This is a genomic window from uncultured Methanobrevibacter sp. (genome assembly GCF_902764455.1).
In the GTDB taxonomy this organism is placed as follows: domain Archaea; phylum Methanobacteriota; class Methanobacteria; order Methanobacteriales; family Methanobacteriaceae; genus Methanocatella.
Window position 1 is genome coordinate 1 of record NZ_CACWVY010000019.1, and the last position, 57,671, is coordinate 57,671.

Annotated in this window: 55 protein-coding genes and 2 tRNA genes (1 of these 57 running past the window's edge); 19 read left to right on the top strand and 38 right to left on the bottom strand. The window is 32.6% G+C overall.

Going from position 1 to position 57,671, the window contains the following annotated elements; genetic code table 11:
• Window positions 1-196 precede the first annotated feature (196 nt).
• From QZU75_RS07480 to tgtA, 7 genes are all read right to left on the bottom strand, one after another.
• Window positions 197-1,153: a DUF1848 domain-containing protein gene (locus QZU75_RS07480; protein WP_296882701.1), complete on the bottom strand. Its 957-nt coding sequence runs from the start codon at window positions 1,151-1,153 to the stop codon at window positions 197-199.
• A gap of 25 nt (window positions 1,154-1,178) precedes the next feature.
• Window positions 1,179-2,336, bottom strand: coding sequence for a thiolase domain-containing protein (locus QZU75_RS07485; protein WP_296882702.1), 1,158 nt, complete (start codon window positions 2,334-2,336; stop codon window positions 1,179-1,181).
• A gap of 12 nt (window positions 2,337-2,348) precedes the next feature.
• Complete coding sequence (locus QZU75_RS07490; protein ID WP_296882703.1) at window positions 2,349-3,386, bottom strand: hydroxymethylglutaryl-CoA synthase; 1,038 nt, start codon at window positions 3,384-3,386, stop codon at window positions 2,349-2,351.
• Between the two features lie 145 nt (window positions 3,387-3,531).
• Window positions 3,532-3,605 (bottom strand) — tRNA-Gly (locus tag QZU75_RS07495).
• A 9-nt stretch (window positions 3,606-3,614) separates the two neighbouring features.
• Window positions 3,615-3,688, bottom strand: a tRNA-Gly gene (locus QZU75_RS07500).
• A gap of 152 nt (window positions 3,689-3,840) precedes the next feature.
• Window positions 3,841-4,509, bottom strand: coding sequence for a class I SAM-dependent methyltransferase (locus QZU75_RS07505; protein WP_296882704.1), 669 nt, complete (start codon window positions 4,507-4,509; stop codon window positions 3,841-3,843).
• A gap of 4 nt (window positions 4,510-4,513) precedes the next feature.
• Complete coding sequence (gene tgtA, locus QZU75_RS07510) at window positions 4,514-6,493, bottom strand: tRNA guanosine(15) transglycosylase TgtA (protein ID WP_296882705.1); 1,980 nt, start codon at window positions 6,491-6,493, stop codon at window positions 4,514-4,516.
• Between the two features lie 208 nt (window positions 6,494-6,701).
• On the opposite strand from tgtA, the gene QZU75_RS07515 reads away from it, so the two are divergent.
• Window positions 6,702-7,916, top strand: a complete 1,215-nt coding sequence (locus tag QZU75_RS07515) for an MnmC family methyltransferase (protein WP_296882707.1) — start codon at window positions 6,702-6,704, stop codon at window positions 7,914-7,916.
• Here QZU75_RS07515 and QZU75_RS07520 read toward each other — a convergent pair.
• The 8 genes from QZU75_RS07520 to QZU75_RS07555 form a co-directional block, all read right to left on the bottom strand.
• Complete coding sequence (locus QZU75_RS07520) at window positions 7,911-9,773, bottom strand: carboxypeptidase-like regulatory domain-containing protein (protein ID WP_296882709.1); 1,863 nt, start codon at window positions 9,771-9,773, stop codon at window positions 7,911-7,913. The two genes, QZU75_RS07515 and QZU75_RS07520, sit on opposite strands and share 6 nt — an antisense overlap.
• Window positions 9,774-10,170: 397 nt before the next feature.
• Window positions 10,171-11,955 (bottom strand): glutamine--fructose-6-phosphate transaminase (isomerizing), encoded by a 1,785-nt coding sequence (glmS, locus tag QZU75_RS07525; protein ID WP_296882711.1) that lies wholly within the window; start codon window positions 11,953-11,955, stop codon window positions 10,171-10,173.
• A gap of 4 nt (window positions 11,956-11,959) precedes the next feature.
• Window positions 11,960-12,676: a uroporphyrinogen-III C-methyltransferase gene (gene cobA / locus QZU75_RS07530; RefSeq protein ID WP_296882713.1), complete on the bottom strand. Its 717-nt coding sequence runs from the start codon at window positions 12,674-12,676 to the stop codon at window positions 11,960-11,962.
• Between the two features lie 10 nt (window positions 12,677-12,686).
• On the bottom strand, window positions 12,687-13,331 hold the full coding sequence (gene purQ, locus QZU75_RS07535; RefSeq protein WP_296882716.1) for a phosphoribosylformylglycinamidine synthase subunit PurQ: 645 nt from the start codon (window positions 13,329-13,331) through the stop codon (window positions 12,687-12,689).
• 9 nt (window positions 13,332-13,340) lie between these two features.
• Window positions 13,341-13,607, bottom strand: a complete 267-nt coding sequence (gene purS, locus QZU75_RS07540; protein WP_296882718.1) for a phosphoribosylformylglycinamidine synthase subunit PurS — start codon at window positions 13,605-13,607, stop codon at window positions 13,341-13,343.
• Window positions 13,608-13,616: 9 nt separating this feature from the next.
• Window positions 13,617-14,348: a phosphoribosylaminoimidazolesuccinocarboxamide synthase gene (gene purC / locus QZU75_RS07545; protein ID WP_296882720.1), complete on the bottom strand. Its 732-nt coding sequence runs from the start codon at window positions 14,346-14,348 to the stop codon at window positions 13,617-13,619.
• A 118-nt stretch (window positions 14,349-14,466) separates the two neighbouring features.
• Window positions 14,467-14,751 (bottom strand): hypothetical protein, encoded by a 285-nt coding sequence (locus QZU75_RS07550; RefSeq protein WP_296882722.1) that lies wholly within the window; start codon window positions 14,749-14,751, stop codon window positions 14,467-14,469.
• A 4-nt stretch (window positions 14,752-14,755) separates the two neighbouring features.
• Entirely contained in the window at window positions 14,756-15,127 is a 372-nt protein-coding gene (locus QZU75_RS07555) for a flagellar protein, FliL (RefSeq protein ID WP_296882724.1), read from the bottom strand.
• Between the two features lie 144 nt (window positions 15,128-15,271).
• On the opposite strand from QZU75_RS07555, the gene QZU75_RS07560 reads away from it, so the two are divergent.
• Complete coding sequence (locus QZU75_RS07560; RefSeq protein ID WP_296882726.1) at window positions 15,272-15,433, top strand: hypothetical protein; 162 nt, start codon at window positions 15,272-15,274, stop codon at window positions 15,431-15,433.
• 29 nt (window positions 15,434-15,462) lie between these two features.
• Here QZU75_RS07560 and QZU75_RS07565 read toward each other — a convergent pair whose 3' ends face one another.
• The 7 genes from QZU75_RS07565 to QZU75_RS07595 form a co-directional block, all read right to left on the bottom strand.
• A complete protein-coding gene (locus tag QZU75_RS07565; RefSeq protein ID WP_296882727.1) occupies window positions 15,463-16,950 on the bottom strand; it encodes a sodium-dependent transporter in 1,488 nt (495 codons plus the stop codon).
• Window positions 16,951-17,024: 74 nt separating this feature from the next.
• Window positions 17,025-18,080 carry a UPF0104 family protein gene (locus QZU75_RS07570; RefSeq protein ID WP_296882728.1) on the bottom strand — a complete coding sequence of 352 codons (1,056 nt, stop codon included), beginning with the start codon at window positions 18,078-18,080 and terminating at the stop codon, window positions 17,025-17,027.
• A 450-nt stretch (window positions 18,081-18,530) separates the two neighbouring features.
• Window positions 18,531-20,234 (bottom strand): glycosyltransferase family 39 protein, encoded by a 1,704-nt coding sequence (locus QZU75_RS07575; RefSeq protein ID WP_296882729.1) that lies wholly within the window; start codon window positions 20,232-20,234, stop codon window positions 18,531-18,533.
• A gap of 308 nt (window positions 20,235-20,542) precedes the next feature.
• A complete protein-coding gene (locus QZU75_RS07580) occupies window positions 20,543-21,397 on the bottom strand; it encodes a DUF4422 domain-containing protein (RefSeq protein ID WP_296882730.1) in 855 nt (284 codons plus the stop codon).
• Window positions 21,381-22,703, bottom strand: a complete 1,323-nt coding sequence (gene wecB / locus QZU75_RS07585) for a non-hydrolyzing UDP-N-acetylglucosamine 2-epimerase (RefSeq protein WP_296882732.1) — start codon at window positions 22,701-22,703, stop codon at window positions 21,381-21,383. Before wecB ends, QZU75_RS07580 begins: the two co-directional genes overlap by 17 nt.
• Window positions 22,704-22,827: 124 nt before the next feature.
• Window positions 22,828-23,883 (bottom strand): glycosyltransferase family 2 protein, encoded by a 1,056-nt coding sequence (locus QZU75_RS07590; protein ID WP_296882733.1) that lies wholly within the window; start codon window positions 23,881-23,883, stop codon window positions 22,828-22,830.
• A 128-nt stretch (window positions 23,884-24,011) separates the two neighbouring features.
• Window positions 24,012-25,040, bottom strand: coding sequence for a glycosyltransferase family 8 protein (locus QZU75_RS07595; RefSeq protein WP_296882735.1), 1,029 nt, complete (start codon window positions 25,038-25,040; stop codon window positions 24,012-24,014).
• 223 nt (window positions 25,041-25,263) lie between these two features.
• Here QZU75_RS07595 and QZU75_RS07600 point away from each other — a divergent pair, with 223 nt between their 5' ends.
• The 6 genes from QZU75_RS07600 (at window position 25,264) to QZU75_RS07625 (ending at window position 31,318) form a co-directional block, all read left to right on the top strand.
• Entirely contained in the window at window positions 25,264-26,694 is a 1,431-nt protein-coding gene (locus QZU75_RS07600; RefSeq protein WP_296882737.1) for an oligosaccharide flippase family protein, read from the top strand.
• A gap of 60 nt (window positions 26,695-26,754) precedes the next feature.
• Window positions 26,755-27,594: a phosphorylcholine transferase LicD gene (locus tag QZU75_RS07605; protein ID WP_296882739.1), complete on the top strand. Its 840-nt coding sequence runs from the start codon at window positions 26,755-26,757 to the stop codon at window positions 27,592-27,594.
• Between the two features lie 553 nt (window positions 27,595-28,147).
• On the top strand, window positions 28,148-28,342 hold the full coding sequence (locus QZU75_RS07610) for a hypothetical protein (RefSeq protein WP_296882740.1): 195 nt from the start codon (window positions 28,148-28,150) through the stop codon (window positions 28,340-28,342).
• Between the two features lie 105 nt (window positions 28,343-28,447).
• Window positions 28,448-29,158, top strand: coding sequence for a class I SAM-dependent methyltransferase (locus tag QZU75_RS07615; protein ID WP_296882742.1), 711 nt, complete (start codon window positions 28,448-28,450; stop codon window positions 29,156-29,158).
• A gap of 11 nt (window positions 29,159-29,169) precedes the next feature.
• Window positions 29,170-29,817 carry an NTP transferase domain-containing protein gene (locus QZU75_RS07620; protein ID WP_296882743.1) on the top strand — a complete coding sequence of 216 codons (648 nt, stop codon included), beginning with the start codon at window positions 29,170-29,172 and terminating at the stop codon, window positions 29,815-29,817.
• Window positions 29,818-30,319: 502 nt separating this feature from the next.
• Window positions 30,320-31,318, top strand: coding sequence for an acyltransferase (locus tag QZU75_RS07625; protein WP_296882745.1), 999 nt, complete (start codon window positions 30,320-30,322; stop codon window positions 31,316-31,318).
• A gap of 10 nt (window positions 31,319-31,328) precedes the next feature.
• Here QZU75_RS07625 and pseI read toward each other — a convergent pair whose 3' ends face one another.
• The 5 genes from pseI to pseB are packed head-to-tail and all read right to left on the bottom strand — an operon-like array spanning window position 31,329 to window position 36,783.
• On the bottom strand, window positions 31,329-32,375 hold the full coding sequence (gene pseI, locus QZU75_RS07630; RefSeq protein ID WP_296882747.1) for a pseudaminic acid synthase: 1,047 nt from the start codon (window positions 32,373-32,375) through the stop codon (window positions 31,329-31,331).
• Window positions 32,376-32,381: 6 nt separating this feature from the next.
• Complete coding sequence (locus tag QZU75_RS07635; RefSeq protein ID WP_296882749.1) at window positions 32,382-33,809, bottom strand: bifunctional UDP-2,4-diacetamido-2,4,6-trideoxy-beta-L-altropyranose hydrolase/GNAT family N-acetyltransferase; 1,428 nt, start codon at window positions 33,807-33,809, stop codon at window positions 32,382-32,384.
• A 1-nt stretch (window position 33,810) separates the two neighbouring features.
• Window positions 33,811-34,647 (bottom strand): glycosyltransferase family protein, encoded by an 837-nt coding sequence (locus tag QZU75_RS07640; RefSeq protein ID WP_296882751.1) that lies wholly within the window; start codon window positions 34,645-34,647, stop codon window positions 33,811-33,813.
• Window positions 34,648-35,790: a UDP-4-amino-4,6-dideoxy-N-acetyl-beta-L-altrosamine transaminase gene (pseC, locus tag QZU75_RS07645; protein ID WP_296882753.1), complete on the bottom strand. Its 1,143-nt coding sequence runs from the start codon at window positions 35,788-35,790 to the stop codon at window positions 34,648-34,650.
• Window positions 35,791-36,783, bottom strand: a complete 993-nt coding sequence (gene pseB / locus QZU75_RS07650; protein WP_296882755.1) for a UDP-N-acetylglucosamine 4,6-dehydratase (inverting) — start codon at window positions 36,781-36,783, stop codon at window positions 35,791-35,793.
• A 249-nt stretch (window positions 36,784-37,032) separates the two neighbouring features.
• On the opposite strand from pseB, the gene QZU75_RS07655 reads away from it, so the two are divergent.
• Together QZU75_RS07655 and QZU75_RS07660 are read left to right on the top strand one after the other, a co-directional pair.
• Window positions 37,033-37,800, top strand: a complete 768-nt coding sequence (locus QZU75_RS07655) for a hypothetical protein (protein WP_296882757.1) — start codon at window positions 37,033-37,035, stop codon at window positions 37,798-37,800.
• A 276-nt stretch (window positions 37,801-38,076) separates the two neighbouring features.
• On the top strand, window positions 38,077-41,598 hold the full coding sequence (locus QZU75_RS07660) for a DEAD/DEAH box helicase (protein ID WP_296882759.1): 3,522 nt from the start codon (window positions 38,077-38,079) through the stop codon (window positions 41,596-41,598).
• 26 nt (window positions 41,599-41,624) lie between these two features.
• Here the strand turns inward: QZU75_RS07660 and QZU75_RS07665 are convergent, their stop codons facing one another.
• The 3 genes from QZU75_RS07665 to QZU75_RS07675 are packed head-to-tail and all read right to left on the bottom strand — an operon-like array spanning window position 41,625 to window position 42,885.
• Window positions 41,625-41,798 carry a hypothetical protein gene (locus tag QZU75_RS07665; RefSeq protein ID WP_296882760.1) on the bottom strand — a complete coding sequence of 58 codons (174 nt, stop codon included), beginning with the start codon at window positions 41,796-41,798 and terminating at the stop codon, window positions 41,625-41,627.
• A 56-nt stretch (window positions 41,799-41,854) separates the two neighbouring features.
• The gene (locus QZU75_RS07670) at window positions 41,855-42,046 is read right to left on the bottom strand and encodes a hypothetical protein (RefSeq protein ID WP_296882762.1); all 192 of its coding nucleotides are present in this window, start codon (window positions 42,044-42,046) and stop codon (window positions 41,855-41,857) included.
• 56 nt (window positions 42,047-42,102) lie between these two features.
• Entirely contained in the window at window positions 42,103-42,885 is a 783-nt protein-coding gene (locus QZU75_RS07675) for a hypothetical protein (protein ID WP_296882763.1), read from the bottom strand.
• Window positions 42,886-43,110: 225 nt separating this feature from the next.
• Between QZU75_RS07675 and QZU75_RS07680 the strand changes: the two genes are divergently transcribed.
• Entirely contained in the window at window positions 43,111-44,673 is a 1,563-nt protein-coding gene (locus tag QZU75_RS07680) for a hypothetical protein (protein WP_296882764.1), read from the top strand.
• A 32-nt stretch (window positions 44,674-44,705) separates the two neighbouring features.
• Here QZU75_RS07680 and QZU75_RS07685 read toward each other — a convergent pair whose 3' ends face one another.
• From QZU75_RS07685 to QZU75_RS07695, 3 genes are all read right to left on the bottom strand, one after another.
• The gene (locus tag QZU75_RS07685) at window positions 44,706-45,221 is read right to left on the bottom strand and encodes a flavodoxin family protein (protein WP_296882765.1); all 516 of its coding nucleotides are present in this window, start codon (window positions 45,219-45,221) and stop codon (window positions 44,706-44,708) included.
• Window positions 45,214-45,678 carry a flavodoxin gene (locus tag QZU75_RS07690; protein ID WP_296882766.1) on the bottom strand — a complete coding sequence of 155 codons (465 nt, stop codon included), beginning with the start codon at window positions 45,676-45,678 and terminating at the stop codon, window positions 45,214-45,216. Before QZU75_RS07690 ends, QZU75_RS07685 begins: the two co-directional genes overlap by 8 nt.
• 274 nt (window positions 45,679-45,952) lie before the next feature.
• A complete protein-coding gene (locus QZU75_RS07695; protein WP_296882768.1) occupies window positions 45,953-46,315 on the bottom strand; it encodes a DUF2283 domain-containing protein in 363 nt (120 codons plus the stop codon).
• A 523-nt stretch (window positions 46,316-46,838) separates the two neighbouring features.
• Here QZU75_RS07695 and QZU75_RS07700 point away from each other — a divergent pair.
• The 6 genes from QZU75_RS07700 to QZU75_RS07725 are packed head-to-tail and all read left to right on the top strand — an operon-like array spanning window position 46,839 to window position 52,357.
• Window positions 46,839-47,609 carry a uroporphyrinogen-III synthase gene (locus tag QZU75_RS07700; RefSeq protein ID WP_296882769.1) on the top strand — a complete coding sequence of 257 codons (771 nt, stop codon included), beginning with the start codon at window positions 46,839-46,841 and terminating at the stop codon, window positions 47,607-47,609.
• Window positions 47,602-48,705 carry a glycosyltransferase gene (locus QZU75_RS07705; RefSeq protein WP_296882771.1) on the top strand — a complete coding sequence of 368 codons (1,104 nt, stop codon included), beginning with the start codon at window positions 47,602-47,604 and terminating at the stop codon, window positions 48,703-48,705. The genes QZU75_RS07700 and QZU75_RS07705 overlap by 8 nt, the downstream gene beginning before the upstream one ends.
• A 4-nt stretch (window positions 48,706-48,709) precedes the next feature.
• Complete coding sequence (gene glf, locus QZU75_RS07710; protein WP_296882773.1) at window positions 48,710-49,804, top strand: UDP-galactopyranose mutase; 1,095 nt, start codon at window positions 48,710-48,712, stop codon at window positions 49,802-49,804.
• A gap of 8 nt (window positions 49,805-49,812) precedes the next feature.
• Window positions 49,813-50,082, top strand: coding sequence for a signal recognition particle subunit SRP19/SEC65 family protein (locus QZU75_RS07715; protein WP_296882776.1), 270 nt, complete (start codon window positions 49,813-49,815; stop codon window positions 50,080-50,082).
• Window positions 50,083-50,087: 5 nt separating this feature from the next.
• The gene (gene recJ / locus QZU75_RS07720; RefSeq protein ID WP_296882778.1) at window positions 50,088-51,494 is read left to right on the top strand and encodes a single-stranded-DNA-specific exonuclease RecJ; all 1,407 of its coding nucleotides are present in this window, start codon (window positions 50,088-50,090) and stop codon (window positions 51,492-51,494) included.
• A 59-nt stretch (window positions 51,495-51,553) separates the two neighbouring features.
• Window positions 51,554-52,357, top strand: a complete 804-nt coding sequence (locus QZU75_RS07725) for a winged helix-turn-helix transcriptional regulator (RefSeq protein WP_296882791.1) — start codon at window positions 51,554-51,556, stop codon at window positions 52,355-52,357.
• On the opposite strand, the gene QZU75_RS07730 is transcribed toward QZU75_RS07725, so the two are convergent.
• Window positions 52,358-53,641, bottom strand: a complete 1,284-nt coding sequence (locus QZU75_RS07730; RefSeq protein ID WP_296882779.1) for a DEAD/DEAH box helicase — start codon at window positions 53,639-53,641, stop codon at window positions 52,358-52,360.
• A gap of 20 nt (window positions 53,642-53,661) precedes the next feature.
• Window positions 53,662-54,528, bottom strand: a complete 867-nt coding sequence (locus QZU75_RS07735) for a radical SAM protein (RefSeq protein ID WP_296882781.1) — start codon at window positions 54,526-54,528, stop codon at window positions 53,662-53,664.
• Between the two features lie 80 nt (window positions 54,529-54,608).
• Between QZU75_RS07735 and QZU75_RS07740 the strand changes: the two genes are divergently transcribed.
• Window positions 54,609-55,301 carry a PD-(D/E)XK nuclease family protein gene (locus QZU75_RS07740; protein ID WP_296882782.1) on the top strand — a complete coding sequence of 231 codons (693 nt, stop codon included), beginning with the start codon at window positions 54,609-54,611 and terminating at the stop codon, window positions 55,299-55,301.
• 2 nt (window positions 55,302-55,303) lie between these two features.
• Window positions 55,304-55,771: a thermonuclease family protein gene (locus tag QZU75_RS07745; RefSeq protein WP_296882783.1), complete on the top strand. Its 468-nt coding sequence runs from the start codon at window positions 55,304-55,306 to the stop codon at window positions 55,769-55,771.
• On the opposite strand, the gene QZU75_RS07750 is transcribed toward QZU75_RS07745, so the two are convergent.
• The 3 genes in view from QZU75_RS07750 to hypE are tightly spaced (at most 8 nt apart) and all read right to left on the bottom strand, a layout consistent with a single transcriptional unit that may run on beyond the window.
• Complete coding sequence (locus tag QZU75_RS07750) at window positions 55,768-56,406, bottom strand: hypothetical protein (protein WP_296882785.1); 639 nt, start codon at window positions 56,404-56,406, stop codon at window positions 55,768-55,770. The genes QZU75_RS07745 and QZU75_RS07750 overlap by 4 nt on opposite strands.
• A gap of 6 nt (window positions 56,407-56,412) precedes the next feature.
• Window positions 56,413-56,814, bottom strand: coding sequence for an RDD family protein (locus tag QZU75_RS07755; protein WP_296882787.1), 402 nt, complete (start codon window positions 56,812-56,814; stop codon window positions 56,413-56,415).
• An 8-nt stretch (window positions 56,815-56,822) separates the two neighbouring features.
• Window positions 56,823-57,671 carry the 3' portion of a hydrogenase expression/formation protein HypE gene (hypE, locus tag QZU75_RS07760; RefSeq protein WP_296882789.1) on the bottom strand. Its footprint extends 171 nt past the window's final position, so the window shows 849 of its 1,020 coding nt (coding positions 172-1,020); its start codon lies beyond the right edge, outside the window; its stop codon occupies window positions 56,823-56,825.

The window sequence follows — 57,671 nt, forward strand, 5'->3', positions numbered from 1 at the left end:
GTTAAATATGGTTTTACAAAAAGAACATTAGTATTTAAAGAAATTGGTAAAACTAATGTGAAGGTTCAGCGTTATATTTGCAAACGTTGTGATAAAACACATTAATATTTAGTTGATTTCATTTTTTTAAATAGCTATTCAAATTAACTTTCGTGAAAATTTTTCCAAAACATTAAATAACCACATCCGATAAAGTCTATAACAAAGTTGATTGAAAAGTACGTGTAAGTGGTACTACTTTTTCATGAGTTTCAATATAACTAGACTCATTGACTTCTATTACAACATCACCATCACTAACTTCACCAATCAGCAATGGTGAATCCGGATTATGCAACTTTTGATTCCTTTTAACCAGCTTCATGTTGCTGTTGGCATAACAATACTTGCATCCATGCATACATGTATTATATAATCCAATATCCCTTCCCATTAAACAGTTGCATTCACGATTATGGTATTTTCCTTTAGGGACATTTAAATTATTTCCAATAGCTTTCTCAAGAACCTGGCGAGTCATGCACCCTGCTGAATCAAAACCAAACGGATCAAGCAGTGTGCCTTCAACACATGTTTTCATTTGCATATCATATTCACCGGCAATTTTTGCAAAATTTTCACCAATCACCAAACGTTCCTCTGTTGTAACTTCACGGGCTTCGGGAAAATTCCTTAAAACCTTTTGATATAAATCAATAAAACTGATTGTACAGTCTGATGTGTATTCATGCAATTCAGAGGCCATCTGCTCAAACATATCTACATGAAAATCCAAGGAATACTTTTCAGTTATGAAAATCGGGTCATATCTCCAGGATACAGCATTGATTCCAAGTGACTCAGACAGCTTCTTAAACGTTTCTATAACTTTTTTGTAATTAGGAACATTGACTTCAATATCTTTGCCGTAAGGAGTTATTGTTGTAAACCAGAACTGATTATAGTCAGACAGCCTGTCCAAATTCCTTACCAGTGGTTTTGGATTTTTGGAACAAAAACATATGACATCAACAGTTTTGGGATTGAAATTATATTTATAAATCTGATTATTATATGGATTTTTGCTGAGTACAAAACCCTCTTCAATTCTGTTTAAAAACCATTTATTAAAAAAAGCAGGGATATCTGTTCTTGTACCAGTATTTAGTATCATAAAAAAAAGAAAAAATAAAAGAGATTTATAAATCTCTTGCGAAAATATGTACAGCTGCAGTACCTCCGGTACCTCCAATGTTGTGAGTCATACCGATTTCAGCACCGTCAACCTGACGTTTACCTGCTTCTCCTCTAAGTTGCCATACTACTTCAGCAGCTTGAGCAATACCTGTAGCACCTAATGGGTGTCCACGTGCTTTAAGACCACCAGAGGTATTAATTGGGAAATCACCATCGATTTCAGTTTGACCTTCTTCAATAGCTATTCCTCCTTTACCTTTTTCAGCAAATCCTAAATCTTCTACAGCTAAAAGTCCATTAATGGAGAAACAGTCGTGCACTTCAGTTAAATCTATGTCTTTAGGTGTTACTCCTGCCATTTCATAAGCTTTTCTGGATGCCACTTTTGTAGATTCAATGGTAGTTATATCTTTTCTGTCGTGTAATGTTAATGTTCCAGAAGCCTGTGCAGAAGCTTTTACATAAATTGGAGTATCAGTGTATTTTTTAGCATCTTCAGCAGGTACCATTACAATAGCGGCAGCCCCATCAGTTACAGGAGAACAGTCCAATAATGTTAATGGATCTGCAACCATAGTGGAGTTAATAACCTTATCCACTGTTACTTCAAATGGGAATTGTGCATTTGGGTTTTTAGATGCATTTTTATGGTTTACTACTGAAAATTGTGCTAACTGTTCACGAGTGGTTCCATATTCATACATATGTCTTTTAGCAATCATTGCATATAATGACGGGAAAGTAGCTCCTTGCTGTGCTTCCCATTCCTGATCAGAAGCAGTAGCAATAGCCGGAGTAGCATCAACGACATCAGTCATTTTTTCTACACCCGCTGAAATTACAACATCATGAAATCCAGATGCAACAGCCATGATTCCCTGTCTTAATGCAAGGCCTCCTGATGCACAAGCAGCTTCAACTCTTGTGGTTGGAACTGGATTAAGACCGACGTGGTCGGAAATAAGTGCTGCAATATGTTCCTGCTCTACAAAAAGACCGGATGACATATTTCCAACAAACATTGCTTCAATATCATCTCCATCAATGTTTGCATCAACTAAAGCCTTTATACCTGCTTCAGCAATTAAATCCCTAAAGGAAGAATCCCATAATTCGCCAAATTTAGTTTGTGAAACTCCGATAATCGCAACATCTCTCATATTTAAGCCCCCTTACATTTTAATTTTGCCTTTGAATTTAGCATAAACAGCATAATCAACATATGTTTTATCATCAATGATTTCCTGTGTTTTTGGAGCTAATTCTCTTCTTTCGACAATTTCATCTTTTACTTTTATTGTAAATCCATCACTTCCAGCACCAGAACCGTATGAGATGACAAATATTTTATCTCCAGGTTCAGCAACATCCAAAATATTAGAAAGAGCAAGAGGCACTGCACCTGAGTAGGTGTTACCAATATTTGGGGTTAAAAGCCCTTGTTTAATTTGTTCGGATGTGAAACCTAATTTTTTACCTGCTCTGAGGTAGAATTTTCCGTTAGGCTGATGGAAACAAGCATAATCATAATCTTCAGGTTTTGAGTCTGTTTCTTCAAATAACATTTTTGCTGTACTTAAAACATGCTTGAAATAAGCAGGTTCTCCTGTGAAACGACCACCATGAGACGGATAGTCCTGACCTTCTCTTCTGTAAAAATCAGGAGTATCTGTTGTAAAACTGCAAGTATGTTCGATATCTGCAATCGTATTATCTTCACCGATGATGTAAGCAGCTCCGCCTGCGGATGCAGTGTATTCGAGAGCATCTCCAGGAGCTCCTTGTGAAGTGTCTGCACCAATAGCCAATGCATATTCAACCATACCGGATTGAACAAGACCCATGGACATTTGGATACCTGCGGTTCCTGCTTTACATGCGAATTCCAAATCAGCAGCAGTTAATTTTGGTGTTGCACAAACTGCTTCAGCAACAATGGAAGCAGTTGGTTTTACTGCATAAGGATGTGATTCAGAACCAACATAAACAGCACCAATTTTACTTGGATCAATTTGAGCTCTTGCTAGAGCACGTCTAGCAGCAGTTACTGCAATAGTTGCAGTGTCTTCATCAGCAGAAGGTACGGATTTTTCATTAACAACCAATCCATTAGATAAAGCTACAGGGTCATCCCCCCAAACTTTAGCTATTTCCTCTACTTTAATTCTATACGATGGTACATGTGCACCATATCCTACGATTCCTACCATTAAATCACCTTAAATAATAATCTTAAACGACATTAAAAATTAATTTAATTATTAATATTATATTTTTATTATTATATAAAATTAACTAAAAAATAGCTATTTTTTAGACAAAATAAGAATTTTAAAAAAAGTATTTATTACTTGATGCAGTTGCCGGGATTCGAACCCGGGTTGTAGGCTTGGAAGGCCCAAGTAATAACCAGACTATACCACAACTGCATAAAAAAATGCGGCGTCCGGGATTTGAACCCGGGTCTCTAACGTGGCAGGCTAGAGTCTTAACCAGGCTGGACTAACACCGCATGAAAACTAACAACAAATAAACTTATGTTTTAATAATATATAAAGGTTTGCATTATATGTCAAAAATTTGTTTAAAAATTAATTTGAGCATTTAATAGACAGTTAAAAATACTCTAAAAAAGACAAAAAATTAAAACAATAAGAATTGTGTTTAAGCTTTATGAGCAATAACACAAATCCAATCGTTTTCATCATCGATATAAGATTTAAAATCTTTAAATCCTGCAGATTCAAGAGATTCCTTCAAAACATCTTCAGAATATATTTTCATGTCCAACAATTCCACCAGGTCATCATATTTATCCATCTGTCCTTCCCTGTATACAGCCTCATTGCAGATAAATATGAATCCGTCTTTTTTAAGAACCCTGTTTACTTCTTTAAGGTCATTGATGAAATCCGGCCAGAAATAAACTGTTTCAAAGCATGTTGCAATGTCGAATGTTTCATCATAAAACGGCATTTCAGAAACAGATCCCTGCAACACATTGACAATTCCATCATCAACAGCTTTCCGGTTAAGATCTATTGATTTTTCAACGCTTACATCAGAATAATCTATTCCTACAACCCTGCCGTTTTCGGATATCTGTGCTGCAAACCTTTCAATGTTTCTTCCGCCGCCACAACCGATATCCAGTATCTTGCTGTCCGGGCAAACTTTAAAATGGCTTACACCCCATTGGGCCATGCTTTCATGAGACTGGTTCATTCTGTCCAGTATCTGATGACCCAGTTCGCCTTCAGGTTTTCTTGCATTTCTGATAAGTTCCTTATCTTCAATATTGTGGCCAGTATTTACTTTACCGTTGTCACTCATAATATCACTTCTTCATTCCTTTACGTGTTTTAATAGCCTGTCCAGTTTCAAACTGTTCAATTTCACAGGCTCCTAAAAGAGATTTACCATAAGCAAGCAATTTATCATCTTCATTAACGATTAAAACTTCATCTTTTGTTCTTATATTTTCATCACATTCAGTAACGAATTTGCAGAATACACTTTTTCCATCAAGTGCAAATGGTTCTGAGTCCTTATTGACAACAACTCTGTTTTGCGGATAAGGCATTGCTGAGTGAAGTCTTTTTGCACCTTCTTTTGATAAAATCAGATAGGAATCTGATGCCCTCATATTGACAATCAATGTTTTTCCATCGTAGATATGTCTGATTTTACCTGTCTTTTTACTCTTTTCTATGTTAATATTGCCTTTAAAAAGTGCCTCACCTGCTCCAATACCGAATTGATAATCTGCAATGGCCTTGACTTTTTTAACATCATCTTTTTCATACCTTATTTCATCAGTTGAGATTTCATGTTCATCCAAATCCATATCCAAGTTTTTAACAACTCTTGAATGGATTAAAACCTGATCATAGTATTCAACAAATTCAGCTATGAAATCTTCCATGAATTCAATGCTGTCAACATCACGGGTTTTTGGAGCATCACTTTGACTTAACGGATAAACTTCATCAATTTCAAGAGGAATCAATCCGAATGGAACATCAAGAACCATAAAGTCAGTATTATCCAAATCAATTTCCTGTTTTTTGCCGAATATATAAAAATCACCCAGTTTTCCAGAGACGAATTTGGAGTACGGTTTTCTTGATGGAGGTAAAATCACCAAATCTCTTTTTTTAGGCATCTGGCGCAGTTTCTGCATGTGTCTTAATACTTCTGACCTGCAAAGGGATTCAGGGCCGGTGTAGAAAAATGCTGACTTTTTGCTTCTAGGGTCGTATTTTTCCAAATCAGCAGAATAATTTCCCAACTGTCTTACAGCATCCAAAAGTGCAGGATGAGCTCTGCATCTCTCTTCTACAAGTTCCATTAAATTACCATCATAGATTGCCTGTCTGATTAATCTTAATTCTGCAAATGAAACATGTAAATTATGTTCTGCAATCAAATCTCTTCTTTGCTTTTTAGGCATTGCCCTTAAATCATCAGGAGTGTATTTGGTACATACATCACATGAGCACGGCATTTCCTGGAGGTTTTCTAACTTAAATGTTCCTCGAGTGGACAAAAGTCTGTCATCTTCTGCATATAAAATATAAGCCGCTGAGTCAAACAGGTCACATCCCATTGCAACACACAGGGCAAATATCATAGGATGGCCGGCGCCCATCAGGTGGCGGGGAACAGTATCTGACAGCTCTTTCATGGAATTCATTACAACATCTACAAGGTCCTTGTAGTGATAGGATTCCATCAGCGGAACAACAGCACCTATAGGATACAAGTCAGCGTCAAGTTTTGAGAGTTCCTTTGCACATTCCTGTCTTAAATCCAAATATGTTGAACCCTGAACCACAGAATTCAACAGCATTTCAATATTATTTTCTTTTTTGAATGCAACAGCCTCTTTTGCACGTTCAATGGTAATTTCCAAATCACTTTCCGCTTTTTCACGGTCAACAAAAGGAGCTGTCGGAATATCCAAACTTGTTCCAATGTCTGATTTGATTAATTCCTGAAACTCGATGACTTCCTTGTTTGTAATTTCCACATCACCGTAAACAGACAGCTGAAAAGACCCGGAATCAGTCATAATCGGTCCGTCGAAATTGATTAAATCATGCAATCCTTTTTCTATAGCTTCCTGTTTTAACTTTTCATCCTTGTAAATTAAGTATGCATTGGTAATTACTATATCCGCACCATATCTTCCAACATCAATTGTCTGTTTTCGCGGATGAATAACCGGCATTAATGCAGGGGTTTTGACATCACCATGCTTTGTTTTCAAAACACCTACACGCCCCATATTATCTTTAGCTTTAATTTCAAACATTATCTAACCTTACCTAAATTGAAAATATAATATCTTTAAAAAAATCAATTCACTGCAAAAAAATTAATCGAAAATAAATTTGAGTGCAAATATCTAAATAAACATTAAACTAGAAATTATATAAATTTTGCCCATATACAATTTAGAATCAAATTTTTCAATTTAAAAAATTTATAATTAATAAAAATCTAAAATAATCCTAGATACAATGAGTTATGAAAATAATGCAAGAGTAATCAACGACGATATTTTTGATTTAGTCAATGAATGTTTTAGTCAGGAAAAAAGTAGTCGAAATATTGAAGGAAGGGTTAATTTTTTTGATACTTACAACAATTATTTTGTTTTAACAGATGATGGATCTTATTCTATTAATTCAAAAGAAATAAATCATAAAGTTGAGACATTACATACATCTACCGGTGCAATAAGTGAGTCATTTGAGAAATTTATCAAACCGATGAAGTTCAACTATGATGAAGATATTGCGATTTTAGACATCTGTGCAGGAATAGGATACAACACATCTGCTGCAATCGCTGATTTCATTAAAAATTCTTCAAAATCAACATTGACCATTGATATGGTCGAAATTTCAAAGGCCACACTTGCATGCGGACTTTTTGTGCCTTCACCTATTGAAGAGCATGACATTACAAAAAAGGCCATTGAAGATGAACTTATAGCCGAAGATTACGCAACTTTAAGTTTGGAAACTGCCGAAATTCCAGAAAACATCCACATCAATGTTTACATTGAGGATGCAAGACAAACAGTTCAAAAGCTAAAAGATGACACCTATGATGCAATATTTTTAGATCCCTTCAGTCAGAACATGGCTCCCGAATTATTTTCACTTGAATTTTTCAAAGAGTTCAGAAGAGTAATCAAGGATGACGGAATCGTTGCAACCTATACCTCAGCTGCACCAATAAGAGATGCATTCATTGAAGCTGACTTCTATATCGGCCAAGGCCCGATATTTGGAAGAAAGCAGGGAGGCACACTGGCCAGCCCAAATCCTTTGATGCTTGATACTGCACTTCCAAAAAACGACGAAATAAGAATTGCACTGTCTGATGTGGGAATTCCATTTAGAGACCCTGGCTTAAACAACGACAGTGACAGCATCCTCGAAGCACGAACCGAAGAAAGACACAATGCACGCCACACCACCAAAATATCATCAGCCGTCAAAACTCCAATCTTTTTGGCCACAGAAATGGATGATGAAAAACTGAAAAGACGTGTCGAGAGAAACCTTGCCAAGATGAACATTCCATCAACAACATCAAAAGAAGCATATTACATTGTTGAATGTGAAAACAGCTATTCAAAAAAGCAGGACGAAAAAAATAATTCAAGAAACAGAATTTTAGAAATGAAAAAAAGATTAAAAAATGTTAAAATGGGAAAATTATGATTTTACAAATTTTCCGCTTTTTAAAGTATATGCATCCTGTTTGGTACAGGAAGTTGTAGGTGATGTAGGAGTCAAGTCTCCTCCTGAACCACCATGATTGTGTCCGAATACAGACCAGTCACTGTCACAGTTTGCACAGACAATGATACCTTCAGCGCTACTGCCCTCAACATTTCCTGTAGCCGGGAACTTACCCCAATTAGCTATTTCTGAGCCTGCAAAGAAAATACTCCAGTACAACTCATGACTATGACAATACGGACATGTTCTGTCAAATTCAGTCATGTAAAATGTATAACCGTATTTACTGTATTCACCTGCTGAGGAAGCCCTACCAATAGCCAAAATGGAATATCCGTCTTCTGAAACTCCATATTGATTGTAAGAAGTTCCAATATTGGATTCATAGACAGTAATTGTTCGGGTTAAGGTATAATTATTGCTCAAATCCTTACAGTTTATTTTATATGTACCTTCAGTCAGATTGAAAGAAATGGTAGCTGCACCATTTGCATTTGTTTTATAAACTTTAGTCTGACCATTGAATGTAATTTGAACATCAGAATTACCTGCAACATTACCGTTCTGTTTTAAGAGAGTTACTGTGTATACTGAAAGCTTATTTGAAGGTGCAACAATGTTATTTGCTTTAATAGTAGGTGAAATAACAGTGATTTTAGTATTTATGCTTGATTGGGTGTATGGATCATATGATTTGAATGTATATGTTCCTTTAGCCAATTTGAAATTTACACTAGCAACACCTTTAGCATCAGTTTTTAAAGTTTTTTTGGAATTTTTAATATAAACGTAAACTTTAGCGTTTTTAACCAGCTTTTCATTTTTATATAATGTTACTTTGAATGTTGAAGTCCTGTCTGAAAATACTGTCATCTTACTTGCAGTCATTGTAGGTGAAATCTTTACAGTGTTAGTTTTTTGCTCGCCTGTTTCAGGATTTATTGAATAAATCTTAAATGTGGCAGGTTTTGAAATAACACTTAACTTTGCAACACCCTTTGAATTTGTTCTGACCTTGAAAGCACTTCCATGAGCTTTGAATGTGACGTATTTATTTGCCAACAGTTTTCCATTCTTACCATAGAAAGTTGCGGAAAATACTTTTGAACTTAAATAACGTTTGGAAAGGTCACTAGCAATAACTGAAGTCTTTACAACAATCTTATTTGAAGTTGTGTATCCGTCCGGATGAACTGCATAAATAGTATATGTTCCTACACCCAAACCTATTCCAATGCTTGCCACACCTTTTGAATTTGTCTTTTTAGTATAGGTTTTACCGTTCAAAATAAATTTGACATTTGTATTTTTCAGAACTTTACCATTATTTTTTAAGAAAGTGGCTGTGTATGGAGCAGTACTCTTGTAGATTTTAGTTAAATCTTTACCAGATACCAAAGGCAATACTTTAACATTATCCATAGAAGACACATCTTTGTAAGATGCTGAAACCTTATAAGTGCCCGCACTCAAATTCAGCAGAGCAGATACCTTTCCAGATGCATCAGTATTTAGAGTATATTCAACTCCATTAACATTTAATGTAACGGAAGCATTTTCTACAGGAGCATTGTTATTAAATAAAATAAAATCATAACTTCCCCCACTGTAGTAAGTTCCATTACTGTTGCTGCTAAACTTATAATTATTATTAGAATCAGCAGCTAATATGTCCTCACTTTCGGATATGTCTGAAACACCAACCGAAGGAGGCTCTTCATCAACTTCCCCAGCAATTACATCATCAGTTCCATTGGAATCCACAGCGGAAACCACAGACAGTGATAACATAAACACCAAGGTAATTAAAACTAAACTAATTTTCTTATTAAACATTATGTTAACTCCATCTAACATTTTTTGTTTTATTAATCTTATTATGTTTTATGTATAAAAAGCTTTTGTTTTTCTAAAAAAGCATAAATATCATTAATTTAGCTAAAATAAAGTTTAATAAGGTTAAAAATAGAATAAATACATTAAATCAATTGAAATTATAATCAAAAGACAAAATTTAATTGAAAATCGAATTTTTATAGTTACTAATAGTTATCAAAAGCTTTACATATCTGAAATATGTAAAATTACATATTACCCCTTAAAATAAAGTTAAAACGAAATTATAAAATTTATAAATCAATTGATTTAAAAAATAAGTTTTTAAAATTGTCTGAATTTAATTTAAAGACCAAATATGAAAAAAATTAAAAAAAAATAAATAAGGTAAAAAACCTTATTCAACAGTTACACATTTTGCCAGATTTTTAGGCTTGTCAGGGTCATGGCCCTTTTCAAGAGTAATATAATATGCAATCAACTGCAACGGCACAATATATACCAATGGTGCAATAATCTCTTTTACTTCAGAGTTTATTGGAATAACCGCATCAGCTTTGGATTTAAGAGACTGATCATCTTCAGCACCAATCGCCAAAACATTAGCGCCACGAGATTTGACTTCTTCCATATTACTCATGGTTTTTCTGTAGTTGTCTCCAGGAGGAATAACAACGACAACAGGAATGCCCTCATCTATCAAAGCCAAAGGACCGTGTTTCAGTTCACCGGCAGCATATCCTTCACCATGAATATAAGTAATTTCCTTAAGTTTTAAAGCACCTTCAAGAGCTGTAGGGTATGAATATCCCCTTCCCAAATAGAAGAAATCACGTGCATAGTTGTATCTTTTTGAAAGTTCCATAACCAGATTTTCATGTTCCAGTGCCTCTTCGATAAATTCCGGTACTTTAGCCAGCTCTTCTAGCAATTCATTATTGCCTGACAATAATGCTGCAAATAAATATATTGAAGTCAGCTGAGCAACATATGTTTTTGTTGCAGCAACACCTATTTCAGGACCTGCCTGAGTCTGGATTACATAATCTGCCCTTCTGGTAATTGCAGAACCTGCAACATTAACGATACCCAATGTTTTTGAAGTCTGATTGGCAACATCCAATGCCTTAAGTGAATCAGCAGTTTCACCGGACTGTGATATGAAAATAACCAGAGTTTTGTCATTCAATGTATTGGCAGAATATTTGAATTCAGAAGCCAGAATAACATCTGTTGGAATTCCTGCAAGAGATTCAATAAGGTATTTTCCGGTCAGAGATGCATGATAAGATGTACCGCAAGCAACAAAACAGATTCTTTGGATGTCATCAAAATCATCTATGATTTGCTGAATATTTTCCTGTTGGGTTAAAGTATTTTTAACGGCTGTTGCCTGTTCGTTAATTTCTTTAATCATGAAATGATCATAGCCTTCCTTTTCAGCCATTTCAGGTGTCCAATTGATGGTTTCTATTTCCTTGTTGACCACATTGTCAAATTCATCATGTACAACGACACCTTCCTTATCAACAATGACTATTTCTCCCTTTTCCGGATAGATTATGTCTTTTGCATATTTCAAAATGGCCGGAGAATCGGATGCCAAGTAATATCCGTTATCTCCCAAACCGACAATCAATGGAGAATCTTTACGTGTTGCAACAATTTTTTCAGGTTCTTTAGAAGAGATTGCCGCAATTGCATAAGCTCCCTGAATAATTTCGATTGTTTTTCTAACAGCATGTTCAAGGTCAAATTTTTCATCCATAAATTTCTGAATAAGATGCGGAATAACTTCAGTGTCAGTGTCTGATTTGAATACATGACCTTCAAGAGTTAATTTTTCTTTAATCTCCAAGTAATTTTCTATAATACCATTGTGAACAACAGCAACAGTGCCGTCCCCATCTATATGAGGGTGGGCATTTAATTTGGATGGATCCCCGTGGGTTGCCCAGCGTACATGAGCAATACCGAAATGACCAGGCATATCTGTTAAATCCAGACTTCTGTTAACTTCCTCAATTTTACCTTTATCTTTTTTAATGTGTATCTTATTATCGTCAAATGTAGCAAGACCTATTGAATCATATCCCCTGTATTCCAGTTTTGAAATACAATCAAAAAGAATAGGAGCTACATCCTCATCTTCTTTTAATATACAACCTACAATTCCACACATTTAATCACCTTTGATAATCGTAAATATCCTGATAAAGATTTACAACATCCCCAATTATTAAAATGGCAGGAGTATTGATTTTTTTATCTGCAATATCGCCTAAAGTTCCAAACACAACATTTTCGTTTGGAAGTGTTCCGCTTTCAACTGCACAAACCGGAGTTTCAGCAGGACGGTATTTCATTATCTCAGCAGTATTTTCTTTAATGTTACCTATTCCCATTAAAATAACCAATGTATCGGCTGTGTAATCCCAATGCACCTGACTTTCAGCTTTTGTAGGATCTTCATGGCCGGTAACAATTGTAAGTGATGTTGCAACCGCTCTGTGAGTAACGGGTAGTCCCAAGGAAGTTGGTGCTCCAATAGCTGAGGTTACACCAGGAATAACTTCAAATTTGATATCATGTTCCATTAAAGCCAATATTTCTTCTCCGCCACGTCCAAAGACAAAAGGGTCTCCGCCTTTAAGCCTTACAACATTTTCATGCTTTTGAGCCTGACCAATAATCAATTCATTGATTTCATCCTGTGTCTTGTAATGCTCACCCGCTTTTTTACCGACATATATCCTTTCGGCATCTTCAGGAGCATGGGCCAATATCTCTTCATTGGCCAAATAATCATATAAGACAACATCTGCTTTGTTAAGAGCTTTAACTGCTTTAAGAGTTATTAAATCAGCATCACCAGGACCCGCACCAATCAAGTAAACTACCATCTAAATCACTCTATAAGAATCCTTTAAAAAAGTTCAAACCATCATCAGAGCCAAATAATTCTTCACAAGCTCTTTCGGGATGAGGCATCATCGCACAGACAAGACCTGATTCATCACAAACACTTGTAATTGCTTCCATAGAACCGTTAGGATTTTTGCCTTCAAACTGCAATACTATCTGATCCTGGTCTTTTAACAAGTCAATATCCTCAGTATAGAATCTTCCTTCAGCATGTGCGATAGGAAGCTTGATTATTTGGTCTTTTTTAAATGCCTTGGTAAATGGAGTCCTGTTTGTTCCCACTTTAAGTTCAACCCATTCACAGTTGAACTTAGGATATTCGTTTGTAATAAAAATTCCCGGAACAAGACCTATTTCACCTAAAATCTGTGCACCGTTACAAATTCCTAAAACGGGTTTTTCTTCTTTTACCAATGCTTTGATTCCATCAATTACCGGAGTAATTGAAGCCATAGCACCTGCTCTAAGGTAATCTCCATATGAAAATCCTCCAGGAATGACAATCCCGTCATAGTCAGTCAGATTTTCTTCACTCCACCAAATGTATTCAGGAGTAAGGCCGGCCAATTCAATAGCCTGAGCGACATCCCTGTCACAGTTGGTTCCTGGAAATCTAATTACACCAATTTTCATTTTCTCACCTTATTTGCCGCAAGCCATATTCTGTGGAATGACATTGATTTTATAATCATGAATTACAGGATTACAAAGTAATCTTTCACACATGTCAACTACATTTGCTCTGATTGCTTCCCTGTCCTCACCTTCCATTTGGAATTTAATGGTTTCAACAGTTTTAACGTTTTTAACTTCGTAACCTAATAAATCAAGAGACCTTTCAACCTGTGTAGCTTCAGGGTTTAACATACCGCTTTTAAGAGAAATTTTAACTTCAATATCAAATAACATTTAACTCACCTAAAAATCAAATTTTTCATCATCAGGAATGACTCTGTTATACACTTCTATGTAAGCTTCCATAACTTCGTCGTCTTTACCTTTTCTAAATAATTCCTTGTCCAACATTTCCAGTGTTTCACTGTCCCATAATCTGCATCCGTCAGGAGATATCTCATCACCCAAAAGAATATTTCCATCTTTATCCTTACCGAATTCGACTTTGTAATCAACCAATATGATTCCGGCATCTGCAAAGAATTCTGTCAGGATTTCATTGATTTTCAATGCCTTTTCAACCAGAATATCAATTTCTTCGTCGCTGGCTATTCCTAATGCCTTTATAAGGGAACGATTAAGCATAGGGTCATGATATTCATCATCCTTATAATCCATTTGAACTATTGGGGGATCCAATTTGGTTCCTTCTGAAATTGGGTATTTGCGAACCAAACTTCCTGTTGCTATATTTCTTACAATAACTTCGATTGGAATCATTTCAAGTTTTTTTGCAAGCATTACGTTAGGTTCGGGAAGGTCAATAAATTGAGTTTCAATGCCGTTTTCTTCTAAAACTTTAAAGATTTTAGCAGATATAATTGCATTGTATGCTCCTTTTTTGTTCATAACCTCTTTTCTCTCACCGTCACCAGCAGTGATGTCATCTCTAAACTCGATAATGACCTGATCTTCGTTATCGGTAGTGAATACACTTTTTACTTTTCCACCGTTAATTAACTCTTTTTTGTCCATGATATCAACAAAATTATTAAATTATTATAATATAATTTTTAATTAATATATTATATAAAATTAGTTAAAATGAATGCAGTTTTAGATAAATTTGAAAAAAATAAAAAAAGAAAAGTGATTATAATTTATTGACATATGCCACATCATCAGCAGTCCTGCCGAATTTCATCCCATTAAGCGAGCCGTTTGGAAGCTCTGACATTATTGTAATAGGATAATCATCATCAGGTTTTATAAACATCTGATGAGTAACGTTTTGTCTTGTTGTAACCACTATTTTATAATTGTTATCCAATTTGGAAAAATCTCCATCAAGAAATATTGGGTTGAAGGTTTGTTCCAAAAGATAATCAGGAAAGTCACCTTGTATATCAAAATGATCTATCAAATCCTTAAATAACATTTAATCATTCCAGATTAGGCAGACTTCCTTGGTCTGATTGGTATGAAGAGCCTATAAGTTTACCTGATTCGGTGTCATATTGTCTAAATCCACCGTCCTTGTAGGTCACTTCACGATATTGTCCTTCACCATTTTGGCCATTGGACTTGATTATTTCACTTACAATGTCGCTACCGCCTGATTGTGAGTCGGATGAAGAACTAGAGCTGTCAGAAGATGCAACATCAATTACTTTATCTTTTATATTGTTTATTGTATTTGAATCCATATTTTCCATATTAACACCTAATTCACTCATAAAAGAGTAGGCTACAGCACCGCCAACGATTAGCAATGCTCCAATAATACATAATATGACTAGAATAAAGCCTTTCATATTATCACCTCTTTTAAGCTTTCATTAATCTTATGACCCTAGCTATTAAAATACTTTTCTATTACTTTATATATAACAAAAAATAAAATAAAAATCATGGATTTGAAAAATACCGCAATACTTCTCATGCTATTATTATGCATCATGGGTTTGATGATTGGCATTTACTACACTGAAGCTAGCGAGAGCACTCAAAATCCAAATAATTTTGAAGAATCAATTACTGAAGATTCAAACGGAACAATCACCATAGATTTAGTTTTAAAAGAAAATAATACATCCGATTTAAGTAAATTTTTTACATAAAAAAAATAAGAAATGGTTAAAGATAACCATTAAAGTCTTTCTTCGACATCATCCCAGTCAGGGCTTTTAGCAGGCAATACTGTAAATATAACAGTTGAAATAAGTAAAATTGCCGCTACAATGACAGTAAATATCAGCTGGTCAGATGTTGAATTATTTATTACATCAATCATTCCTCCAATCCAAACGACTGCAATGAAAATCGGAAGAATAAATTTGACAATTACAAGCCACCATTTACCCAGTTTGATTGTTTTGGATCTTGCATTTAAAAAGCCTATCAGTTTTTCAGCGTTGAATATCCATGCAAATATTATACACTCAAGAATAATGCCTAAAAGCAGTGCAATCTGGTTGATGAATGTATCAACATATCCAAGAACAGAACCTCCATATGAGGTTGCATAAATCATTGATACAACTGCACCGAAAATAATCAGAATAGTCATTGTTTTAGACCTTGAATGTCCGAATTTATTTTGAATTGAAAAGGACAACGGCTCAATTGTTGATAGAATGCTTGTAAGACCTGCAAGATAAACTGTAAGGAAAAACAGAGGTCCTAAAACGTAAGCCCACTGACCCAATACGTTAAATACTGTAGGATATACTACAAATACAAGACCTGTTCCCTGAGTTACAAGGTCAGCCACCGCAGTTCCGGACTGCAAAGACATGTATCCTAAAATTGAAAATACACCTAAAGCTGCAAAGTTTTCAAAAAGTGAATTTGCAAGAGCAATAGAGATTGTATTTGTAATCAAATCAGCATCTTCTCCAGTATAACTTGCATATGTAAATGCGATTGACATTCCAAGGCTCAATGAAAATACAATCTGGCCAAATGCAGCCATCCATATTTCAAAGTGGCCAAGCAAAGACCAATCCGGGTTAAACAGCTCTGCAAGCCCAATTGAAGCACCAGGCAAAGTCAAAGAAATACCTACAATAACAACCATGATTACGAATAATGCAGGCACTAAAACTTTAGATACTTTTCCAAGACCCTCTTCAAGGTCACGATGTGAAATAAACCAAATGATTACCCAACCTGCAAGCATTGCAACAGCAATAAGAGGAATGAAATGGAACAAACCGGAAATTGACTCAGAGGACTGAAGAAGAGTGGTTGCAAAGAATGCATCAGGATTTGCACCCCATCCCTTGGTGAAACTCAAAATCATGTAAATTCCATCCCAGCCCAGAATAGCTGAGTAATAAATCATAATCATAAATACAGCAACCGGCAAAAGCCAGCCTAAAAATTCCCAATTGGAGTGAATCTTCCTAATCGCCTTTGGAAAAGAAGATTTAAAATCATATCCTACACCATACTCCAGAATTAAAAACGGAATTCCCATCAGTATAATCGCTACGATATAAGGAATGTAGAATGCTCCTCCTCCGTTAGAGTAGAGCACGTAAGGATATCTCCAAATGTTTCCAAGTCCAACTGCAGAACCAATCATTGCAAGGATGAATGAAAGGTTGCTGCCCCATTCGTTTTTATCTGCCATAATTTTCATTTTCCTATCTAAATTATGTAGTATATTTTTATAGTTAGCATAATAAATAGGTTTAGTTTAAAAAATCAGTTTTCATCACTGATGGATTTATCCAGTTCTTCAACAGAAGAACCAATAGATCTTTTTTCCAAGACAGATGAACCGTAGTGAGGTAAAATCACAAGTCCAATAATTGTAGCCATCCAGAATGAAATCAACCTTTCAATCATAGTTACAGGGGCTACCAGTGATGTTGAAGCTCCTGCCTTTGAATAAAGTCCAATCATCAAACCGTCAGTTGCACCAAGACCTCCAGGAAGTAAAGGAATCATACCGACAAGAGATGCAAGAATGAATACTTCACCAATGACAATAACATTCAAAGAAGCTCCGAATGCCAAAAATACAATATATACCCTTAAAATCTCAAAAATCCAAATCAAAAAGGACAAAGGAACAGTATAATACAAAAGCTTCTTGTTTAAAATCAGCATAGACATGGTTTTCTGAAAACCGAAGATGTTTTCATGAATGCTTTTTTCCAGGTCTTCGGAACTTTTTTTATAGAACCTGTTAACGATTCTGAAAATGAATTTTTCAAGGCGGATTCCAAAACTCTGATTTATACATAAATAGACAAGAATTCCCAAAACCACAAGAATTCCGATTACAGCCAAAAGCAAAACAACAACCAGCCAGGTGGGAATCTCAAAGTACAAAAGCATAGCCACAAGGGTTATCGCTGCAAGAACAATAAAAGGGAATGTATCCAAAACCCTATCTGCCACAACACCTGCAAAAGTATCTTTCAAATCATAACCCTCTTCCCTGGATAAAATATAAGCCCTGACAGGTTCTCCCCCTCCACGGCCTGAAGGAGTGATGTTGTTAACCGCAAGCCCCACCATCATCATAGGAAAAAGACTTCTGAAGCTGACCTTGATATTTACCGCATCATTGACCAGTTTCCAACGCAGAGTGTATAAAAAATAAGTGAATACCTGTATAAAAATAGCTAGAGCTATTAAACCTAAGTTAGCGGTTTTTAAAGCATCTATAATATTTTCAATTCCAATGAAATGGAACATTACTATCAAAATTAGAAAACTAACTATGATGAAAATAGCAGATTTTTTATCCATATTAATAAGTTTATAGGATATTTCTATAAATAATTTCCTATAATATTAATCTTTTAAAAACCCCTCCCTAAATAGATATTTTATTTAATTATTTCACCAAATAATCTCATTTGTTATTATTATCATGAAAAAATTAGAATTTTAAAAGATTATTGTGAAATAACCATATTTTAAAATTTACAAATTTTAAATGGTAATTCTAAAAAATAAATCGCATAATGACATTTCGATATTCCAAGTCAAACTGCAGAACCAATCATTACAAGGACGAATGACATATGTTGTCCCATTCATTTTTATCTGCCCTAATTTTCCATTTTTATATAGTTATGTAAATTATTTTTGTCGCTAAGATAATGAATATTTTGGCAATATACAAATTAACAACTAAAAAAAATGGAAAAAATATTAATTTAATACAAAATTATGTCCAACTTTAAAAGTCAGATATTATTTTCCTAAATGATATAACGATACTTCACCATTTTGATACAGCTTAGTATAAGGCTGTCCAACAGTATTATTATAATTTGCAATATAATAAGTAATATTATTATCCTTTAATTTATCTGTAAAATTACTTTGTTTTGAAATATCTTCAACCGAAGTAACATCTTTTTTTAATAAAAAGGACATGTCTCCACCACGGTCGGCCCAAATTGTTTTATTCATATACTGAGAGTCGTATTTCATAAGCCAATTGCACACATCTTTTTCTTCAAAAGATGCTGTCATGAAATTGTCATGCATTTGATTATCATAGGTATGTGGAGAATTTGAAAGTGCATAAACACATGAACACAATAAAATTAAGCATATCAATCCTATAGGTACAATTACCTTAATTTTATCCATGTATTTTATATTTTTGAACTTTTCAAATATTAAATCAAGAGACAGGATTATTGAATATGCAAAGAACGGCAGCATTTGAATAAAGTACCTGTCCACTTTGATACTGTAATAGGTAAAAAAGAGGAAATTAACCATGAACCAGTAAAACATTACAAAATCCAAAGTAAAATACTCCATTTTTGTCTTGTTTAATATATAATATAAAGCCAGCAAAGCGATTGAAGCAATAATTTCAGAGTAAATAATTGATATCTTTGTATATGTTGCTAAAAATACTATTAAACATATTAAAATCACCAAAAATTTTAATTTTTTATTTTCATGTTTTAAAATCCCTCTATTTTCCTTGCCGAACAGTTTTATCATGTACAACACAAATCCAATAGCCATAATTACTAAAAATAGGTAAGATATTCTAGAAGGCTTACCCCCAATCCACTCCATTTCAGATATTAAGAATACACCTGGTTTCAATGAATAAGGAATGAATTTAGCACTGCCCAAATAAATCGGAATATTATTGACATAGTATGTGAAGTAATGTAGCATATTTGAGGTGTTTTGAGCTTGTGTAATCCCCTGTCCTTGAGATACGAAAAACAGACTGATATCAAGATAATAGTAAATCCCTATAAAAATTGCAAAAACAAGTGCTCCTGAACAAAGTGCTATGACAATATGCTTTAAATTTTCTTTAATGTATTCTATAGGATTATCAACGAGAAGATATTGAATCAACAAAACAGGAATCATTAAAACACCAGTATATCTTGTAAAAAAGCCAAGAATAACCAATGCAAAGGCAAGGTATGAGAATTTTGGATCTTTTTTGAATGATAATCTCATGAAATAAACAGCCCAAATCGAGATACACATCCCAGGAATATCAATCATTCCTTTAGTAACCCAAACTAAAACCAATGGAAAAGTTGCCAGAATCATGGCTCCTGTGAAACTTAAAACTTCACTAAACCTTAATCTGAATAAAAAATATATTCCTATTCCAGATAATATGTAAAATACACTGCTTACAACAATTATTGTAAAATCATATATGAATCCCATTCGGAAAAATAATGAGGTCAGCATTGGAATAAATGGAGACAAACCTTTAGTGGCATTAAATCCAGTATCATAGCCTGCATAAAATAGAGCATTATTTAAATAGAAAAAAACATCCCTTACATAATAAACTCCTGCTTTTCCATCGATATTGAGCAATAATAATGTGATAGTGACTAAAATTACTGTTAAAGCTGAAATCGTAATTATGTCATTTTTATGCTGTTTAAAATCCATAATATCTCCATAAAAATCTTAAACTGGATGAACTCCCATAATATGAAACTTAATTTTGAATTTTTTAAAGTAAAAATTGAAAAAAAACTTAAATATTCCATATCCAACAATTTTTATCAGAAGAGTTAAAGATAATTTTAAAATATCTACTTTAAAAGTTCCATAAAAATATTTTGAAGTCAAAACAATTTAAAGTTATCTATAAAAACAATTATAAAACTATCTTTAACCTCTCAAGATAATTTTTTTAATATAATTGAGCTATAAAAAGAAATAAATTATCCTAATAACTAGATTTAATTAGTTTTCTATTTTTTATTCTTTTTCAAAAATTCATATTTGACTTGAGTAAAAAACTTAAATAATGGAATAACAATTGAAAATCTAAAACCAATTACATAAATCAATGGAATTTTACGGTCACTAATTAAAATAGGTTTTTCTTTAACTTTTAACTGATTTTTTTTAATGTAAACATTAATTAATCTTTCAGACAAAAATCCTAAAATCCTTCTTTGATTTTCAGGATATTTTTCAAAATCAATTTCAGACTCCATCTTTTTTAAAATATCAAAAACCCATTCGAAATAATCATCTGCCAATTCTTTTTTACAAATAAACATGTTAAACCAGTAACATTCCTTTTCATTTAGCATTTCATCATAAAATGGAAGATATTCCGGATAATCCTTTTCTAAAACATTTCTTAATTTGCAATAATCTTCAATATAAGGACCATAATCAAGATATTTTCTTGTCTTTTTAATGTCATCAACATTTGTCATACCCATACGAACTTTATTTGGCATGATAATATCATAATCAGTTAATATTTCTTCAATATCTTCCTTTTTAAGTATATTTAATGTAATATTTTTGGCAAAATATCTTCTATAATGGCAAAATCCAATTATATCTGCATCTGAATTTTTCCAAGCCCAATATTCACCAGTCATTTCAGCATAGTAATTGTTTAAATCTGAAATGTTATCACCGGAATCATCTCTCAAATAGCCAAAATCATCATTGTAATTTACACTACCATTTAATAAAGGAATATAAATTTCCTCATTAGGACAATCAAATTTTTTATGTGTTAAAACAAAAACAGACATTGAATTTTTAAATCCTTTTGAATTAATTGAGCTACTCTCTTTTATCATAAATAACCATCATTCCATTTAAATTTAGTTCATCACTAGGAAATACCATTTTTTCACCATCAAATACCATATAAACTAATGCATTTTCACCATCTTCAAAATCATTGACAGAAATATCCTCAGAAATATTTTCTATTTTTCTAGTAAATGAACTCATAATATCTTCAGGAGCAGTGATTTTTAATAATCCTTCATCATAATATTTTTCAATAGCATCAACAGTATTTTTTGCGGCATCTCCTTGACCATACGGATTTGGTGCATTTCGCATTTTTTCTGCAAATTCAGAATCATTTAAAATTTTACGAGAATTATCCAAAATAGCTTTTTTATCTGAGCCAACTAAAATATTTCCACCCGCAGTTACTGTTTCTGGTCTTTCAGTATTATATCTCAATGTCAATGCAGGTACATCAAGAGTTATTGCTTCTTCTTGAAGACCTCCAGAATCTGTTAAAATTAATGTAGATTTTGAAGTTAAAAGTAAGAAATCCAAATATCCAATTGGTTTAATAATATGAACATGTTCCAAATTATTTAATTCATCAAATAATCCGAAATTTTCAAGAGTATTTTTAGTACGAGGATGTATTGGGAAAATAATATTCATTTCATCCAATTCTTTTAAAGCACCGATAATATTTTCCACCCTGTTTTTTACATCAACATTTTCTGCTCTATGCATTGTTAATGTTAAAATATTTTCCATATTATCAATATTTAAATCTTTTAAAGAATTTTCCCCGAATCCCCTTTTTTCAGCTATTTTTAAATGCCTAAAACATGCATCAACAACAGTATTTCCAGTTATGATTAAATTTTTTCTAGAAAACCCTTCGGCTAAAAGATTAATTGCAGATTCTTCAGTTGGGATAAAATACATAACAGAGCAGATATCTGCAACCTTCCTATTAATCTCCTCAGGCATTGTTAAATCAAATGATCTAAGACCCGCTTCAACATGACCTACAGCAATATGTAATTTTGCCGCAACAAGAGCACCTGCAAGTACTGCATTAGTATCTCCTTGAACAAGCACAATATCCGGCTTTTCTTCAACCATGATTTCTTCAATACCTGCCATCATATTTCCAGTTTGTTTTCCATGACTATCAGAACCAACATGAATATTATAATCAGGGGTGGGAATTTCTAAATCTCTAAAAAAGTTATCAGACATCTCTTTATCATAATGTTGTCCAGTATGTAAAACAACTTGATTGATTCCTCTTTGATTGATTTCAGCAATGATGGGCGCCATCTTAATAATTTCTGGTCTTGTACCTATAATACTCATTATTTTCATCCTATCCACAACCATTATTTTAATAAACAATTATTCATAAACAATACACTTATTAAAAATTTCAATGAATTCTAGTGTTTTAAATTGTTAATTTGAAACTTATACTCTAACAAAGTTAATCATTTTAATATTGAGTTGAAATTAAAAATGAAACTTTACGCATCATTTTACGTAAAACAGGACTATCATAAACACGACCTAATATTTCAGAAATAAAAGCTGCAATAGAATAGTGTTCATGTGCAATAAAATAATTTAAAATTTTAAAATGAATTACATCAAAATCTTTAATATTTAACTCCTTTTCCAGTTCATAGATTTCTTTAAAGAAAATCTTTCTCTTTTTCCATGAAATTCCCGGCATTAAAGTATAAGCTTGATAAATTAAAACTCTCATTTCATCATAAACAACAAATAAATTATTTTCAGCATGGTATTTTTTTAATAAATTATACATTAAATAAACCGCATTTATTCTGGATTTAAATTTTTCTTCATCACGAATATTTGTAATTGAAGTTTTTTCATCAGTATCCCTTAATTTATTATAATACCCATAATATTCAATGAATACAATTTTTTTAGCATTAAATATTGTTTCTAAAGTAAAATATCCATCTTCCCCTAATTCATTAGGACATTCAAGATGATGGTCCAATACAAATTGTTTATCATATATTCCAGCACACATTCCTGGACGGTAATATTTATGATAATTAATTATATTATCTTTATTATCATCAAAAACATATTCTTTTTCTTCTTTTAAAAAATTATGAGATGTTTTAGATAATTTATCTCCAGCAACAAATGTCCAATGTGAATAAACTAAATCAGCACCTGTTTCGACAATTTTATTATAATATACTTCACAAGCATCTTTTTCCCATTCATCATCTGGATCAATGAACATTAAATATTTAGATGAAGCTTGTTTGATTCCTACATTTCTAGGAATTCCCGCACCACCATTATTTTTCTCTAAAAAGATTCCTTTACAATTATCATATTTATTAACATATTCATTAATTATTTGCCTAGTATTATCTGTAGAACAATCATCAACTATGATTACTTCAATGTTTTCAAAACCAATTGTTTGATTAATTATGGAATCCATTGCAGTATCCAAGCAGTCATCAACATTAAAAGCAGGTATTATCATTGTTAAATAATACATATATTATCTCCAATACGATATCTAATAATAATTTGATATATACTCATATAAATATTTATATTTTTATAAAAAGATAATTTGAACTGTTTATGCCTACAAAATTAATTAAAATATTCCTAAAATTTTAATCAATTTTGTTTAGCTTTTTCAAATTCCATCTCCATTTCTTTAACCGCATTTTTATTAATCACATTTTTAACTAAAAAATATGGTGTCAAACCTAAAATAAAATCACCAATTTTATTTTCAGATAATTTTTGGAATAATCTTTGTTTACCATTAAAATTTGCAGTATAATCAATAACAGATTCAAAATTTGCTAATTTGGCATAATGTTTGTATACTTCTGCATAAGGATGTTTTTCATTTTGCCATGGCCTAAAGAAGTCCGCTGCACAAAAATGTAAAAATATCGGATTTTTCCTAGCATCATCCATGATTTCTTTAGAGTAATATTCCTTATCAATACAAGAAAACTTTTTAGACACCTTATAAGACATGTACTGGAAATATCCTTGAAGATTATATCTAGGTGAAATAATTTTAATTTTATTTTTAAAAGTATTATTGATTATTCCTTGATCGTGTTGATAAAATCTATTCTGATTATTCATAATAAATTCTATGAATTTATCTTCAACATTATCTTCACGCCATTTTTTTAAATTAATACATAGCATGCCTGCATTGATATAGTTATCCTCTTCAGAAATGCCCAACATTTCTTGAATTGTAGTATTGCAACAGTCTAGTACCGCAGCACAATAATAATCTGAAATATCTTCTTCCCATAACTGTTTTAATGAATCCACATTAAGAATATCACAATCAATATATATTATTTTATCAATATTATCTGGAATTAAACTTGAAATAAACAATCTTGAATAAGTAGTAAAAGAAGCTATATTATCCCTTTCAAGAGACACTATCTTAGAATTTAAATTTTCAATATTCTTTGTTTTTATAAAATATAGGTTACAATTATATTTGTTTAAATTATTCTTTATTTTTTCAATATTTTGATTTGTAATGCCATCATTTAAAATAAATACATTTATTTCGTCAAAATCATTGATATTATTTTCTAAAATAGACACTATTGATATGGTTAATAAAGGGACATAATTGTCATCAGAAGCTAATACTATATTCATTTGATATCACCTAACACAGATAATATTTATTAATCATAATTTTTAAAAGTTTTTAATCAAAAAACTCAATATCTTAAGAATTAATTTTTTCATAGGGTTAAACAATTCTAATTTCAGAGACATATTGAATTGTTATTTTTGAGATTGTAGAAAATCATGATAAAAATTATATATTGGTTAATTTATAATTAATTAATAAATTATATTGATTAAAGAAGATACCATGAGTCAAATTCGTACAATATTCAACAATATGGGTTGGTTAATGATTTCACAGATTGTCGCTTCTGTTTGTGGATTTATTTGGACCATCTTAATGGCTAGGTATCTTGGAGTTGAAAAATACGGCCTTTTTGGTTTTGCAACATCTTTAACCGGTATTTTAGCAATTACTGTGGATTTAGGCATTAGTACTCATATTGTAAGGCATATTGCAACAGATTATGATTCTGCGCCCACTTATTTGGGTAATGCCATACCCTTGAAAAGTATTTTTGCAATTGGAACCATTATTTTAACATTAATTGTATTAATACTTATGAAATCAGATGAACTTACTATAATTATCACCTTACTTTTTACAATTGAGATGATTATTAGATCATTTATTGGATTATTTAATGGTACTTTCCAAGCATTTGAAGAAGGAAAATATCAGGGAATTGCAAACACCGCATTACATCTAATTTTATTAATATTTATTTTAATTTCAATATTTGCAAATTTTGGAATTATTGGAATTGCTATTTCTTATATTTTAGCTAATGCCCTTGTATTAGGTTATATGTATTATTCTCTTAAGAAAAATGTCACTAAACCAAAATTTGATTTGGATATAGAGTTTTGTAAAAAAATTACAAGATATTCATTACCTTTTGCAGTAACTAGTTTGTTATATATTATTTATTATTCAATTGATGTGGTTATGCTTCAAAATATGGTTGGAAGTTATGCTACTGGAATTTATAATGCAACATATAAATTAATTTCAGTTTTAACATTATTTTATTCCGTTTATACCGCAGTCATATTTCCGGTTATGAGCAGATTTTTCAAAGATGATGAATCAATGCTTTTAATAAGTTTTGAAAAATCAATCAAATATTTAATGATGATAATAATTCCTATAGCTATTGCAACAATGTTTTACTCATTAGATATAATACAACTAATTTATGGAAATAAATATGATCCCGCATCATCAGTTTTATCCATTTTAATTTGGACCGTCTGTTTATTATTTGTTAGTGGGGCATGCAATACCTTGTTAAATGCATCACACAAAGAGGTTGCCGTAACCAAAATCTATACAATAGCTGCAATATTCAATGTCATTTTAAATATATTTATGATACCATATTTATCATATGATGGTGCAGCAATAACAACTGTTTTAAGTGATATTTTAATTGTAATAATACAGATTTATATAATATACAGATTAGGGCATAGACCAAATAAAAAATTATATTTGGATTTGGGAAAAATAATTATGGGGTCTACAGTTTTAGGAATTGCACTATACTACTTAAACTTAAACATGTGGGTTGCAATACCTGTTGGAATAATAATTTATTTCATGACTCTTGTTCTTATAAAATTATTTGATGATGATGATAAATATATTATTAAAGAAATTTTAGGTAAAAACTAATTAACTAATAAACTTGAAACATTATTTTTTCTTAATTATTTATTAAAAAATGGTGTAAACATGGCAGAATATGATAAAAATACTTTAAAACATGTGCAAGATGTCCAATTAATGATTTTAAAAGACTTTATAAAAATTTGTGAAAAAAATAATTTAGAATATTATGCTTATGGAGGAACTGTAATCGGCACTATACGCCATGGGGGGTTCATTCCATGGGACGATGATATTGATGTATTGATGTTAAGAGAAGATTACGAAAAATTTTTAAAAATTATGGATGAAATGCAATCCGAAAAATATGAATTATTGAGCATAGATAAATACGAAGATTACCATTATATGTTTTCCAAATTGTCTTTAAAAGGAACAAAGTTTAAAAATTATTGGTGTTTGAAAAAATCGTTTAATGTCGGAATTAACATTGACATATTCATATTTGATTATATTCCATCAGATAACTTCAAATTTAAGATTTTTAAAAAAAGAGTTAAAATATTAAAAAAAATAGCATATATACTAGAAATTATCCAAAATGAGTATTACAATTCAACATATAAAAAAATAATTATTTATTGCATAAAATTTATTTTCCGTTTATTAAACATCAATAATAAAACATATAAAAAATTATACAAAAAATTACTGAATAAATTACATGACAAATCTGACAAATCACATTCATTAGTTTACGACTTAGCTGCAATATCATATGATGAACCTCTTAGAATAGATACAATAAAACCTCCAAGAAAAGTTAAATTTGAATCAATTGAAATCAATATTCCTAATAACTATGACAATTATTTAAAAATTAATTTTGGCAATTATATGGAAATTCCACCAAAAGACAAACAAACAAATCATTGCCCACTCGAAATTGATTTTGGAAAATATTAATCATGACATATCAAATTATATGATTAATAAGAAATTTTATTGAAAGTCTCATCTATATGTAAAAAAAATAAATACAAATAATACATAATATGATATTAATTTAACTATAAATAATTTGTTAATTTGACATGATTATACAATGAAAAAAAAGATATTGATAAAGATTATGTAAAATACTTTTATGATAAACATGCCAAAAAACGTGATAAATTTAATGAAATCCCCTCTTTCCAAGATAAAGAAAACTTAGACAAAAGACAAGAAGAATCAAAGATTGTCTTTGAAAATATCAATCTAACTGGAAAAAATTTTAGAAATCATCTGTGGAATAGGAAGATTTGCAAAAATATTTCACGACAAATGTGATTGTTATCTAGAATCAGATTTTGCTAAAAATTTAATTGACATCACAAAGTAAATTACAAATATAAAAACTGTTTTTCCAAGTAATGTCGCAGTAGATATTAAAATAGATGAATTATTAGTAGAACCTCCTTGATGTTATTTTATTGCAGGAGTATTAGTATTTTTAAATAATTATGATATCCCTAAAATGATTAATGAACTCAATGAAATAATTTCTGATGAAAAAACAATTTATATCAGAGAAACGAATTCAGTAATGGACCCTCCTTTAACACTTAAAGATTTTTACTCTAAAAATCTAGAAACTAATTACAGTACAATTTATAGAACTAAAGACGAATTAATGGACTTTTTCAGAGGATTTAAAAATAATCCCAAGTGATGTAATTTATAAAAATTTAAAGAAATATGATGAAACCTGTTATAGATACTTTATTATAGAGCAAAATATAAATATTAATATTTAAATGTACCAAGTTGTGATAAAATGGCAAGATTATATGGAAAAAACGAAGAGATAAACAAAGAAAATGTAAAAGAATTCTTCGATAAACGGGCAAATAAGGAAGTAGATAGCCTTATGACAATTACATCATTTCAAGATAAAGAAAATTTAGATCAGAGACAAAATGAAGAATCAAAAATATTATTAGAAAATATTGACCTGACTGATAAAAAGATTATTGAAATTGGCTGTGGACTTGGAAGATGGGCAGAAGTATTTCATGACAAATGTGAAAGTTATCTTGGCTTAGATTATGCTGAAAATCTCATAAAACTAGCCAATGAATATTATAACTATGAAAACTGCGAATTCCAGGTAATGTCCGCATTAGAGATCAATACCGACGAATTACTCATAAAACCACCATTCGACATTATTTTCATAGCTGGCGTTTTAATTTATCTTAATGACGAAGACATTTCACAGATGATTAAAGAAATCAATAAAATAGCTTCAAAAGATAAAATAATATACATTCGTGAAACAATTTCAGTAATGGACACCAGATTAACACTAAAAGACTTTTATTCAGAAGATTTAGATGCCGATTATAATGCTATTTACAGAACCAAAGACGAATTATTAGAATTTTTTAAAGGATTTGAAAATATAACCGATATCAAAAGCGATAAAATTCATGAAACCTTAAACAAACATGACGAAACAGGTTATAGATATTTTATTTTAAAATAGGAGGAATTATATTGAAAATCAAACATGCAGTTATTTGTGCAGCAGGACTTGGATCAAGATTAGGCAAAAATATGCCTAAGACATTAGTTAATATCACCAAAGATAAACGAATTATAGACCACCAATTAGAATTGGTTAAAGATTTTGAACTTGTTTCCCTTGTTGTTGGTTATAAATGTGAAGATGTGGTGGATTATGTTAAGGACAAAAGAGAAGACCTGAGAATCATACATAACCCAGGTTTTAAAAATAACTCCACTGCCTTTTCAATAGATTTAGCGACAAAAGATTTCGATGAACCATACGTTTCAATAGATGGGGACTTGTTAATTAATAAAAAAGAATTTGACAATTTTGTTAACTCTTATGATGGTGAAACCCTTCTTGGAATAACTCCAGCTAAAACAGAAGATGGTGTTTATGTCAACTTAAACGAAAATCAAGAGGTCATTTCCTTTCAAAGACAACCAAAAACTGATTTTGAATGGGCAAATATTGCTTGCATAAATAAACCGGTCATTATGGATAAAAATGAAGACTATGTTTACCCGCAATTCATAAAACATTTGCCTTTAAAAGCATTCATAATCAAACATCTATACGAAGTGGATACTCCTGGAGATTATGAAGTGGCATTAGCTAATTTAGATAAATTATAACAAAATTAATTGAAACTTTTTTCATGACTGAAGATTAAAGTTTCATTATATTAATTTTATATGAGAATGTGACACAAATTTTTAATTGATTTTTTGTGCAGATTTTTTTATATTTTTTCTTATTTTTAGTTGTTTTTTCTATTTATCTCGTTATAACTTCTTTTTAAATTGAACTATATTGCTATATGAAAATATAAAAAAATAACTAAAATCTCTAAAAAAGTAACAAATGAAATTTCAAATATAAAATAACTCCCGAAACTACTCAAATTCAATATTCATAGGTTAAATATTTAAATAAAAATCCAACAAAAAATTAAATTATTGGAGGAACACTTTAAGTACTTTTTCTTTGTGATTTCTAACATTATCAAGTTATAATCCCCATTGCTATAGAATTAGATTCATTTCAAAAGCATTTATTCATAATTCTAAAATTTTCGTAATAATACATATAGTAGACACAAAACAATAATAATTTAATAAAACAAATATAATCTATATGAAAACCAAAGAAAGAATATTCTACTATGACTTTTTAAGAACTTTTGCGATTATAGCAGTGATAATGTGTCATATAACTTTCTATTTTGGACCATTAAATACCACATCAGGAATCATATTCAAACAAACATACTACAATATTGGAAGACTTGGAGTTCCTATTTTTTTAATGATTAGCGGAGCTTTACTTTTAAATAGAACTTATTCTAATTTGGGTGATTTTCTAAAAAGAAGATTCTCTAGAATCATTTATCCATTTATCTTTTGGATGATTTTAATCACTTTAACCAATTTCTATTTCCACAAACCCTATTCATACATGTGGAACGTATTTATTGGAAATCCTTCCATCGCATGGTATTTTTGGACATTGATAGGCATTTATTTAGCGATTCCAATAATCAACATTTTCATTAAGGAATATGGTGAAAAAGGCTGCGAGTATTTCTTGGCAATTTGGTTTATTTTCATAATTTTAAATACATTCAGATTATATCCAATTTTACCCCACCTTAAATTAGACTGGTTCGCCGGTTTTATTGGATATCCAGTTCTAGGATATTATCTATCCACTAAAAAGTTTAACATTTCTGATTCAAAAATGTGGAAATTAGGATTAACTGTCCTTTTAATCCTTTTTATTGTTTTAATATATTATCCAATAGGAGATAATTTTAATACCGTTGAATTAATGTATCAAAACCTACCTGTTGTCCTAATGGGAATTGGAACGTATCTATTTATAGAATATCTAGATAATGAAAATAAATTCTATTCAATCAAAAACAGCTTCGTAGGAAAAGCAATCAGTTCAATTAGTCTTTGCAGCTACGGAATGTACTTTTCACATGTTATTGTAATCATGTTTATGTCAAAAATCAATCCTCATTCAACATTACTGTTCCCAGTGATGTTTATTGCAACCATTTTCCTATCTTGGCTTTTACCATATGTTTTCTCTAAAATTCCCTATGTTAAAAAGGTTTCTGGAGTATAAGCTTACACTTTTAATCAATGAACTCCAATTCAAATGGAGTTCCTTTTTTTAAATCTTTTTTAACAGGTTTTCCTAAAATATTTTTCAAATATTTTGGAGCCAATCCAAAAGATGGCCTGATTGAGCGAACATTATCTTCTGTGATAATTTCTCCATTTTTAATGTCTTCAACGACAAATAACGAACGTGAAAATTCTCTGTTTGCTTTTATTTTATCGGACAGTTCATAGCTGATTTTACCTAATGCCATTTCAACATTTCTAATAGAATCAACCATGTGCTTAAATTCATGAGGCTCCATTGAAAATTCACTGTCAGGACCTCCCATATTCCTATCCAAAATGAAATGTTTTTCAATTATCTTTGCTCCAAGTGCAACGGCTGCCACAGCTACTTCACTGCCTAATGTATGATCAGACAAACCTACAACAACATCAAATTTTTCAGCCAAATCCGGAATTGTATTTAGATTAATTTCATCATAGGGGGCAGGATATGATGAAGTACATTTCAATAAAGATATTCTGTCATTTCCAGCATTCAAGCATGTTTTAACTGCAAGTTTGATATCTTCCAGACTGGCAATACCCGTTGAGATTATAACAGGTTTTCCTTTTCCTGCAACATATTCAATTAAAGGAATATCTGTAATTTCAAAAGATGCAATCTTATATGCTGGCACATCCATCTTTTCTAGAAAATCTGCTGAAGTCTTATCAAATGGTGAAGAAAACACAATTAATCCCAATTCTTCTGCTATCTTTTTAAGTTCAGGCTGCCAATCCCATGGCATGTATGCATCCTCATACAACCCATAGAGAACCTGACCGTCCCATACAGTTCCCTGTTTAATCTGGAAATACTCATTATCACAATCTAAAGTAATGGTATCTGGAGTGAATGTCTGAAATTTTACTGCATTAGCTCCTGATTTTGCAATAGATTCAATTGTTTTAACTGCAATATCAAAATCATTCATATGGTTTGCAGACAACTCTGCTATTATGAATGTTGGATTATCTGCTCCAATTTTAAATTCACCAATATTGAATTCCATACATTATCACCTAATAAATTTAAATGCTTCACAATCTTTTATTATAACTTCATCCACTTTTTTAAATCCCATTGATTTAAATAATGAAATTGACCTATGATTATCCTTTTTAATATATGCAACAATTTCATCATATTCGCTATCATATTCAATTCCCTTAGATAATAAATATTTAGACAATCCAAGACCCCGATACTTCTTATTTAAACTGATACTGATTACAGGATATTCCTCATCATTATCAAAACGAATTTGACCAATTAAATCGTTTTCATACTCCAATACAAAAAATTTAAGAGAATCATCCTTTAAAATGTTTTTAAACCATTTTTTATGGTCTTCCAGCTTGATTTTATCTGAATTGAATGAACTTTGCCTTACTTCATCATCGTTAGCAATTTCAAAAATTTTCAAGCAATCTGATTCATTAATTTGCCTGAAATTAGAATTTTCAATATAATATTGCTTTAAAATTTCTTTAACTATTCTTAAAGATCCTTTTCCATCAATAGCATTAATGCCTACTGAGTGTTTGTAAAATCTGATATTTTTATCCTGCAAATAATCAATTTTATCAGTTATATTGTTTAATAAGTTTTCATCACACCAGCATCCCGCATATTCAATAAAACCTATATTAGACCAGTTTTTAATATTGTCTTTCTGATTTTCAATGATTCCAATGGCTATTGTTGGAACACCAATACAAGCCAGCTCATATAATGTTTGCCCGCTTGCAGAAATGGCCAAATCAACATCAGACATTGCATTTAACATTTCATTTGAATTCGGAGAATAAATCAATTCAGAAAAATCACTTTTCAAAGCTTCAATTTCAGAAATGTTTTCAAAACTATCTGCTATAATTACTTTCTTTTCAATCTTTGGAAATTTGTCATTCAGTAATCCTAATATTTTTGGAGTTAGATTTCTTAAATCATTGCCTCCCATTGTTATTAGAATGTTTTTTACATTATCGTTTATTTCTAATTTGGACACATTCCAAAATTCAGCCCTTAATGGAGCATATTTTGATCCCAATAAGTTTTTTATTTCATTATTTTGAGGATAATTTAAACTGGATGCATTAATCAGACCATTAACGACAATTCCATTAGGATAATCCAAGCGCTTATTATCATCCAAATAAACTGCCAGAGATACTTTTTTTGAAATTTCCACATAAATTTCATAATCAGCCAAATAAGAATCAATTACAACAATATCTGATGATTTTAAAAATGAAATATCTTCCGGCCAATTATCAATTTTAAAATCGATATTATCTAAAATAGATTTGACTGATTCATCACCATTAATAATGAATTTGGGCAGAATATCTCTTTTTTTGAAAGCCTGATAAATTGAACTGCAGCGGGCTACATGGCCAAAACCGAAATCTTTTCCACCTTCAGTTAAAATAACAACATCCATATTATGCTCCAAAGTGATTTTCAATAAATTCTTTAGCTTTGTTTAAATCCTGAACTTCGCATAAATGAATTGCTTCTTCAATCTCTTCTGATAATGTTGAACAGACCTTTTTTTGAATAATTTCTTTATTTATGGATTTCATCCAGGGTTTTTTATCAAATAGCTCAAGGACATCATTTAATGAAAAATAATTGTCATCATCATATAAATTATCATAAACACAACATAATAATGTATAATCCTGCGGAGTGTCCAATGTAATTCTAATGTCTGAATTATCATCATCCTGAACATATAAATTGATTTTAAACTCATCAGGATGTGATTTGTATATAAATGGAGTTACATGCTCTTTTTCATAATTTTCAGATGCTTCCAGATATGCCCTTTTTAAAACATTGAAATTAATTACTTCAACGTCAATTCCTCTTGGAAAAGACTCTTTAAGAGAATTTGAAGTGTAATCCGCATTTAAATCCAAATGATTTTGAATTATTTTATCAATTACATTACTGTCCATGCATGGACAGTCACTTGTTATTCTAACAATTACATCCAAATCATTTAAAACAGCAGCATTATAATATCTCTCCAAAACATTATCCAAACTACCGCAGTAATAAGGTACATTTTCCTTTTTTGCAACATCGACAATATCCAAGTCTTCTTCGTTTGTGCTTGTTGCAACAATAACTTCATCAAGTAATTCTGATTTTAAAACACGTCTGATAACCTGCTGCAATACACAAATATCACTACCAAAAGGCAAAGGTTTCAATACTTTTTTCGCAAGTCTTGAAGAAGAACTTCTAGCCTGAATGATTGCGCCTATTTTCATTTAAAACTCACCAAGTACTTTATTAAGGGTTTCATTAACGAATTCAATATCCTCATCAGTTAATGTAGGATACATTGGAATACTGAATACCTTTCTGTAAAATTCTTCACAAACAGGACATAAATCATTTTTAAATCCTAATTTCTGATAATAAGGCTGTTTGTAAACTGGAATATAATGAACCTGTACTCCAAGACCATTAGCTCTGAGCTTTGCAAAAATTTCCTTTTTATCTTTTATTAAGTGGTCTTTAAGTAAAATCGGATATAAATGATATGAAGACTTTCTGTTTTCCTTTTCAGAAGTGACATCAAAATAAGGATTATCTTCAAAGATTTCATTGTATGTTTTAGCAATTTTTCTTCTTGATTTAACGAATGAATCTAATTTTTTAAGCTGTGAAATGCCTAATGCACATTGAATATCAGTTATACGATAATTGAATCCCAGTTCCTGCATTTCATAGTACCAGTCGCCTGGAAATTCATTAACCAAATTGTTTTTAGTTATTCCATGTGATTTGAATAACTGTAATCTTTCATAATAGTTCTCATCATTTGTGACAATTATTCCACCTTCTCCTGTGGTAATATGCTTTACAGGATGGAAACTGAACATTGCCATTTCAGAATATGTAAGACAACCTATTTTCTTGCCGTTGTACATAGCACCCAATGCATGTGCACCATCTTCAATGATTTTGACATTATCAATTTCTGAGATCTCTTTCAGGTCAGCAGGATTTCCGGAGTAATGAACCGGAGTTATTAATTTAGTTTTTTCTGTTGTTTTGATTTTAGAAACATCAATATTTCCAGTTTCTTTTTTTATATCTGCAAATTTTACATTTGCACCTAAATAAAGACCTGCATTGGCTGTTGCGACAAAAGTATTTGGAGAAGTAATCATTTCATCTCCTTTTTTAAGACCTAATGCAAAATAAGCACCATGGAGAGCCGAAGTACCGGAGTTAAATGCAACTGCATACTTTGCTCCGCAATATTTAGCAATACCTCTTTCAAACTCTTCGATTTTAGGTCCCTGGGTAATAAATGGAGATTTTAAGGTCTTAACCACTTCTTCAATATCCTCATCATCAATCATCTGTTTTCCATAAGGAAGAAATTTAGAAATAATAATCACCTAATATATAATGTCCATGTCTTTTAAAGCTTCTCTAAGATCTTCAACAGTTAACCAATCTTCATTATTATCTGATGCATAGAAAAATCTGTCTTCAACCTTTTTTCCGCCTTCGACTTCATGATTAGACCACCATTCAAGTTCCGGATAAATTATATAATAGTCATCATATTCATAAGCAGATCTTGAATCTTCATCAGTAATCATAACTTCATGTAGCTTTTCACCTGCGCGGATTCCCACATCTTCAAGTTCACATCCCGGAAGCATAGCTTCAGCCAAATCAATAACCCTAAATGATGGACATTTATGAATAAATAATTCTCCACCTCTAGCTTCATCAATAGCTTTGATAACAAGATCAACTGCTTCATCAAGAGTAATCCAAAAACGAGTCATTCTCATATCTGTGATAGGCAATTTAGTAGCGCCCTCATCAATCAATGTTTTAAAGAAAGGTATTACAGAACCTCTGCTTCCGCTTACATTACCATAACGAACTACAGAAAATTTAGTATTTTTTGCACCAACATAAGCATTGGCGGCGATGAATAGCTTATCTGAAACCATTTTTGTTGCACCATAAAGATTTGAAGGATTTACCGCCTTATCTGTTGACAGTGCAACTACTTTTTCAACTTCCTTGTCAATTGCAACATCAACAATAGTTCTTGCACCGTCAATGTTGGTTTTAATGGCTTCCAAAGGATTATATTCACAGGCAGGCACCTGTTTTAGGGCAGCCGCATGAACAATGATATCCACACCATCACAAGCTCTAGCAAAACGTTGCTTATCCCTTACATCTCCAATAAAATAACGTAATATCTTTTTATGTTCGGCAAATTGTCTTTGCATCAGATATTGTTTGTATTCATCTCTAGAATAAATAATAACTTTTTTGGGATTGAACTGTTTTAAAACTCTTTCAGTGAACTTTTTTCCAAAAGAACCAGTTCCTCCAGTAATTAAAATTACTTTATCATCTAACATGTGTTAACACCATTATATTAATTCCTAATTGTAATATTATATAGTTTTTAAAATACTTAAATATTTAATTTAAAATGAAATTTCAAGAAAAACTAAATCAAATATCAAATTTAAATCAAACGAATATTTATATTTAAAATATTCTTAAATACATTGATATTTAATTATTATACAGACATGTAATTATTTTGAATATATTGTCAATTAAAGATTTAATTAATATCCGCAAAATATAACAAATGTGTTAATATGAACTGCTGGAAAAAGAATTTCAATAAAACAACATTAAAACAGGGACTTAAATACAAAAACAATATTGGAAATATCAGTTACGATGGCTACACTTTCAAAGCAATCATCACATCAAAAAATGAGTTCAATGTTGAACTTGTTTTGCAGGACAACTTATTATTTGACATGTCCTGCAGCTGCTCTAAAAAATCATCCTGTGCTCATGAAGCGGGAGTGCTGTATTTTCTGGAGGAGTTTCCTGAGATACTGGAAGATTTCACAGATGACAGCGAACATGAAAAAATTTCAGACATTGACATCAGTGCTGATTTGAAAGTCATATCCGAATCAAAACTTAAGAAATTCCTCAAAAAAGAATTTAAAAAAGACCCGAAACTCAAATACAGTTTCATCAAGCAATTCAGCACAGAGTCTTTGATTGATTCTAAAGCCTATGAAAGAAAGCTTAAAAGGATATTAAGAAATGGCGGGAAAGAATTCGGTTACTATAAACTCCACAATATGAGAACTCCCCTCAAGAATTTCGTGAAAAAAGACATCTGCACTTTAATCGAGCAAAAGGAATATAAATTAGCCTACAGGCTACTGAATGAGATAATGGACCTGTTTATCGACCAGGTCTACTGGGATGATGATGCGTGGTATGAAATAGCTTACTATTACAGGGAATATATTTATTTTTTACTTGAAAACGGCGAATTCAGCAATTCTGAAAGATTATATGTTAAAAGAAATTTGAGCATAATTAATGATATTGTACTCTAATGAAACAAAGGCAAATAATAAATGCAAATATTGCTTCAACTTAGTAAAATTGTTCTTACTTCATAATATTACCTTTAAATCAAAAGATAAACTATTTATATTTTTAAAAATAGAATATAACTAAATTAATGGAAAAAATAGGAATTAATCTTACTTTCAAACAAAGACAAAACATATTACACAGGTAATGAAAATTAAAAATTTTGTATACCTACAGATTTACCGTATTGATTGGATGAGAGATGAATAATAATTTTGCATTAATAACACATATTGATGATTGAAATGGCTTCAAAATCAATCACTAAAACATGGTGGGGAGAAAAATGGCTGGATGCCCTTAAAGGAGTAGATTATACCAACCGGATTGGCCGTGGTAAAACTTACGCCAACACAGGAAGGGTTTATGACATTCTAATCAGTGACAATCTTGCCCTAGCCAAAGTCAAAGGAAATTATCAAAGCTTTTATAATGTCAGCGTTGAGTTTAAGCAGTTCAGTCAAAGTGAAAAAAACACCATCATCAGAACAATCTATGAAAATCCAACAATAATGTCTGCCCTTTTAAACCGTAAGCTTCCCCGTGAAGTCCATGACCTTTTAAAACACCAGAAAGTCAACGTTTTTCCGACTTCACACAGGGATTTGAACACAAGATGCAACTGTCCGGATTACGCTACAATCTGCAAGCACATTGCAGGACTGGTCTATATGATTGCCTTGGAAATTGACAAAGATCCGTTTCTGATTTTTAAACTTAGAGGCCTTGATTTGCTTGATTCTTTAAACCTTGAAATTGAAGATACAAGCATTAAAGATATTTCAGAGCTGTTTGAAAACTCAGACACCCCTCAAAATGCAGACATTGACTTTTCCAAAATCCCCGACCTGCACTCACAGATTTTTCAGCTTTTGGATGAAAATCCGGTCTTTTACTCAAAGGATTTTAAAGGCATTTTAGACAATATCTACAAATCCATGGCCCGATTCAGTAAAAAACGCTGCGAAAATTACACTCGCCAAGGCCCTGGAACCTATGAATGGTATGTTAAAGTTGATTTTAACCATGATAACTTTAAAGGCAGTGAAGATGAATATGTCGATTGGCTGGAGGAAATATTTCTTAAACGCTGGGGTATGCCTAATCAATGGGAGGAGTTCAAGCTAAACATTAACAATAACTATGAGATTTCAAAAATTAAAGCAAATAAAACCTGCCCCATTACAAATGACATTTTGTTGTTTGGATTTTTCACTGAATTAAGCGAAAGCAGCATCTCCAAATTCAACACAGACATCAGATTCCTGAATCTAATCTATCAATTCAGTCTGGAGCTGATTAAAAAGCATGCACTTATTCCGGAGCTATTCAAATCCGGCAATACATATCACATCAGATGGATTCCTGCAATTTTCGATAAGGAAATCTCCAAAATCATTGATGCACTAACAGCACAATGTCCGGAGGGCTTAATTACCTTTAAAAACTCTGAAATTTCCAGAAAAGATCAGATTATCACAGCAGTCAGCCTGTTTGTCAAAGGATTTTTCGAAAAATACCTGAATCATGGCACGTCACAGACAATCAGGAAAAATTACGGAGAAGAGGTTTTTAAATTATTCTTCATAAAGCCGCAAAAGTTCAAGAAATCCCCAACAACACCTGAAGCAATCAGTCAATGGTTAAGCAGGTTTCAAATCAATTCAAGAGATTACGATTTGTATCTGCTTGTTGAAGAGACATCCAGCGGATTAAATGTGGACATCTGCGTCAATGATGAGATGGAAAGCATTTATGATGCCATCGAAAAAACCAATGATCCACTGTTAAAGACAAATTTGCTTAAGGATACCTACATCATCAATGAAATTTATCCGAAATTCAACGACACCCTAAGTTTAAATGAAAATCTCGAGTTAAATTTAGATGACTTCACCAATTTCTTTTTGAATACTTTGCCGTTGTTTGAAGTAATGGGGCTTAAAATTATTTTGCCCAAAAGTCTTCAGAAAATATTCAGACCAAAACTCAAACTTGACATCACTTCACAAAATGAGCAGACATACATTACATTCAATGACCTAACCAGTTTCAACTGGAAAGTCTCAATCGGAAATACAAACTGCTCACCTGAAGAATTCAGACAACTGGCTGAAAAATCAAAAGGCCTTGTTAAAATTGCCAATGAATTCGTAATGCTTGATGAAAGAGACGTCAAATCATTAATAAAACAGATTGACAGTCTGCCTGAAAAACTGAACCGCCATGACCTTACAAAAGCAGTGCTTAGCGGTGAGATTCTGGAAGGCGATGTTGAAGTGGAGGGAAACTTTGACGAGCTTATAGAAAGCATCACCCACTTCGATGACATTAACGTTCCGGGCAATGTCACTGCAAAACTGAGGGACTATCAGAAAAGAGGATTTTCCTGGCTTGTGCAAAACATCAAAACAGGCTTTGGAAGCATACTGGCCGATGACATGGGACTTGGGAAAACTCTGCAGGTGTTAACCGCAATCCAATACTTCAAAGAGGAAGGATACCTTGAAAATGAACATGTATTGGTTATTGCTCCAACAAGTCTTCTTACAAACTGGCAGGAAGAAATCAAAAAATTCACGCCTGATTTGACTTCATACATTTTCCACGGAACACACAGAAGATTCACAAAGAAAAAATATGACGTTTATCTGACATCCTATGGTGTCCTGAGAAGCGACCTTGCAAAGTTTAAAAAGCAAAAATGGTTCCTATGCATTATTGATGAAGCGCAAAACATCAAAAATCCCGGAACAAAACAGACAAAAGCAGTCAAGTCAATCAAGGCAAAACATAAAATTGCAATGTCCGGTACGCCTGTTGAAAACAGATTATCCGAATACTGGAGCATATTTGACTTTACAAACAAGGGATATCTAACAAGCCTCAAGAAGTTCAGGCAAAATTACATTATCCCTATTGAAAAGGAGAAAAATCAGGATACTCTAAATAACTTCAGGCAAATCACACAGCCATTTATCCTAAGGCGTCTTAAAAGCGATAAGAACATCATTAAGGATTTACCTGATAAAATCGTCAATGACATATACTGCAATTTAACCAAAGAGCAGGTTGCACTTTACAAGGAAACCCTTGACTCATCAATGGCAGAAGTTGAGGCAAATGAAGGAATAAAAAGAAGAGGTTTAGTTTTGAAGTTGATTAATTCATTAAAGCAAATATGCAATCATCCTTCACAGTTTACCAAAAGCGGCTCACAGGACATCGCTGAATCAGGAAAAACTGAAGTCTTGATGTACACCTTGGAAAATATCCTTCAGGCAGAGGAAAAAGTTCTTATATTTACCCAATATGTTAAAATGGGAGAAATAATAAAAAAACTGGCTGAAGAGAAGTTCAGCGAGGAAGTATTGTTCCTGCACGGATCTTTAAGCCGTTCCAAAAGAGATGAACTTATTAAAAAATTCCAAAATAACTCTCAAAACAGGATTTTCATCATTTCACTGAAAGCTGGTGGAACCGGACTGAACCTAACCTCCGCTCAAAATGTAATCCATTATGATTTATGGTGGAATCCGGCAGTGGAGAATCAGGCAACAGACAGAGCATACAGAATCGGTCAAAAGGAAAACGTAATGGTTTACAGATTCATCACAAAAGGAACATTTGAAGAGAAAATCAATGAAATGATACATTCAAAAGAGGAACTGGCCAAATTAACCGTTGGAAATGGTGAGACATTCCTCACTGAAATGGACAGCAAAGAGTTGAAAAAGATGTTAAAATTAAGAAAATAATTGATTCAAAGGTTAATTGAATTTAACTAATTTTTCAACATTTTAATTTTATTTTTAAGTCTGAGAATTTCAGCTTCAGCATTATCGGCCCTAATAATAACCTCATTCAATTCTTTTTCAAGCTCAATAATTTTATTTTGTGAAATTATTTCAGTCTCAAACCTACCAATAACCTCATCAGCAGCTCCATCATTTATCATGCATATTAACCCCAAAAATTCTTTTACATGAAAATTCAAAGTTACTCAAAAATCATTTAGAATTTAACTGATTTTTCAACATTTTCACTATCAGCCCTAGAAGCCTCACTATCCGCCCTAATAGCCTCACTATCCGCCCTAATAATAACCTCATTCAATTCTTTTTCAAGCTCAATAATTTTATTTTGTGAAATTATTTCAGTCTCAAACCTACCAATAACCTCATCAGCAGTACCATCATTTATCATGCATATTAACCCCAAAAATTCTTTTACATGAAAATTCAAAGTTACTCAAAAATCATTTAGAATTTAACTGATTTTTCAACATTTTTTTTATTTTGTGAAATTATTTCAGTCTCAAACCTACCAATAACCTCATCAGCAGTTTCATTATTTATCATGTTTATTAACTCCTCATATTCTTTTTCATCCGCAAAATATGCATCAATCATCGCATATAATACAGAATATAATGTATATTCTAATTTTTTTGGAATTACCTCAATTTTCAAATATAATTCAATAACTTGTCTGGTTACTTCACGAGCTGTTTCTCTTTGAGCAAATATCGCAACAATTCCCAAATTCAAAGCTTCATTTATGGTTAAATGCTCTTCGTTAAAATTGATTTTATTTTTTAGCATATTTAATCTTTTTTGATTGTCTTCGGCTCCAAGATCCAGGAATAACAGTTTAGTTATTGATGTTGGTGTCCTCTCAAATTCCTGAACAGATTTTTCTGGACTTAAATGTGATGCAATGACATTTAATGAAGGCAATCTCTCATCAGCTATTTTCTGAGTTTCATAATATCCTATTGTTTGAATTTTAGGTATGTCTACCTCTTTAGATTGATGTTCCAAAATTACAACAGCAGGCCAGAATAATCTCACATAATCCGGATCGACAACATATGAAGCATCCATCTCCAGTTTGGTTCCATCCTTAAGACGAACTTTTACATTGGATTTTCTTCTAAATATACCCGGAATATCCAAATTCTCATGCAACTCCTTTGGAAATTCATTATACAATACACCAAATGCAAAATCAAAAGGATGGTGAATTTTTTTCTTTCTTGCCATATCTATTCTCCAATAACTAATTTAATAGATTTTTTAAAACAATGATAAAAAGTCGACTAATGGTGTTTCATTAAATCTATGTTAATCAATTGTAATTTTAAAGAAAAATAAGTTTTTAAACTGCGAAAAAGCACAAAATCACACATGCAAAAAACTTATTAACAATGAAAATAGAATGCCAAAAATATACCAATATTTAAATACAACATACGAGTTATTACTTTTATGAACAGAAAGTATCTGATTGCAGCAATTGCAGTCGTAGTTATTATTGGTGTAGGAGCATTTGCACTTTCAAACAATACATCATCACAAATGACAAATTCTGTTAATATCGATGCAAATGCACTTGAAAACATGGGAAATATTGTAGTAAACGCTAGCGATGAATCCAAAGAAAAAGGATTGATTTCAGCTAGTTCAAGTGATTTGAATTCTATTTTAGTAACAAATAATGGTAAACTGACTTTAAAAAATTCACTGGTTAATAAAACCGGCGATACACAGACTTCAGGAGATGATGCTGACTTTTACGGCGTCAACTCAGCAGTTCTGGTTAACACAAATGGAACATTGGACATTTCAAATGTTGAAATAAATACCAACTCCAAAGGATCCAATGGAATTTTTGTAACTAATTCTGAAGCTTCAAGCAGGGGTTCTTCACAAGGGGGAGCTTCTGAAGGTTCACAACCTCCTGAAGCAACCGGCGGAAATTCATCCCAAGGAGGAGCAGGAGGACAACCTCCCGAAATGCCATCCGGAAACGGTTCAGGTGAACAGGGAGGAGCAGGCGGACAACCTCCTGAAATGCCATCCGGCGAAGGGTCTGGTGGAAATGGCGGCGGACAACCTGGCCAAAGCAGTGTTTCAGGAACAACCGAAGCAACCATTAAAAATGTGAAAATCACAACTCACTCCGACAAGTCAAGAGGTCTTGATGCAACATACAGCGGTAAGATTAATGCTGAAAATGTAATTATCAACACTGACGGTCAAAGCTGTGCTGCTCTTGCAACTGACCGTGGTGAAGGCCATGTACATGTTAAAAACTCTGAAATCAACACAGGCGTCAGTAAAACCAGCGGCAGAGGATCACCTTTAATATACTCAACAGGAAACATTACAGTGGACAATACCAAAGGAACCTCTTACGTATCTCAGATAGCTTGTATTGAAGGTAAAAACTCAATTGATGTGAAAAACTCTGACTTGAGCGGTTATGGTGAAGGTAACAGAAAAGATGGTGATGATTACGTTGATTTGGGAGGAATTTTTATCTACCAGTCAATGAGTGGAGACGCTGATGTTGGAACATCCCACTTTACTGCTGAAAACTCAAAACTCTCAATTCCTAAAGAATCATCTGTTTTCTCCGAGGCTCCAATGTTTCACGTAACCAACACAGCATGCGTCATTGATTTGAAAAATACTGAACTTAGCTTTGGAAGCGGAACCTTTTTAGAAATTGCCGGTCAAAACCAATGGGGAACCACAGGTTCCAACGGAGGAGTGGCTGAGCTGAATACAGATAATGAAAAAATAGACGGAAACGTTATTGTCGATTCAATAAGTTCCCTTAACTGGACCATGAAACATACCGAGTTTAAAGGAGCAATCAATTCTACCGGTAATACTACAGTTAAAGTTGTCGACGGTTCAAAATGGACATTGGCTGGTGACAGTACAGTATCCGGCCTGGAAGTCAACGGTGAAATTGACTACGGTAATTTTACATTAACTGTTGACGGTAAAACATACAACAGTTCAAATCCTTTTAAAGGATAGGAAAGAATTATTTCTTTCCCTATTTTATTTTTTTAGCAGTGAAAACCAGCATTATATACTTCTTTTAGCAGTTCAGGTTGAGATTTGACATCTCCGAATGCAGAAAATACAGCTTTTTCTGTTGGATTTTTGGAAAATCCTATGAAATCTCTGATTCCAGTAAGGACATCCCCGTTAGTTGAACCTGCTGCGGTTATTATATAGTAATCCTTGTTTTCAAGATGCCTGAATATCGGATAGCATCTGTCAAAGAATCTTTTCAGGCTGCCACACATTGAATAATAGTATACTGGTGTTGCATATACAATAACGTCGGCTTCCATCATCTTGTCGAGCACTTCTTCAAGACCGTCTTCCTGGAAACACTTCATTTCAGGAGTTTTACATTTATAGCATGCCTTGCAGGAGTGAAACCTTATTTCTTCAAGGTTGTATTTAACAGCAGCGTTATCTGCATCTAAAGCGCCTTTTACAAATTCATCACATAATGTGTCTGAATTTCCACCGATTCTTGGTGATGAACTGATTACGACTACTTTTTTACTCATTTTCAATCCACTCCTTAGCTTTTGAGACATCACCCATAAACCTCATTCCTTTTGCAAAATTAAGTTCAGGATAGGTGTTTTGAAGGTCACTTACGCATTTGTCCACACCGGAGCCTCCGGATGTGCAGAACACTTTAATAGTTTTGCCGGAAAGATCAACACTTTCAATGAATGTGTTGATGATTGTAGGTGCTGTATACCACCATACCGGAAAACCTATAGCTACTGTGTCATATTTACTTACATCACATGTTTCTTTAATTGGAGGTCTGAATGATTTGTCATTCATTTCAATTGTTGACCTTGAATTTTTGTCCATATAATCCAAATCTGCTGGAGTGTAGATTTCTTCTGGAACAATTTCAAAAATGTCATAGCCGTTTTCATCAGCTATTTTTTCTGCTACACTTTTGGTTACTCCGCTTGCTGAAAAATATGTAATTAATATATTACTCATTTTATCACCTATTTAAAAATAGATTTTAATTATATTTAATTGTTAATAGGAAAAAACCAGCAGCATTTATCATGTATTTAAATTGAAAGTTCAATTTATTAAACTGATTTAAAAATATTTTCATTTAAAATCATTTAATGAATTTTACATTAACGACAATGGTTTAGAAAATATTGTATGAAAAAAATCTATGATATATATGCTCATCATTAAAATTAGATACAAAACTGCAAACAATATCGTTAATGTTATCCAAGTGCAATAATCTAAAAAATCATGCGGTAGAAAATATAGTCTCCATTGCAGGAATTCCATAATTATTTGCAAAATTTTGCTTAAAACAGACATCTTTTTCATATTTAAAAACAAAATATGTGAATTTCAATTCAATACAAATTAATTCATCGCCAATCATAATAGACAAGCCAATGTTAGAAGACCTGAGATTTTGCTTATCAATACCCAAAATTCTTGAAGCACTGATTATTTCCAATACGGCAGGAAATCCGTTTTTATCTAAATCAAATACAATTCCATCAGTTATATCTATTAATTTGCCATATTTACTAGATTCATCAATAGTAATATCCATAACATCATATTCACCATCATACACATAATCCAACTTAGATTTCATCAATGTTTCCTCCTGTGCTTGTCTTTAGGTATTACAGCAATAATAGCCACTTCTTTAGAATTAATTATATCTACAACAACATATAAATCCCCTATTGAGTAATTCAAAAATTAATTCAAATCTATTATCATATCCTAAAGTCTTTTGAATGCCAACTGGGACTTCAGACAATAATTTTTTAGATACTAAATTCAAATCAGCACCACGATATCTAATCCTTTTAAACAATGCTTTGTAGTAGCATACCATATGGATTATTCCTGATTTTATTTAAAGCTATTATCAATATTATAATCCATAAATTCACTTTTAAATTTCAATAAATGCATATAACATTTTATATTTTTAAAAATAAATATTTTTCTATTTTTATAACTTGAATAAAATAATATAAAGTCAATTTAATAAAATCAAAGCAATTTAACAAAGTTAAAACAATTTTAAAATTAAATCAAATTAACAAATATTATAAACCAATTAAAACAAAATATAAAACATTATAAATTAATGAAGGTAATATAAAATGTCAAAACCTGTTGTTGCTATAACAAGGCCAAAGGATAGGGCTAAAAAGGCCTGTGAGATTGTAGAAAATCTGGGAGGAAGTGCAGTTCTTGCACCAACCCTTGATTTGGAACCAGTCAATACAGAATCCCTGAAATATCTAGTATCCAAAAAAGATGAACTTGACTGGATTATATTCACATCACCTACAACTATCGTTTCACTAAATAAATTCTATCCTGATTTCATAAAGACTTTAAACTGCAAGTTAGCAGTCATTGGAAATAAAACCGGAAAATTAGCTGAAAAAAATGGGTTAACTGTTGATTTGATGCCGCAGGATTTTACTGCAGAAGGCCTGATTGAAGAGTTTAAAAAACGTGAAATTACCGGTAAAATCATCGGAATTCCAAGAACTGCATCTGCAAGGCCAATACTTCCAGAAGAGCTTGAAAAACTTGGAAATAAAATTATTTTAGCTGAAGCATACAAATCATTATTCCCAATGGACGAACAGGCAATAACTGAACTTTTTTCAAAAATTGAAAACAAGGAAATTGATGCAATAACTTTTACCAGTCCCCTGACTGTTGAAAACTTCTTCCAGATAGCTGAAGATAAGGAAAAGTTAAGCAAAATGTTAAACGATAATCTTTTAACAGTCTGTATCGGCCCAATTACAGCAAAAGTCCTTGACAAATATGGTGTTACCTACATTTACCCAGACACTTATACTGTTCCTGATATGATGGAACTATTATTCAAGACATGGAGAGAGGAAAATGAATGAGAAAATAAGCATTATCTTACCTATATTCAATGTTGGACCTCACTTAAAAGGAGGTATTGACTCTCTTATTAATCAGACAATTGGAAATGAAAATTTGGAAATAATCATGGTTAATGACTGTTCAACTGACGGATCAGACAAAATCATCGATGAATATGCAGAAAAATACGACTGCTGTGTTGCAATACACCATGAAACCAACAGCGGAGGAGCTCATACTCCCCGCAATACAGGCATTGAAGCATCAACCGGCGATTACATAATGTTTTTAGATCCTGATGACAGATACGTTCCTGATGCCTGTGAAAAATTATATAATACCCTTAAAGAGTATGACGTTGATTTGGCATTTGCACGTTTCAGAAGAATATTCGAATATGGAGGATACGTTCAGGAATCATACTCCCCTTACAAGGCAGACCTTGAAAGCGCATATCCTGATGAAACATTCAAGTCCGCAAACTTTTTAGATATTCCTGATGTAGTCTGGGACAATGTTGTTGAACGTGCATTATATGGTAAAACATTGGAAGTGACATATCCGAGAGACAAGCCTATAGATATCATCCATGTTGACAATATCGAACAAGAACCTGACCTGCTGAAAATACAGCCTTCAGTATGGTGTAAAATTTACAAAAGAGAACTTATCATGGATAATAACTTGCGTTTTAAAAAGTATGTTACAGGAGATGACATGGCATTTACCCTTGAAGCTCTCCTGCATGCCAAAGGTATTGTATATCTGAACAATTACTTCAGTTACGATTACTATATCAGGGATTTGCCGGACGACAAGTCCATTACCAACAATGTTAATGTCAGACTTTTGGATGAGCTGATGGAAGCTTACATTTACTGCAGAAAGCAGACTGAAGGATTTTCGACTGACGTTCAGAATGTATCAATAAATCCTCATCTGCTTCATTGGATGCATACCTGGAAAACATCCCCATTTACTAAAAGTGAAAACAAATTATTGCTCAGCAAAGTAAAAAGACTTAAAAAAATTCACAATGGTGATATTAAAACTAGAATGCTGATGTCTTCTATGACAACTGCATTAGAATCAAAAATATTTATTTCAAAGGAGTGAAACTATGGCCGATTATAAATACGTTATTGTAGGAGCAGGATTATCAGGCCTTACATTAGCTGAAAGAATTGCAAATGAATTGGATGAAGAAGTATTGATTATTGAAAAGCGTGACCACATCGGAGGTAACGTGTATGATTTCTATGATGACGGACTGCTGATTCAAAAATACGGACCGCATATTTATCATACAAATGAAAAGAAAGTCCATGATTACCTGTCACAATTTACAGAATGGAATGATTACGTACACAGAGTATTAAGTTACGTTGATGGAAAACTCGTACCGATGCCAATCTGTATTGATACTTTAAATAAACTTTATGATCTTGATTTGGATGAGGAATCCATGAAGGAATGGATTGATGAGCACAAGGAAGATATTGATGAAGTCAAATCCTCCGAAGATGTTGTTTTGAAAAACGCAGGACGTGACATTTACAATAAGCTATTTAAAAACTACACTGAAAAGCAGTGGGGAACATCAGCCGCTAATTTAAGTTCAAGCGTTATTTCAAGAATTCCCTTCAGATTCAATCATGACGACAGATACTTTGCAGACACATATCAGGGAATGCCTAAGGAAGGATTTACAAAAATGTGTGAAAACATGATTAAATCCGATAAAATCCATGTCGGACTTAAATCAGACTACAAAGACTACATCGACAGGATTGACTACGAAACCTTAATCTACACAGGCCCTATCGATTATTTCTATGACTACAAATATGGAGAACTGTTATACAGATGCCTGAACTTCGTATATGAAATTGTAGATGAAGATTCCTATCAGGACGTAGCCGTTGTCAATTATCCGAATGACTCTTACTTTACAAGAATTACCGAATTTAAAAAATTAACCTGGCAGGAAGTTGAAGGAAAAACCGCCATCATGAGAGAATATCCCGGATTCAATGGCGAAAAATGTTACCCTTATCCGACACAGGAATATCTGGACAAATTTAAATTGTACGAAGCGGAAATGGAAAAAGAAGAAAATGTCATCTTTGCTGGAAGACTGGCCAAATACAAATATTACAATATGGATCTGGTTGTTAAAGATGCATTGGAAATCTTTGAAACTCAAATTAAATAGGTGATAAAATGATTACCATTTGGCCACAATATTTAGATAAAGACTTGACTCTTAAGCAAGGTCGTAAAGTCTCAAAAGACTTAGCTGTAAAGGAACCTGCTTTAAACGACATTGAAAGAGCTTTAAAAAGACTTGGTTTAAAATACACCATAGATAAGGAAAGAGCATATCCCGGAAAATGGTATGAAAAATCCGGCAGAATCCTTGTCGAATGGGAAGGTACAAAACTTGAATTATTAAAAGAAGTTAGCTTAAAAATTAAAGAAATAAGAAACTGATTACCATGAAAATACCACAATTAATGCAGGAACAGTACCTCCAGGCACGTGAGATTATTGAAAACTCCGAAGATATCAAGATATACTCTCACATTGACTGTGACGGTATTTGTTCAGGCGCAATTTTATCAACCATACTAGATAGACAAAACAAAGAACATGAAATTGAATTTGTAAATTTAGATGTCTTAGATGATATTGAACTTACACACGAACTTACAATCTTTTCAGATTTAGGTTCAGGCCAGCGAATTGATACAAACGCAAAAGAAGGCCAAAAGATTATCATCCTGGACCACCATCCGCCTTTAAGAGACCTTGACTACAAAGACGACAAGGACTACACATATCTCGAAATCAATCCGATACATCATGGCATTGACGGATCATATTATGTTTGTGGAGGAGGACTATGCTATTTTTTAGCCAAAGAATTCGGATACACTGACTTGAGTTGGATTGGAGTTCTTTCAGCTATTGGAGATATGCAAAATACAAAAACAGGTCATTTTGAAGGATTAAATAAAATTATACAACAGGATGCAATAGATGAAGGTTATCTTGAACTGATAGAAAATGACATTAACATTTACGGAAGAAATACAAGACCTTTATTTGTAGCACTGTCTTATTTTAGTGATGTCAACCTGCCGATAACAAACAACACCACAGAAACCATGGCCATCCTTGAAGAGCTCGGAATTGATGAAAAACATAATCGTAAAACTTTAAACGAACTGACACAGGATGAAAAAGGTAAATTATTCCAGTGCTTACTTGGAATGATTTCAAAAGCAGTTCCTGGAAGATATGTCAGATACATTCCTCAAATGATTATTGGAGATTCATATACTTTCTTAAAAGAAGATGAAAACAGTTTTTTAAGAGACGGTTCTGAATTTTCAACCGCCATGAATGCATGCGGAAGAAACCACGAAGAAAAGGTAGCTATGGAAGTTTTAAAAGGAGACCGATTCGTTGCACTTGATGAACTTGAATCCATCAGCAAAACCCACAGGTACAATCTGGCAACATCCATAGAAAAAATCGCTGAAGGCGATAATACAAACATTATTGAGATGGAAAACCTGCAGTATTTCGACGGAGATGGCATTAAACCAGAAATCGTAGGAACAGTAACAGGAATGATTTTAGGATACTGCAACTGGAAAAAACCAATTATAGGATTCACACAAACTGATGACAATGAACTTAAAGTTTCACTCAGATGTTCAAGACTACTTTCCTATGACGGAATTCACTTTGGAAGCATTATCCGAGACATATCTGCAAAAGTAGGGGGCAGTGGTGGTGGACACGCCATGGCATGCGGTGCATACATTCCAATAGATAAAAAAGATGAATTTCTCCAAGAATTTAATGATGCCTTAAATGGAAAATTATCAAACTAATTTATATATGATAAATTAAAGAATATATATTAATCAAGTTTAATTGAGGAATGAACATGATGAAGGCATTTAAAAAAAGAGGTGCACTTACCCATTTTCAAATTTTAAGCGAAATATCAAAGCAAGATCCGCATCTCAAACAGAAAGATTTGGCAAATACACTAGGAATCACAATTCAAGCAGTTTCTGAGAACATCAAGACATTAATCGAGCTTGGATACATAACCTCCAAAGATGGAAGGTCCCCTTACAAAATAACCCAAGCAGGTATCGATAAAGTAAAAAAAGACGCCATAAGTCTAAGAAAATATTCCGATTCCGTTTTAGAAACCATGAATCATTACAAAACCATCTGGCCAGCCATTGCTACAGAAGACCTCGAAAAAGATGATATTGTTGGTCTTTACATGAAAGATGGAGTATTGTATGCTCATAAAAAAGAAGAAAATGCAACTGGAGTCGTATTAGAAGATGCTGAAAAGGACATGGATGTATCCCTAACCAATTTAACCGGCCTTATCGATATGTCAGTTGGTGAAGTAACTGTCGTAATTGTTCCAACCATAAAAGACGGAGGATCAAAATCCTGTGATTTAGAACTCATCAAAAACGTTTATGATAAAGGAACAAATACTGGAAAACCTATTGATAAAGTCGCTATTGCTGGAACTGTTTCACGTGCAGTAGTTAAAAAATTAGACTTACCAATAGATATTGAGTATGCCGCATCACATGCAACAGCAAATGCCGCACGTAAAGGCTTAAATGTTTTAGCAATTTGTGTCGGCGATATGAGCAAAGCATTTACACGCGAGCTAGAAAACGAAAAAATAAAATACAACATTATTGATGGTGGAAAATAATTAATTTTCCCTTATTTTCTTTAATAAAGCTGCAGCTATTTCTTCAGTTGTAATATCTGCAGACGAATTCTTTTTTATTATTTTAATATACTCTTGAAGATTATCAATTTTAATTGATTTTTTTGCATCATTTAAAATTCGTGTAATCTTAATATTTTCAAGTTCTTCATCTCCAGGCATTTTCTTTTCTATAATTTTACCCTTGCTTTCTTTTTTAATAGTACTGAAGTTAGAATAATCCTCTTTTGATACTAATGTTAAAGCATGTCCAGTATTTCCTGCCCTTGCAGTTCTGCCTATGCGGTGAATGTGAGAATCATAATTGTGAGCAACATCATAGTTAATGATAAAATCCAGATTTGAAATGTCCAGACCCCGAGCGGCTACATCAGTTGCAACCAGGAAACGAACATTACCGTTTCTAAATTTGTTCATGACACGGTCTCTGGTTTTTTGACTCATATCCCCATGCAGGGCTTCAGCAGCATAATTCTGTTTTTTTAGATGCTTAAATACAAAGTCCACACCTTTTTTAGTATTGCAAAAAATCAGCGATGATTTAATATCATAAATCTCAAATAATTTTATCAAATCATTGAATTTGTGTTTATGGTCTGTTTTAAAGGCATACTGCGTGATTTTTGGAATATTTTTCCTATTATTTGCAACTTTTATGAATTTTGGATTTTTTTGGTAATTTTTAGCAATTTTTCTAATTTCGGTAGGCATTGTAGCAGAAAAAAGAAGAGTCTGTCTTTGATGTGGAGTATTCTTAAGGATTGTTACAATGTCCTCCCTAAAGCCCATGTCAAGCATTTCATCCGCCTCATCTAAAACCACACTTTCAATTCCTATCAAATCAAGATTTCCACGTTCAATATGATCAATTACACGGCCAGGAGTTCCAACAACAATATGAACTCCCTTTTTCAAAACTCTAGTTTGTTTTCCGATTGGCTGGCCACCATAAACTGCCAGCGTCTTGAGTTTCTTGATATTTGCTCCAACCTTGGAAATTTCACCTGCAACCTGAAGGCAGAGCTCCCTTGTAGGACATAATATTATCGCCTGCGGTGACCTGTCCGCTATAAAAATCTTTTCAAGTATCGGAACTGCAAAAGCGATGGTTTTACCAGAACCTGTTTGTGCCTGAGCAGTAATGTCTCGAGATTTTAAAGCTAGAGGAATTGCCATTTCCTGAATTGGAGTTGTCTTATCAAATCCCATATCCCCAATAGCTTTCTTTATCTCATCTGAAATGTTTAAATCATCAAAATTCATCATATAAATATTTAAAAAAATAGCTATTTAAAATTTAATGTGGACTGATAGGATTTTTGTGGAAACTTATGGAGATACTCAAATATTTCATTGAAATTATTTAAGATTCCTGCATCATATGTTCTTCTTTTAAATAGCTTCATTAACATTTTATCATTGGGGCTTGGAATAGAATAGCTGTTTGCATATTCTTCAATATATTTCTCTTTCAAACCGGGAAAATGTTCATCCAATTTTGAATAGAAATACTCCCTGTTTCCTTCCCTTAAAGTCAAACCCATACCATGACATAAAATGCCTTTTACATTGTTTTCAATACAATAATCCAAAATGGAATTGATGTTTTCATAAGTATCGTTAATGTAGGGCAGAATCGGACACAGCCATACAACAGTCGGAATTCCTGCCTCATCCAATATTTTTAAGACCTCCACCCGTCTTGAAGTTGTACATACATGAGGTTCCAGAATGCTGCATAGATCATCATCGGCAGTCGTTAATGTCATTTGTACAACTACCCTTGTTTTTTCGTTGATTTTTTTAAGCAATTCCAAATCCCTTAAAATCAAATCTGATTTTGTAATGCAGGTAAATCCGAAACCGTAATCATAAATTAACTCTAAAGCATTCCTCACATATTTAAGACGCTTTTCAAGTGGAATATAGGGGTCAGTCATTGCACCGGTTCCAATCATTGAAGGCTGCCTTTTTCTAAGCTCTCTTTTAAGCAGCTGAAGCGAATTTTCTTTAACCTCAATATCCTCAAATTTATGATTCATTCCATATATCTTGCTTCGTGAATCACAGTATATGCATCCGTGGGTACATCCCCTATAGAGATTCATCCCATTATTTTTCGACAGAATGCTTTTTGATGTTACATAGTGCATAGGTTTACTTTGGAAATAGTAGTATTTAAAAAAATAGCAAGAGAGCAAATGCTAAGTAATATCAGATACATAATAATATTATGGAACAAAAAAACATTACAGGATACGATAAAAAGTATGACATTAAAGAGCATCCTGACATAAAAGGTCTTCAAATAATTGAAGGTAAAAACAATTTCCCCATTAGTTGGCTCAACCAGCAAGGATATTGTGAATACCAGATATATCTCGAGCACATGAAAGGCATAAAAACACCAGCAACACCTGAAATGACACATGGAAGTGACATTCACCAGCAGCTCGAAGACATCTTCAAACAGGACGCAATCCCTGCAACATTTGAAGATGCCGTAGAAGCATCTAAAGAGAAAGCTTCAATGTCTAGAGAATGTTTTGTCATTGCTCCAGAGTACGGAATACGAGGATACATTGATGAGATATGGATGAAACCTGATGAAATTGTAATAATCGACGATAAACCAGGGCGCACCCCATACCCTTCAACAATGAATCAGGTAAGAGCATACTGCCTTGCTTTTAAAAGCATGACCGAAGATAAAAGGAAAATTAAAGCTGCTTTAAGAGAGCGGGGAACAGGAAATCTCTTTTGGATTGAGATATTTACTCCGGAAGTTGAAAAGGAAATTAAATTCACAATCGATAGAATGCAAGGATTATTTGAAGGGACAAAACCATTCATTCCAACTAAAAACAAAAACAAATGCAGATCCTGCAGATACAAACGTTACTGTGAACACTACAAAAGGGATTGAAAATGGACAAACGGAAAATTTCAATTATATTATTAGCAATATTTCTAATTACAATCGGCATTACAATAGCCAATACATTTTTAAATGATTCAAATTCCATTGAAAATAAAAACGGGACATTAACAATTGGCAATAAAACAATACATTACAACAATGCAGGCAAATGTGTTGATGTAATCGACGGCAATACCATACAGGTTTATGGTGTCGGCAAAGTTCAGCTGACACAGGTAAAAACCCCACAAAATACAGAAGCAGGATACAGCGATGCCAAAAAATTTGTTGAAGAAAAATGTCTTGGAAAAACAGTATATCTGGATATAGATGATAAACAAAGTCAGGACAAATACGGAAGAATATTGGCTATAGTATACACTAATACAACAGATGTCAACAAAGAACTAATCGATAATGGTCTGGCTGAGCTGTCCTATTTTGAACCAAGTGAGTTTAAGAAGGGTGAAATCTAAATTACCCTATTTAAACCTAAATAAATCTTATTTTTCTTATAAACTTTTTCTAAAATTTCATTCCATTCTTCTACAGTAATTCTGCCTTTATTCGGAATCAGATTATCGAGTGATGATTCATTCAAGTTCAAAATATCCGCAAGAACATATGACAAGGTCCTACCGGTCAATGACAAATCATAAGGATCATAACCTGTAACGGCTAAAATCCATACATTGTCCTTAGATGAACTGTTATACTCCTTTCGTAAAGATTCAAACCAGCTGGCCACTTTTGTATCGCTGCTGCCCAAACTTGAACCTATTGCAATATAATAGTCTTCACCGGTGAATTCAATATTGCTGCACGCAGTATTGATTTTTTCCTTAAGCTCCGGAGAATCCAAATCTAGGTCGAACTCATTATTTGTAATTGTGTCGGACAGATAATTCTCAATTTCCTTAGCGTTTTTAAAATAACCAATCGGTTCAAGTCTATCAGGATCCCTATCGCATAAATCATAGATTAAATCCTCATCAACATCACAGATTTCATAGCCTTCAAGCTTATGGGATTTATATTCCTTGAAATCTATGCAATAATTTTCTAAATCTTCTTTGTTTAAATACCAAAGAACCTGAACCTTCTTAATCATAACAATCTAATTTACAGAATTTACAACTACAGTACGTGTAATACTTCCAAATAATCTATCAGTATTCATTATTCTGCCAATTAACCAGTCAAAAATAATTGGAATCCAGTAGATTTTAGTTAAGTTACGTACAATTGACTGAGGCCAATTCATATAAGAACCGTTTCTAGACCTTACTTCCAAGAAAAGTAATGCCTTACCAACGGTAGCCCCTTTAACCTTTTCACAAAATACAAAGTAAACATAACCTAAAATTGGAGCAAGATATGGGAAATATCTGTAAACTGAACCAACATCTGCAGGATTAATTATAAGAGAAAATAAATATGACAAAATCCACATGAATGCAGATACCACAAAGAAATCAATTATATATGCACCTATTCTTCTAGAAAATACACTTGCCATTTTATCACCTAACAAACTCTAGGAACCGGGTCTGCAATTGGTGCTTCAAGAATTCTTTCACCACCAATAGGAGTATTTACAACAACATAATCTCCTTCGACGACTTCTCCTATGATTGCAGCATTTTCACCATACTTTTCGCCTTTAATAGCTTCAAGTATTTCTTCAGCCTTATCAGCTTTAACACCCATCACTACTTTACCTTCATTGGCTACTTCAAACGGATCAATGCCTAACATTTCTGATACAGCATGAACTTCATCTCTGATTGGAATTGCATCCTGCTCTAAAACTACACCGACTCCTGCTTTTGAAGCCATTTCGTTAATAGCATTTGCAAATCCTCCACGGGTAGGGTCTTTCATAGCTGTAACTCCCCCAATTTCTAATGCTTTATTGATAATATTCCACATTGGAGCTACATCAGATTTCAAATCAGTTTCAAAACCAAAACCTTCCCTGAAAGACATCAAACTCATTCCATGATCACCCAAACTTCCTGTGACAATGATTTTATCACCGACTTCTAAAGTTGAGTCACGAATTACTTCTCCTTTTTTTGCAATTCCAATACCTGTAGTTACCATGACAATTCCATCTAGTTTGTCCTGAGGCATTACTTTGGTATCGCCAGTAATTACAGCAACATCAACTTCTTCACAAGTTTCATTAAGTGATTTCATGATTTTGTCCAAATCATCAATCGGAAAGCCTTCCTGCATGATAATAGCATTAGAAATGGCAAGTGGACGTGCACCCATTACAGAAACATCATTAATAGTTCCTGCAGCGGAGATTCTACCAATATCCCCTCCTGGGAAAAATAACGGATCGATAGTGTGACCATCAGTTGTCAT

Coding starts and splice junctions, on each gene's coding strand:
- QZU75_RS07480 (WP_296882701.1), bottom strand. CDS start 1,153: ATGATACTAAATACTGGTACAAGAACAGATATCCCTGCTTTTTTTAAT.
- QZU75_RS07485 (WP_296882702.1), bottom strand. CDS start 2,336: ATGAGAGATGTTGCGATTATCGGAGTTTCACAAACTAAATTTGGCGAA.
- QZU75_RS07490 (WP_296882703.1), bottom strand. CDS start 3,386: ATGGTAGGAATCGTAGGATATGGTGCACATGTACCATCGTATAGAATT.
- QZU75_RS07505 (WP_296882704.1), bottom strand. CDS start 4,509: ATGAGTGACAACGGTAAAGTAAATACTGGCCACAATATTGAAGATAAG.
- tgtA (WP_296882705.1), bottom strand. CDS start 6,493: ATGTTTGAAATTAAAGCTAAAGATAATATGGGGCGTGTAGGTGTTTTG.
- QZU75_RS07515 (WP_296882707.1), top strand. CDS start 6,702: ATGAGTTATGAAAATAATGCAAGAGTAATCAACGACGATATTTTTGAT.
- QZU75_RS07520 (WP_296882709.1), bottom strand. CDS start 9,773: ATGTTTAATAAGAAAATTAGTTTAGTTTTAATTACCTTGGTGTTTATG.
- glmS (WP_296882711.1), bottom strand. CDS start 11,955: ATGTGTGGAATTGTAGGTTGTATATTAAAAGAAGATGAGGATGTAGCT.
- cobA (WP_296882713.1), bottom strand. CDS start 12,676: ATGGTAGTTTACTTGATTGGTGCGGGTCCTGGTGATGCTGATTTAATA.
- purQ (WP_296882716.1), bottom strand. CDS start 13,331: ATGAAAATTGGTGTAATTAGATTTCCAGGAACCAACTGTGACAGGGAT.
- purS (WP_296882718.1), bottom strand. CDS start 13,607: ATGTTATTTGATATTGAAGTTAAAATTTCTCTTAAAAGCGGTATGTTA.
- purC (WP_296882720.1), bottom strand. CDS start 14,348: ATGGACAAAAAAGAGTTAATTAACGGTGGAAAAGTAAAAAGTGTATTC.
- QZU75_RS07550 (WP_296882722.1), bottom strand. CDS start 14,751: ATGTTATTTAAGGATTTGATAGATCATTTTGATATACAAGGTGACTTT.
- QZU75_RS07555 (WP_296882724.1), bottom strand. CDS start 15,127: ATGAAAGGCTTTATTCTAGTCATATTATGTATTATTGGAGCATTGCTA.
- QZU75_RS07560 (WP_296882726.1), top strand. CDS start 15,272: ATGGGTTTGATGATTGGCATTTACTACACTGAAGCTAGCGAGAGCACT.
- QZU75_RS07565 (WP_296882727.1), bottom strand. CDS start 16,950: ATGGCAGATAAAAACGAATGGGGCAGCAACCTTTCATTCATCCTTGCA.
- QZU75_RS07570 (WP_296882728.1), bottom strand. CDS start 18,080: ATGGATAAAAAATCTGCTATTTTCATCATAGTTAGTTTTCTAATTTTG.
- QZU75_RS07575 (WP_296882729.1), bottom strand. CDS start 20,234: ATGGATTTTAAACAGCATAAAAATGACATAATTACGATTTCAGCTTTA.
- QZU75_RS07580 (WP_296882730.1), bottom strand. CDS start 21,397: ATGATAAAAGAGAGTAGCTCAATTAATTCAAAAGGATTTAAAAATTCA.
- wecB (WP_296882732.1), bottom strand. CDS start 22,703: ATGAAAATAATGAGTATTATAGGTACAAGACCAGAAATTATTAAGATG.
- QZU75_RS07590 (WP_296882733.1), bottom strand. CDS start 23,883: ATGTATTATTTAACAATGATAATACCTGCTTTTAATGTTGATGACTGC.
- QZU75_RS07595 (WP_296882735.1), bottom strand. CDS start 25,040: ATGAATATAGTATTAGCTTCTGATGACAATTATGTCCCTTTATTAACC.
- QZU75_RS07600 (WP_296882737.1), top strand. CDS start 25,264: ATGAGTCAAATTCGTACAATATTCAACAATATGGGTTGGTTAATGATT.
- QZU75_RS07605 (WP_296882739.1), top strand. CDS start 26,755: ATGGCAGAATATGATAAAAATACTTTAAAACATGTGCAAGATGTCCAA.
- QZU75_RS07610 (WP_296882740.1), top strand. CDS start 28,148: ATGATTAATGAACTCAATGAAATAATTTCTGATGAAAAAACAATTTAT.
- QZU75_RS07615 (WP_296882742.1), top strand. CDS start 28,448: ATGGCAAGATTATATGGAAAAAACGAAGAGATAAACAAAGAAAATGTA.
- QZU75_RS07625 (WP_296882745.1), top strand. CDS start 30,320: ATGAAAACCAAAGAAAGAATATTCTACTATGACTTTTTAAGAACTTTT.
- pseI (WP_296882747.1), bottom strand. CDS start 32,375: ATGGAATTCAATATTGGTGAATTTAAAATTGGAGCAGATAATCCAACA.
- QZU75_RS07635 (WP_296882749.1), bottom strand. CDS start 33,809: ATGGATGTTGTTATTTTAACTGAAGGTGGAAAAGATTTCGGTTTTGGC.
- QZU75_RS07640 (WP_296882751.1), bottom strand. CDS start 34,647: ATGAAAATAGGCGCAATCATTCAGGCTAGAAGTTCTTCTTCAAGACTT.
- pseB (WP_296882755.1), bottom strand. CDS start 36,783: ATGTTAGATGATAAAGTAATTTTAATTACTGGAGGAACTGGTTCTTTT.
- QZU75_RS07655 (WP_296882757.1), top strand. CDS start 37,033: ATGAACTGCTGGAAAAAGAATTTCAATAAAACAACATTAAAACAGGGA.
- QZU75_RS07660 (WP_296882759.1), top strand. CDS start 38,077: ATGATTGAAATGGCTTCAAAATCAATCACTAAAACATGGTGGGGAGAA.
- QZU75_RS07665 (WP_296882760.1), bottom strand. CDS start 41,798: ATGATAAATGATGGAGCTGCTGATGAGGTTATTGGTAGGTTTGAGACT.
- QZU75_RS07670 (WP_296882762.1), bottom strand. CDS start 42,046: ATGATAAATGATGGTACTGCTGATGAGGTTATTGGTAGGTTTGAGACT.
- QZU75_RS07675 (WP_296882763.1), bottom strand. CDS start 42,885: ATGGCAAGAAAGAAAAAAATTCACCATCCTTTTGATTTTGCATTTGGT.
- QZU75_RS07680 (WP_296882764.1), top strand. CDS start 43,111: ATGAACAGAAAGTATCTGATTGCAGCAATTGCAGTCGTAGTTATTATT.
- QZU75_RS07685 (WP_296882765.1), bottom strand. CDS start 45,221: ATGAGTAAAAAAGTAGTCGTAATCAGTTCATCACCAAGAATCGGTGGA.
- QZU75_RS07690 (WP_296882766.1), bottom strand. CDS start 45,678: ATGAGTAATATATTAATTACATATTTTTCAGCAAGCGGAGTAACCAAA.
- QZU75_RS07695 (WP_296882768.1), bottom strand. CDS start 46,315: ATGAAATCTAAGTTGGATTATGTGTATGATGGTGAATATGATGTTATG.
- QZU75_RS07700 (WP_296882769.1), top strand. CDS start 46,839: ATGTCAAAACCTGTTGTTGCTATAACAAGGCCAAAGGATAGGGCTAAA.
- QZU75_RS07705 (WP_296882771.1), top strand. CDS start 47,602: ATGAATGAGAAAATAAGCATTATCTTACCTATATTCAATGTTGGACCT.
- glf (WP_296882773.1), top strand. CDS start 48,710: ATGGCCGATTATAAATACGTTATTGTAGGAGCAGGATTATCAGGCCTT.
- QZU75_RS07715 (WP_296882776.1), top strand. CDS start 49,813: ATGATTACCATTTGGCCACAATATTTAGATAAAGACTTGACTCTTAAG.
- recJ (WP_296882778.1), top strand. CDS start 50,088: ATGAAAATACCACAATTAATGCAGGAACAGTACCTCCAGGCACGTGAG.
- QZU75_RS07725 (WP_296882791.1), top strand. CDS start 51,554: ATGAAGGCATTTAAAAAAAGAGGTGCACTTACCCATTTTCAAATTTTA.
- QZU75_RS07730 (WP_296882779.1), bottom strand. CDS start 53,641: ATGATGAATTTTGATGATTTAAACATTTCAGATGAGATAAAGAAAGCT.
- QZU75_RS07735 (WP_296882781.1), bottom strand. CDS start 54,528: ATGCACTATGTAACATCAAAAAGCATTCTGTCGAAAAATAATGGGATG.
- QZU75_RS07740 (WP_296882782.1), top strand. CDS start 54,609: ATGGAACAAAAAAACATTACAGGATACGATAAAAAGTATGACATTAAA.
- QZU75_RS07745 (WP_296882783.1), top strand. CDS start 55,304: ATGGACAAACGGAAAATTTCAATTATATTATTAGCAATATTTCTAATT.
- QZU75_RS07750 (WP_296882785.1), bottom strand. CDS start 56,406: ATGATTAAGAAGGTTCAGGTTCTTTGGTATTTAAACAAAGAAGATTTA.
- QZU75_RS07755 (WP_296882787.1), bottom strand. CDS start 56,814: ATGGCAAGTGTATTTTCTAGAAGAATAGGTGCATATATAATTGATTTC.